The organism is Vibrio qingdaonensis (assembly GCF_026191675.1).
Taxonomy (GTDB): domain Bacteria; phylum Pseudomonadota; class Gammaproteobacteria; order Enterobacterales; family Vibrionaceae; genus Vibrio; species Vibrio qingdaonensis.
The window spans coordinates 1-57,671 of the sequence record NZ_JAKRRY010000019.1 but is presented as its reverse complement, the minus strand read 5'-3'; the positions used below and the strand labels follow the sequence as shown (position 1 = coordinate 57,671).

Genomic DNA, 57,671 nt, shown 5'->3' with positions numbered 1-57,671 from the left:
AACGACTTATTTGGGGGAGACATATCGGAGGGCAACTCGATTGAGAGCAGAAAACTCGCGCTACTGTCCAAATCCATTCCAGATATTGAGCTTTTAGAGCAACAACTTGGCGGCTTAGAAGCAGCAAAAACGAATGCTTTCAGAACGACATCACAAGACGTAAACACCGAATTGAATAATGCTATTGGTAACGCAGGGAAAACCTGCAACACAAGTATATTTTCAAGTACCGCAGAAGGTCGTGACAGGCGAGCAGACCTACAGGTCGCCAATGCTGCCCTAGCGTTATCGTGTGAAAAAACACGCATTGTTTCTTTACAACTCGGCACTTCAAATGACTCAAAGGTCGTCGAGAGCGTCAGTAGGACGGTACCCCATGATGCATCGCACTATAGTTCAGCAACGCTACCGATTTATATTCAACATCGCCGTTGGTACCTTAGCAAAGTGACGCGCTTGATAGAGCTATTAAAAACAATGCCAGATACTGGCGGCAGTACCTTATTTGATAACTCCATTATTATGGTTACATCAGAAATGGACGATGGCCAAGCGCACAGTTCATCCGATCTCCCGTTTGTCCTGATAGGGGGAAACAATACAAAGCTCGCCACGGAAAAAGGAGGACGATTAATGGAAAATGTTGGGCCAATAGGTCAAATTCTCGCCGCTTACAGTAAAGCGTATGGCGTCAGTATTCCCTATAAAAATGCCCCTCTAAGCGGCCTTTTTCATGGTTAGTTCTCCTCAACATAAATCATGAAACCAAGCCTATTAATAATAGTTTACCCCGGCGATTAACTAGCGCATCCTCGGGGTCTGTTATAGGGCTCTCGCCTCAAATAAAAAAACCAGAGTCAAAGCTCTGGTTTTCTTTATCAACGATGTGTACCCCCATTAAAGGGTGAGCAAGTAATTCACGAGCTCATTATATTCATCATAACTTTTGATTCCAGACGGCTGAACAATGTACTTATTGTTTACCAACACGCCCGGTACGCCCGCCAATGTACTGGCCTCAAACTGCTTATCAAACTTCTTCTGCATTGAGTTAACCACAAAGCTGCTGTATGCCGAATCGAAGGCTTTCGCGTCAATACCATTATCTAAGAAGATTTGACGGAGCTGTTGCTCATTGTTCGGTCTTTTGTTCATCTCATGGATTTGGTTAAACATCGCGGGCACCATGGTTTTTTCCGCCTTGAGTGCCACCATCGTCGCGTACGATTTCGCCATTGGCACAGCCATGTCATTACCCATAAAGGCAACGTGCACCTTTTCAAACTTAACGCCTTCTGCAAGTGCGGGCTTTAAATTTTCAACCACAGCTTCAAATTTGTAACAGTGTGGACAATAGAACGAGAAAAACTCCGTCACTTTTGGCATCGTCGATTTATCAACATCCAAAACGGTGTAATGCGTGCCCTCTTCAAAGGTTGACGCTTGCACAGACACGCTCAGCATAAGCGCTGTAAATAAAGTAAATAGTGTTTTCATTGGGCATAATTCCAAAAATATTAATGATGTGCGAAAACTCGCAATAAATTGATATTAATAAGGATTATGCGATTGGAGGGCGGAACAAGGTTTGAATGCGAGCAATGGCCTTTTCGGCTTCGTCCCTTGGCATAAGTGCTCGTGTTACTCGATGTTGATTTAGAAAAGTAATAGACTGACCACACGGGACTTTAAGCAAACAAAATGAGGCGCAGCAATGAGATTGCGTAGCTGTTTCCAGTTTGTGTGAGTTCGTGGCAAATGAGATAGGGGTTTGGCTGAAGTTGAGAACGCCCTGGTGCGACATCGCCTCATTCGCTTCATTGCTAACGGCAAAAAAACTCAATACCAGCAACATCACTGACATTAAGAGATACCCTCGATAATGATAACGACAAGAAAGCATGCACACCACACGATATTTAATACGCAGGCATCATACCTTAACCACATCAGAAAATCTGGTTGGTTTGCAAAGAATATAGGTCATGATGTATCCAACCTCCTCCCGCGTCTTCCCAAGTAACTTGCTCCTTATTCGTAATGATTACCCAACCCCTTATCGCTTTTTACACAATGCTCATACTGCCCTGACTCTTCACCAGACACTGACATAGACTTCATTTACTGCTGATTTATCTATCATTTTTCTCCTTACCATACTGCCTATACAAAAACATAATTAGGAATTTTCAATGAAAATGAAAGCAGTGGTACTAGCAGCAACAGGGATGATTGTCCTTTCAGCCTGTAAAGAAGAAGCACCAACACACGCAACGGTCACGTTAGTTGAAGCGGTAACCAGCTCAGTAAAAACGCCGCGACAAGTATGCAACGATGTCGTCGTAACACGCCAAGCTGACATAAAAGATGAAGATAAACTGCTTGGTACGCTTGGTGGCGCCGCCGCAGGCGCTGCATTAGGTAATCAAGTCGGTGGAGGTTCTGGAAAAACTGTCGCCACTGCGGTTGGCACGGTTGCTGGTGCCATGACAGGTCGAAAGATTCAAGAAAATGCACAGAAAAATAGCACCGTCAGCACGACAGAACGACGTTGCAAGACGGAATATGTCACTTCGACTCAAGTCTCTGGGTACGATGTCACGTATGACGTTGCCGGTACCAAAACCACCGTACACATGGACAAAAAGCCACAAACCAGTCTCTTCCCTATTGTGGCGGGGCAAGTGGTGCTCCCTCAATAAATGACACGTCGTGAATTGTGATGTGAATCAAGCCAGAACATTCGCTCTGGCTTGATTTTTTACGTTATGAATCACCTAATACTGGCTGCGAATCTTGCTCCGGCTTTGTTGTTCTAAAAATATACACTTCACCAAATAATATCGCGATACCGATACCCGTCCCTACTTGCCAGAAGTACGTCCAATCAAATGGCTGACCCGGCACCCAGAAAAACGTAATAATACCGCCAATCAACAAACACATTGGCACAAAACACATGAGTCGAATTAACCACGGTTGACCTGCCACTTTATAAGGACGTGGCAGTACCGCGTCGATTTTACGCAACTTAAGAAATGCAGGAAACATAACAACGTAAGACAATAATAGAATGATAGCGCCAAGTGAAAATACGTTCCAAAATAGATCTTCGTTACCGCCAAATGTGGCAATCAGTGCATAAGCAATCATAGTGATCGTGGCGACAATACCATTCCAAATCGCGGCTCCCTTCGGCGTACCCGACTGAGTTGTGGTAGCAAATACTTTCGGCATATCGTCATTTTTGGCCGCGTAAAGCGCCACATAGTTAACCCCCACTGACCAGTTGGTAATATTCGCGACCAAGGTAAACATAAAACAAATCGCCAAAATATTAATAACCACACCAGTAAAGCCTTCAATACCAAATAAGATGACTAAGCTTTCATACAAACCCGCCGACGCTGAAATTTGATCCAGAGGTAGTGCTGCTTGCACACCAAACGTGGCCAGAAGATAGAAAAAGGCAATCAATATTCCGCCAAGTACCGTCGCTTTCGGAATGTCTTTTTTCGGGTTTTCCATGGAATCCGACGCTGCAGACACCACTTCAAAACCCAGCAAGTTAAACAACATCACGGAAAGAATAGCAAAACCAACCTGAAATGATGGCGCAAAAGCACTGGCACTAAAGTCGTTCGCCACTTCACCATTAAACGCTTGAATCAGACCGCCAATACCCAAAACGGACATAATAAGCACTTTCAAAATAGCGCCAAGGGAAGATATCCAATTCGCGTCGGCAACCGGCTTGGTGCTGATATAAGAGCACAACCAACTCATTGCAATGGAAACACCGGCTATCTGCCATGGTGAAAACTCAGTATTTAATACCTGCGCTAACACAACCGCAAAGAGATAAAATACCGCAGGCACCCACAAGGCATAGTTGACCCAATAGAACCACGCCGTTCTTGCTCCCCAGTTACGACCAAATGCGCGTTTCACCCAATCGTAGATCCCACCTTCGGCTGGATACGTTGTCGCAAGCTCCGCGGTAATTAAGCCATAAGGTAAAAAGAACAAAATCAAAATGACCAACCACCAGAATATTCCCCCCGGCCCAGCCACTGCGGTCGCCGCAACGGTATCGACAACCAGTACGGTACATACCCCAAAAAGAACAATATCGACAAGCCCTAGTTTTTTCTTTGTTTTCTCTTCCATAATAGATTCTCCAATGGAACCAGCAAGGTAAGTAGTATTTATCGGCATTATGTGTAGCCTTGAAACCATTAAACCAAGCCAGTACTACTATTACTGAGCTTGGAATCTGACATCGGTAATAGTGGTGTATTAACCCAGAAAATCGTGACCCTCATACCAGTATTAACAAGCTATGCATTTACTTTGAAAATGATTGATTCTAATCAATCATTGCAACATATATTGACGTAGTGTTTATCTTAATATTTGCCTTACATTGATGGGCTAAATATATTCTATCAGTCAAATTCAACTCCCTTCACCCAACGGCAGTAGGATATTAACAATGAAATCAATAACAAAAAAAGAAAAAATAACAAAAATAAAAGAAGCCACTTTTCAAATAATTGAGCGAAGTGATATTAATAACATTTCCATTTATGATATTGCTAGACATGCAAAAATAGCCACTTCAACGGTATATCACCATTATCCTAATATAGAAGCATTACTTCTATGTATTGCAGATGATGTATTTCGTGATTTCGACCACATGCTTGCTAACATTGAGAAAACACCACGCTTTGATAATTGGCAAGCCATTACGTGGAGTATTGAACGTGCTTATTTCCAGTACTACCAAAACAATCCCGTCGCCACGAAGTTAGTGCTTGGCCAGCACAAATTCTATGACCTAAGAAAAGCCGACTTTGAACACGACCAAGCGCTGGGAGAACGTATTCTCAAGCTCTACCAGCAGCACTTTGTACTGCCAGCTTTACCCAATAACTACAATATTTTTGCGATAGCGCTTCAGGCGGCTGATAAGGTTTACAGCACGTTTTACAATACTACGGGAAGAAACCAGATCAGCTCAGAAGCAGGCAAAGAAGGGTATAGACTAGCACTAGCTTATCTCTCTGTTTACTTACCACAGTATCTACAGCGTATTGAACCAACAAGTGAGCCGCCAGCCGAGCCTCATCACCTTAGTCACCTTAATCAGCTTACTTAGCGGGTAAGTAACCAAGACATTGGCATGGATTTTAAAAGCCGACTGTCAGAGCAAATGGGGCACATGTTAATGCGCCCCATTTGATTATGGCCATTTGGGCCTGCTTACTGAGGTTTCGTCGGTGACGTACCCTCAGCATTAGACACAATGGCATCCATTTGTATAACCGCATCCTTGGGTAGACTTGACACGCCAATCACCGTCACGGCGGGCAATGTATTGGTGAAGTAGCTTGGTAACACATCATTGAATATTGCGAGATCGTCCATGTCTTTGAGCTGAACGTTGAGCTTCACCACGTCATCAATAACATGACCCACACTCTCTACAATGGACGTAATATTGTTCAGGCACTGCATGGCTTGCTCTTTCACTCCAAAGGCCACAATCGCCCCTACCGACGGGTCAATAGGAAGTTGAGCGGAAAGGTTATTGTAGTGAGAAAAAGCCACACTTTGCGACGATAAAGCACTAACAGGCGCTTTGTTAGTATTGTGAGCTCTAATCACAATACCATGGCGATCTTCAACCACTTGCGGCGGAGTCCCATCACCATGAGAAACGGTAGCATCGACTTGCACCAAGGCATTCATGGGCAACCCCTCTGCCACAATCACCGAACGCGCAGGCATATAATTCACCGCTCTTGCGATCGATGAGTCAGGAAAGAACCTGGTATACACCTCATCAAAGGCATCCAAGTCCGCAAGGTTTTTTAGATGAACGTTTATTTTTACCACATCATCAACAGGCACTTCTATGCCTTCCAATATGGCTTTAATGTTTTTTAAACATTGTTGAGTTTGCTCTCGCACTCCTCCAGCAATCACATTACCTGTTGTCGCCTCAATAGGTAGCTGTGCTGACACGTGACTGTAATGAGAGAAAGCAACGCTTTGTGTAGACAGTGACGTCACTGGCGCATTTGGTGTATTTCTTGCCAATTTTACTAAGTCACACGCTTCTTGCGGATAGGTTCCCTCACCATTGGAAATAACAGCGTCCATTTGTACTGACGCCCCTTCTAAAGGCAATGCGGCGACAGCTAGAGAAGTATGAGTAGGAACATACATATTGAAAAATCCGCAATAGACTTCATTCACTTTATCTAAATCGGTAATATTTTTCAGATAGACATTGATTCTCACCACGTCGCTCATGGTGTGGTCGATACTGTTAACAATCGTTTTAATATTACTCAAGCACTGTTTGGCCTGCTCTTCGACACCGCCAAAAACCAGCGTATTAGTGTCTGGATCGATCGGCAATTGGGCAGAAATATTATTATAATGGGAAAAGGCAACGGATTGAGAAGAGTGAACATTCAATGGAGCCTTTTCAGTATTTCTTGAGATCTTAATGATACTAGTTGTCATCGCATTCTATCTCCAAATTAATGCGTGAATATCCAGTTCAATACATGAATATTATGAAGTTGAGTAATCGTAGGCAAAAGAGAGCCAAACCAGCTAAAGGAAGATAAACTGGTTTGGCTTTAGCTAAATATCGCCAATAAATTGATTACAAGGTTTTAAGGAATCCAGTGATTTTATCTTCATGATATTTAATGGTTTGTTGTGTAGGAATAACTTCATCTTTGTGGGTAAAGTACACTAGAATTGCCATTTGAGCCGTGAGGCGGTTTTCTGATTCATCAAACGCCACACAATATTCACTTTCTAATGCGCCACGTGTAATTTCTTCTTTGTCATTAGCGGGCAGACAGTGAAGTAACATTGCTCCCGGACGGGCTTTCGCCATCAACTCTTCTGAAATCACGTAATCAGGCATGAAAGCGGCAAGGCGCTCTTCTTTCTCATCCATTTGCGTAGACCAGTAGAAGCTGTCTCCGTAAACCACGTCACAATCGGCCACGCGTTCTACATCATCGGTAATTTCAATGGTGCCGCCAGACTCTTCACAGAAATTCAGCGCCATTTCCACCCATTCTTGCTGCATCTGATATTTTTTCGGACCAATTTGCTTAAAGCCCATACCATATTTGGCACACGTCAACATTAGGGAGCGACATACGTCAGTCGCATCACCCATAAAGGCCAGCGTTAAGTCAGACAGTTTACGGCCATCGGTAATATGCTCTTTAATGGTAAACAAGTCGGCGAGCATTTGCGTTGGGTGGAAACGAGTATCTAGGCCGTTAATAACCGGTACGGTCGACATTTCAAGTAAACCATCTAATGTTTCCGGGCTATTGGTACGTGCCATAATGATGTCACACATGCGAGAAAGTACACGTGAGGTATCATCAATTGACTCTTTGCCCCCTAAGTGAATATCTTTTGGTGATAGGAATAAGCCATGACCGCCCAATAACGTCGCAGCAACTTCAAACGACACACGCGTCCGTGTTGACCCAGCTTCAAAGATCATCCCAACTGATTTCCCTTTAAATAGCTGTGGTACTGCGTTGTCTTTACGCGCTTGTTTTAGATACGCCATCAGCTCCATCATGTTATCCATCTCTTCGACAGAGAAGTCTTTCATTGACACCATGTGCTGTAAGTTTGCTTTTTTGAGTTCAGTCGCGCTAGAAGTCGGTAATTTCATAACATGTCCCTCATTTCATAATTTAATTCACTTTATATTCATAAAGTTATGGGTAATTAGTTTTAGTCAGTTATCTGGTACGAGATTTATTTAACGGTAAATACACACTTAAAACTGAGATGAGAATTTGGTATCGGTTTTGAAGCAACAAATGATGGTTAAAAATAATATGGACACGACAGATCTGCATTAAATAGGGGGAGAAAACCCTATTTTTGATTTTAATCAAGTTAACTTGTTATTATTTACCCGTTATAAAACCTGCAATTAGAATCACATATCCGCTGCCGGTTTCGATTATTATCCCACTCTGTGATCGGTGCGTAACAAAACTATATAAAATCCAAATAAAAACCGAATTGTGATTTTTATCTCCAACTATAAATAAGCATTTCAATACACTAAATTCACTTTGTTAGCCGTTCGGTTAATTCCGTCACTTGGAGAGTTAAACATGTCAAAACCTATTATTGTTGTCGCGGTTGGTGGCAATGCTTTATTACAACGTGGTGAAGTAATGAGCTGTCAAAACCAACAGAAAAGTATTGCTCAAACGGCACGTTCACTGGCAGAGCTAAGCAAAGATTACCGCTTAGTCATTGTTCATGGTAACGGCCCGCAAGTTGGTCTACTTTCACTGCAAAATGACGCTTATAAAGAGTGCCCTGCATATCCATTTGACGTCTTAGGGGCAGAGACTCAAGGCATGATTGGCTACCTATTCCAACAAGGTCTAAATGCGGCCATTGACGATCGTTATACCACCACAATTCTGACTCGAATTGTGGTGGATGAAAATGACCCAGCCATTGCTAATCCGAGCAAATTTATCGGCCCTATCTATAACGAGGACCAAGCAAAATCCCTAGCCGAACAAAACAATTGGGTAGTCAAGCCCGATGGCGCACATTGGCGTCGCGTGGTCCCGTCCCCTGCACCAAAAGAAGTATTAGAAATCAAAGCGATTAAAGATCTTCTTGATAAAGAACATCTGGTTATTTGTGGCGGCGGCGGCGGTGCACCTGTGATCGAAAAAGATGGTGCTTATGTAGGGTTTGAAGCGGTCATTGATAAAGACATGACAGCGGCATTAATTGCAGAAGAACTTGGCGCAGAACATTTGCTGATCCTCACCGACGGTACTCACGTCTGTTTAGATTGGGGCACACCGCAAGAAGAGAAAATCGAGCGCATTGCCGTTGCTAAGATGAAGCAATACAGCTTCCCAGCAGGCTCTATGGGGCCAAAAGTGGATGCTTGCTGTCAGTTTGTTGAGAATACTGGCCATAAGAGCTACATCGGTGATTTAGCCTATGCCTCTGAGATTATTCAAAGAACGTCCGGTACCGTTATAGAAGCGGTTTAACCCTCCGTAAACCCACATCATTACCTTACCCGCTCCTCCTTTTGCAAAGGCGGAGCGGGCTTGCTTTACTCTCTGAACAACAAAAATACAAACCAAACTCTCATCATAAAATAATACCTTCCCATCCAACCACCATGGTGATATACCTATATATAACACCAAAACAGCCAAGGAAACCTATATGACGCATTGGCATGATCGCCAGCCGATATTTCGGCAGTTGGCTGATCGAATCACTCAGCAAATCCTGCAAGGAATTTGGCAAGAGGGTCAAGCCTTGCCTTCGGTACGAAGCGTCTCTGCGGATATGAAAATCAATCACCTTACCGTCATGAAAGGCTATCAATTACTCGTTGACGATGGACTGGTTGAAAAGAAGCGCGGTCAGGGCATGTTTGTGACTCACGGAGCAAAACTAAAATTGTTGGCCGACGAAAAAGCGCGCTTTCTTCAACAACAAATTCCGCAAATTGCCGCCACGTTACAACATCTGGATATGCCACTGTCAGAGTTTATCCAGCAACTAAAACCACATCTTGAAGGTGACCAATGAACGCACTTGTTAGCGTCAAGCACGTATCTAAGCAATATCATAGAAATGGTGAAGCCTTACATGACATTAGCTTTGAATTACATGCAGGCCAAGTCCTTGGCCTGCTCGGACATAATGGTGCCGGAAAGTCCACGTTGATTAATGCGCTACTCGGCGCGCACCAATACCAAGGCAGTATTCGCATCAATGGCTTGGAACCCGTCACGCAACGCGATCAAATCATGCAAAGCTTGTCTTATATCTCAGATGTCAATGTGCTGCCCGGCTGGATGACTGTCGCCCAGCTTCTCAACTATACAGAAGGCGTTCACCCCAGCTTTAACCGCAGCAAAGCAGACAAAGCCCTTAAGCAAACCGACATTAAACCCCGATCACGGATAAAAACCCTGTCGAAAGGAATGAAGGTTCAATTACACCTAGCGATTGTGATCGCCACCAATACGCAAATCTTAATTTTAGATGAACCTACCCTTGGGCTGGATCTCGTCTACCGAGACACATTCTACCGCCACCTATTAGAGTGGTTTCACGATGGTGAGCGAGCGCTAATCATTGCCAGTCATGAGGTAGCAGAGATCGAGCATCTACTCACGGACGTGCTGATTCTTAAGCATGGTCGCCCAGTACTGCAAACCTCAATGGATAGTATTAGCGACGATTACTTTATTCTTGATGCTAGCGATGAACATAAAGACCACATTGCAACCATGAACCCGCTCTCTTCTCAAAAAGGGCTAGGCACGACTAAGTGGCTGCTTTCGTCTCAATATGCCGCACAAGTAAAAGCGCTTGGGGATGTGTATGGCGTGAAGTTAGCGGATCTGTTTTTAGCGTTACAGAAGGAGAAAGCATAATGCGTTCTACTATTGCTATGTTACGTAAAGAGTGGCAGGAAAACCCACTGGTTACGCGTATTCCTTTATTCATGTTTGCCTGCGGACTGCTTCTTTTTATCTCTCTGATGAGCAGCTCGACCTTGCAGCACAATCTATTTTTCCAGATGAACTTCAGCGGCGATGTCAGTGATATTCACAGAGAAATGGGTGACGACGTCAATATGCTAATCGCTGGCGGTGTAGGGCTGCTGTCCATTTTACTTGGCACCCAGTATTTCCCAAGAACACTTCGTAAAGAACGTGTTGAGGGCAGCCTGATGTTTTGGCGCAGTATGCCCATTAGTGATGTAAAAACACACTTAGTTAAACTTGGATTTGGTTTATTGGTGATTCCTTTGGTGTGTTCTATATTGGTCTTTTTTGCCGATCTGATGCTGTGGATGCTCAATGCCTCAACTGACCACCAGCTGGCGCTGCTCTATCGTCATGCATCTCTCGTGGACGTTGTGTTCAACTGGTTTTCATTTTGTTTAAGAATGGTAATCGCAGGCATTCTTCTATTACCCTTTGCACTGACAGCAATGGCTATTTCTCAGAAAGTGAATTCCCCGCTCTTGGTGTTATTAATTGCCATTTATGCGCTACGCTGGATGCCAATCGCACTATTTGGTTATTACGGTGTCGACCAGTTCTTTTCCGACATATTCTATTTACCGCTGCACGCTATTCTTGCCGCTAACCCGCTGAGTGCCATACCAGAAGCAGGGTGGGCTCACATCGCGATTTATATGGTCATTGGTGTGTTGGCTTGGATGACGAGCCTTAGATTCAGCCGAACCGTGAGTTAGATAGTGGAGTAAAAGCAGAACATCCCCCCGTCGACAATCCGTGTCAACGAGGGGATAGCAGGGATGCTGGTTATTTCATGGGGGAGAAATACATCCCTCAAATTAACTATATGCTTAGAGAGTTTAGTCGTCTGTAGGAAGACGCTCTCTTAATCCAAGATTTTTCCCACGCTGCTACACATTAAGCCTAGCAATCCGTGCTATTTAATGGTGAATCCTCATTTTGTAAATTACGTGTCATCAATTCGACTGCTGTTTCAAGAACGTAGTCCACACCATCAATCAGATGCTGGTACGTCGGCGAAACGAGAATATCAGGTTTAATCCCTGTGCCGACAAAATCTCGTCCATCAGCATAAGTATCTCGCTTTGTGCACACTCTAAAACAACCGCCACCGGGTAAGTTGCGAAATAACGGCTGTCCTGTACTACCATAAGTGTATTCACCAATCGTCGTCATCGTATCTAGCGCCTGAGCGTACACTAAAAAGTCTTCCGCAGCCGAGGCAGTTCCACGACCAATTAACACAAAAATAGGGCACTCTGTCAGAGCATCTGCCTTGGGTTCAATGAGACCATGCTCACCTGTCAGCCAAGCATTATCGTCAGCATACTCTTGGTACTCGCTTAACATTGTCCCCCACGCTTTATATGCTGATATGTGTTGCCTAGTTTTCCAACGAGACCCGACTAACGGTTGATTCGATAGATAAGCGAGTATTGCTCCTCCAATCGAGCTATCCCCACCGCCATTAAACCTCAGATCTAAAATCAGCCCTTTCGCTTTGGCCAAGTGAGGCAAATACGACTCAAATTGAGCAACAACATCTTGGTGACTAAAATCGTTGAGGGCGACATAGCCAATCCCACTCTCTAATGATTTATACTCAATGCGTTTATTTTGTGACGAAGGTAATTTCAGCGACAGCATTTCACCCCCTCCAACTCGTTCATTGCGTATCACCGAACACTGTTTTTGATCACCAGATGGCGTTTGAAGAGTGAGTGAGAGCTCCGTATTTACCCCACCATGTAACATCTTAGCTACGGCTTCAGCCCATCGTACATGCTCTGTTGAGCTAGCGATAATGGGCATGACTTCACTTTTTAAATAGGCTGGTGTTGAAATGCCATCGACCGCTAAGATCCTTGACCCTAGCGGGATCATCTCAGCGAGTTTTTTGTCCACTTGAGTGATGATGGCTTCTTGTCGTAACTCGATGACTCTTATCGCAGGGCTATCAACATACGCAAGCTCCAATCCAGGAGGTAAATAAACATTGGTGTGCCCATCTTGCAGCAACGCACAAAATCGCTGTAGGGTTCGGTAATACTCATAAGTAGAAGCCGTCTCTAGCACTTGGGGAATAAATTGCTGATAAGCCTCATCAAAATTCAGCTGCGGAACTTGGTCAAAAAAAGCAAAATGGTAGCTTACCTCCCTCCAAAATAAGGACAAACCGAGCAACTTTTCCGCTGGCGTTAATACGTCTAACCGATTGATGTTTTCTGTCACCTCGTTTCCCTTCCACTACTCACTTTGCACTGCGGATCCTGCTAGTCATTCCGGAAACCCACACATAGCATGATGCCATGCGCTAGCTCAACCGCTATATTGATCACGGACTTAATCCTAAACAACACTCTACTAGTAAAAGATTGCTACACTTGAACTTCTATTTCATCAAGAGTTGACTATGGCTGACCTACTCTCTTTTAGTTTAATTATTATACTGTTGGTGATGTCTCCAGGCCCCAACGGGGTACTGATTCTAAGATCCACCTCTCTGTTTGGAAAAAGGTCCGCACTCTATAATATTGTTGGCTTTATTCTAGCCATGTTTATTCAGGCCAGTTTAGGGATATTTGGCATTTCAGCGCTATTGCTAGGATCTCCTTATTTCTTCAACATATTAAAATACATTGGTTCAGGCTACTTTTTATACATAGGGATAAAAATGCTCGTCGGCTCCTTTAGTGCGAAGGCGTCAGCGAGTGTACCCGGCTTGAAACACTACGCCGCTCCCAAAGCATATAAATCCGTTCTCGAGGGCTTTCTCACTCAATTTTCAAACCCCAAAGGTATACTGTTTTATTTGGCAGCCTTTCCTCAGTTTGTCGACTTTGATAACTTCCAATATGTCGATGCCTATCGATTAGTGGCGATTCACGGTCTTGTGCTATTAACTTGGTTTTATTTTGTCGCGCTGGTTATCTTGAAAATGAAGGGCAGTACGCAACATTCCTCCGCAGGCTCTTGGGTAAACCGAATCGCCGGTGTGGTGATGATCTACTTTGGTTGCGTGTTGTTTTTTAGCCAATAGCCTTGGTGCTACGCCATCCAATATCTAATAAATAAGCCAGCAATTTAGACATATTTATTGTTTACCAGCATGCTAAGTACCACATCCCCAAAGTGAGAACATGCATTGATTTCATTTTGGCCCATGTCGACTAAAAGCATGGTTCATCGGAGAAAAAAGCACAGTGGCTCTTTTCTCCGATGGTACTCTCAGCGCTCTATGGTTTCGTCGTAAATGACCAAACAGGACCCTCAATAGTTTGTTCGCCTTGTACAGTATCTACACGCCAGTAGTAAGTCGTATTCCCAATTAAACCATTCATTCTATACGCTGCATCAATGACAGATACCGTCGTTAAAGACATGGGTGTCGCGCCAAAAAGTACCCTGACATCCGAGCTTAAAGCTTGCACATTGAATCGTAAATAGGGATTTAATGACACACCTTCAGAGCCATTAAATGGCACGGGATTACTCGGCTTCAACCCTTGATGTCCAGGTAACCAATAACGCGGGTCATTTCGCTCATAAGCGCCAATATCCGGGGCGTTACCGATATACTCTAGTGTCGTAAAGCGAGTATTACTTAAGCCTGTGTCGACGATAGGGCTGTTTTGAATAGGCCTAAAGTCTCCCCATAGCGCGCCTTCAAGGTGAGCTAAAACATCACCCGACGTCGCAGTTAAGTTCGAACCCGTGATGCCAGGGACTGTAAGCTGCTCTGCTGTACCGGACTTTCTCCCCACTAAGCTCCCCACTAAATTATTCATCGTTTCCGAATTGTGGTTGATGCCACCGGCACTTTCTTTATTAAAGATAATCAGGTCAACCGCTTGGTTATTAAACGCTAAGTTATTGTAAGTACCTTGATAGTCACCTTTAATAATTGAGAAATTGGTATCCCAAATAACATTGTGGTGCACAACACCATCCCGCCCTGTTTTCGCAGCACCTTCTACGCCATCAAAACGAATTCCGGCTTTTGGTGTACTATGAACCCAGTTATAGGCAATTTCAGTCCCTGCTTGCTCATCAATACCCACGTTAATCGCCGCACCATCATGTTGTAATAAGCTGGTATTGTAGACATGATTCCCGGTCACCTTCGACTCGGCTCCAACCCTGACACCTTCAGAGTTGCCTGCGGTATGGAAGGTGTTATTGCTAAAGGTAATATCCCGACTCTGCTGAGCCATGTTGATTGAACCTTCCCCACCCGTTCCTAAGTTTGAATAATCAATATCGTGGATTAGGTTATTATCAATCACATCGCCTTGCTCTTTGATCATTTCCATTGCAGGGCCGTCAGTGTAAGCAAAGTAGCTATTCACAATACGGTTGTGGGTGCGAGTAATCGCTGAATTGTTATTGATAAATTTGATGGTGTCTGGACGTGTCAAATTACCCAGCATTCGCTGAGAATAGGCATAATGCGTTGCGTCAATATCATCAAAGGTAATGTTGTGTGAGTTGATCACGGTAAAAGCGGTGGCGAAGAAGTCCATATCCTTAACCACAATATAACTAGAGTTACGAACGGTTAAACCATAGGTTTGGGTTTTCCCTCGAATAACCAGTTGATTTGGATCCTGATTATCAGGCGCCCACAAATATAGGGTTTTGCTGTTACGATCAAAGAACCATTCATTGGGGCTATCGAGCAGCGCTAACTTACCTTCTAAATAGTAATGACCCTCTTCATATTTCACACTTTTGTTTTGCCAAAATGACGCGTTACTTAAAATACTGGCCGCATTTTTCATCGCCGTACCAGAGCCAGAAAAATCGCTACTATAGGTAAATTTGTTGCTACCCGGTGTATGCTCCGACACCACTTGCGCCCAGTTTAACCAAGATCCAATGTTAAGTATGGCAATCGCGCCTGTTGCATCAATCCCTGAGTCTGCAAGTGACTGCTCATTTACTCCTGCGGGTAAATGAACGTATTCGTTACCTGCAGTTTTAACTGCAATACTTTCGTATGGACGTTCATCAATCATCACACCAAGTTGACTTTGCGGCGCTTGATGACGCCACGTTGCTTTCATGTTCCACAAAGAGCCATCATTAATCTGAGCATTCGGCCACCGTGCTGGCATCACAACCTGATCGTCAATAAACAGTTGCCAAATATCTTGAGTCAATTGAGTCTTATAAATCTGCCCACTATGAATCGACCAAGGTTGTTTGATCTCAACACTACCGTCAAATATCGCGCCATTGCCTCTAATAATAATAGGCTGACTTGCCGTGGCATTAATTTTATCGACAACTTGAGCTTGTTGATAACGACCCGCAAGCATCTCGATGGTTTGCCCTGCTGATGCCTGAGTTAACGCCTTTTTAAGACTTAGAAAAGGGGCGATGAAAGAACCGTTATTGCTGTCGTTACCCGTTGGACTCACGTAGAAGTTCGCAGTGACATCTGGACACAACTCAGCACTATCAACCGTAGATCCATCGGGGCACTCCACAACCGGAGGCGAGACAGGGCACTCATTTACACTGTTAACTACTGAACCATCAGGGCAGGTAATCGGCGCTTCAGGCGACGTTGTTGGGCACTCAACCGTTTGCCAAAACCAAGAACTGTTGGAAGGTGTCTCCCAAATTCCCGGACTGTTTTTTGCCTCATAGCAGGTATCGAGATAAAGCACGATATCGCCATCAACAACCGGTGTCTTCCCTTCAATCCAAGGTTGAGCGTTCGTGTCTGTTGTAGGAGGAAGATCCACACACACACCATCAACAAGCCGTTGGTTCTCGGTGCAGATCGGTGGCTCAGGTGGCGCGACACACTCGTTATTAATAAGCTCTGTGCCGTCAGGGCAGATTGGAGGAGTAATGGGTGATGAACAGGCCACTGAGCTCCAAAACCAGGTAGATTGTTTAGAAGGGGTTTCCCAAGGTCCTGGGCTGTTTTGCGCTTGATAGCACTCGCCTTGATAACTGACCACATCGCCATTGTTGACTTGAGTCTCTCCCCCAATCCACTCTATATCAGCCGACACCGCATACCCACTTGCTAGCATCATTAGCAGTGCTGAAAGCCGCATTCCATTCTTCATAATGTTCCCTATTCTGAAGTGTTGATGATTCACGATATTAATGACTTGCCATCACGTTAGCTGACCATTTATTGAGCAATAACCAAAGTCGTAGAGAATGCGACGCACTTCTAAGCAAAACATAAGAGGTTGTGATCTTAACTCCACAACACGTGTCGTGAATACTCGCCAATACGGAAGGTAAGAAGATTCCCACAAGGCACCGTGGCGAAAAATTCGACAATGCAGCCGTTCACCATTATCGCCATGTGCGACTTTTAATAGGAAAATGTACTTTTTTTGCCTTCTTTAAATAGACCCGTCAATACTGGAGCGGCAACCTATTGAAATATTGTATTAATTCATGCCTTTTTTGCTTAGTCCCTCGCAAGCCATCCATTTACAATGGCGTAAGGGATATACTCGTAGTACTTATAATTACTAAAATATTACCTTGTCTATCTAAGGGTAATACCATGAAATTAATAATAAAAACATGTTTGATCACGCTAGGCCTAGTTTCTCTATCAGGTTGCGTTTCTTCCAAAAATGCACAACAAACCGCACCGGATATTAATGCCAATACACAGTACAGTGACATCAGTCTGGCATTCCATGATCAGCGTCCTTACGTCTTAGATAACGACAAAACCGTCGCATTTGAAGGCATAATACGCTCTGGTTTTGGGATTCCTTATTCCTACGAAACCTACACCAAGCAACCGTTAACCGATTATCTCTCAGATAGATTGTCCGCCGGTTTTGAGAAAGCGGGGGTCGAAGTCACACAAGTCATTACGACACCGCTTATGGACACAACTGAAGTAAAAAGTGCCTTAGTCAGCGCCGGTAATAAGTCTATTTTGTTTGAAATGCGCAACTGGAAGTACGATACCCACGCCTTTAGCGATGGCGTGTATATTGATGTGACGATGACCATCTTAGATTCGAAAGGAAAATCACTGCTGACTCGAGTGTATAACGTAGAGGATAATATCCCAGACAATGGAGGAGACTCCATCATTAACAATGTCCAACAAGCGTATCAAACCCGATTTGAAACCATCTTTGCCGAGCAAGATGTCTTGGATGCGTTAAAGAAATAGCCCATTCTTTTCATAAAAAAGTGCTCAACATTATCTGATGTTGAGCACTTTTTGCGGCGCTGAATTTCACGCCTTCAATATAGCCAGTCCACGACTATAGCTAATCCACTACAATCGCCAACTCACTACTATAATCAGTTCACTGTTGAGCCTGAGCCCTCATGTATTTCACCACGTCAAATACCGCTTCATATTCTTTGTTGAAGTGATCGTACGGCGCAGGTAACTCAGACTGAATCATGCTGTTAATCGCCACGATAATGCCTGACTCAGGGTCCGCCCAAATCAATTGACCCGCCCAACCACTATGCCCAAGGCCATACTCATTCATAATCGCCGATTTATAGTAGCGACTTTCGATATGCGTCAACTCTGCAGGTACTGGCTCACCCTCTTTGTTTGCCACTTTCATATCCTGAATAACTTGCTGCTTGTCACTAATCAGTAAGCGCCCATAACGCGCAAAATCAATGGTTGAAGACATCATCGACGCACCAATCACAGGCGTTCCAGCAAAATCGGTACCCATAAAGACGGTATTTTCTCCCCCAACCTCGTGAAACAAGTCACGAATTTGCTGATCAAGCCCTACGCCCGTAGCCGACTCAACCAACCAGCCAAGTACACTGGTATTAATGGTGGCATAGTTTGCCATGTCGCCTTGCCACTGATTGCTTTGCCCCATCTTCTCTATCGACTCAATCCAATCACGCAATTCCAAGCGCTCATCGTTACGCTGCATACCGATCACACGCTCATCTTTGTCAAAGTTCGCGAGCGCTTTGGGGTCACCCTTATACGCTGCCAGCTCAGCCACAGAATGATTCACATTCATCGCCGCCACATCCCCTACGGTTCGGCCTCTAAACCCTGAGCCGATGGAAGGAATGTATTTCTCTACTTTGTCTGTGAGCTTAATTTTTCCGTCAGCAATCGCTTTATTGAGTAGTATGTAACCTATTGACTTAGTCGCGGATTGGTCTGAAAACGTCGTCGAACGATCATGGCCATTACGGTATTGCTCTAGTAACACGTCGCCGTTAGCCGTCATCACAACAATACTGCCTGTCGCAGGGTGATTCAATAAGCGAGCAACCGAAGGAATCTCATGTAAATGATAGTCACGTTTTTGATGATCCACTTTAAACACATCCTGCGCATTAACCGCAATCATATTTGGGTAAAACGTAGGCATCATTGCTTGGCCAACATGACGCTGTTGCTGCCAAGTATCAATGGTCACTGGTACCTGATTCGATGGGGAAGCGCTCGCATGGTCATTATTAGCCAAAGCATTGTCGGCAAAGGCAAGTCCAATCGAGGCGGCTAATGAGGCAACCACAGCGATCGTTTTCATGGATTTTTTCATAATGTACTCCTTCATGTTGCAAGGTACTGGTTGAAAGTCCGTCTATTATCTATATTATTTTCATTAGTAGTTACTAGGCTTCCTATGAATTAATCATAGGGTAGAAATAGCGAGTCGCATCATGATTAAACCGGATTTACTCAAATCTTTTATTGCCTCTGCCGATTGTGGGTCCTTCAGTGCCGCCGCGCGTGTACTGGGCAAGCATCTGACGACGGTCAGCGGTAATGTCGCCAAGCTTGAAGATGATTTAGGCGTGATGCTTTTTGACCGAGAAGGAAAATACCCGCAACTTACTGAAGCGGGCCGAAACCTATACGATGGAGCAAAAGTGGCCGTTGAGAGCATCGAGCGATTCCAGCGTAACGCCCAGCAACTCTCCATTGGTATCCCTGCGACAATGATGATAGCCATTGATGAAGAGTTGGCGCTTCAGCCATTCCTATCATTACTAAAAACTCTGCAAAAAAACTGGCCCCACCTAACGCTAACCATACTATCTCTGACCCCAGAAGAGATTCTTCAACGGGTTCGTGAACAACGTATTGATCTAGCGATTACACCGACCTTAGAAGGCAATAGTCAATTTTACGAATTTCGGGCGATAGGTAACTGCATGATTGACATCGTTTGTGCTCAATCGCACCCTTTAGCGAAGCAGCGCACCATTAGCAACGACGATCTGATGGCGCACACTCAGATAATTAGCCCCTCGACACGCAGCCCTGCCGTATTGCGTGAAAGCGCAAAAATGTCCTCCTCAATACTGGAAAGTAACGGCTACCATAATTTTCTTTCTCTGATTCGCGCTGAATTAGGCTGGGGCTTTTTACATCGATTAAATCAACAACCGATCCATGATATCGTTTCAATCCGTCCAGAGTTTGTACAAACTCAATTACAGGTTCAATACGATGTTATCTGGCAAAAAAACCAACCGATAACCGAAGTACACTCATTTATCATTGAACGCATCAAGCATATTTTTTCAAACCACGCCTTCGAGTAAAGCAGGGCGATGTAAATGAATACCGACCAGTAAGGAAACAATCACGACACCAAAACTATAAAACCAATCTATACGAAAATCGAATGATAACTAACTCGAAGTATTGGAAGATCAAAAATAACATAAGACACTCTCTTCCTTATATCAGAGGTCCTTATGCGCCAATCCAATAAGCTCACAGTCTGCTTACTTCCCTTGGTATTAGCAGCCTGCCAACCCAAAACCGAAACCATCCCAGACGCCACTTTATCGGTAAATGTACTCACGATTACAGAGCAACCTTACTACCATCAAGAACGGTTTATTGGAAAAACCGCAGCCATCCATAAAGTGGACATTGTTCCTCGAGTCTCGGGTTACTTAAAATCACGTCACTTTACCGAAGGAGAACGAGTCAATAAGGGAGACCTACTATATGAAATTGATCCGGCATTGTTTGAAATTGAGATATTACGCCTAGAAGCCGCGCTAAAAGAAACCACCGCTGATTTTAATATCATCGACCAAAAGCACCAAAAAGCCATCGCCCTCGTCAAAAAGCAAGCTCTTTCCTCTTTAGAATTAGATCAGCTCACCGCTGAACGCACCTCTTCTCTTGCTCAAATCGACGCCGCAAAAGCTGCACTCTCACGTGCCAATCTCGAACTCTCCTATACCAAAATAAAAGCGCCATTTGACGGCATCATTGGTGCGAGTAAGTTTAGTTCTGGCGCATTAGTAGGTCCAGACAACCAGGCTCTAACCCAAATTGTAAGCTTTGATTCGGTGTACGTTAATATTCAATTAGATGAGAAACAACACGTCAATAACTTACAAGAACAGCTGATCAATAAAGGGGAGCTTTCCACCCCAAACTTTACCCTTCAGCTCGCCAATGGCGCGCAGTATGACCATCAAGGCGAGTCAAATTTTATCGATAATCATATGGATAGCCTAAATGGTTCGATACGCTTTAGAGTCAAATTTCCCAACCCGGATAATTTGCTGATCCCAGGTCAATTTGTCACAGTAACGAGTATCGATAGTCAGCCAACCTCGGCTATCTTAATTCCTCAATCCGCGATTCAGGAAGACCAACAAGGTCGCTATGTTCTAGTCGTGAATGATCGCAGTATCGTCGAGGCCAAATATGTCCTGGTTAGTGAACGAGTTCGTGACAACTGGCTGGTTGAATCTGGAATATCCGCCGGTGAGCATGTCATTGTAGAGGGACTACAGAGCATCACGTTAGGCATGGAAGTCGATGTGAATCAGAGAGGGTAGCATCATGGCTGAATTTTTTATTAATCGACCAAAATTTGCGATCGTTTTGTCAATTGTCATGACCATCGCTGGCTTGCTCACGCTCATGAAAATGCCGGTTTCCCAATTTCCGAATATCGTTCCTCCTTCTATCGAAGTGTATGCCGTCTATCCCGGTGCGGATCACAATACTATTCGTGATACCGTCGCCAGCGTGGTCGAGCAAGAAATCAATGGCGTAGAGGGGATGATCTACCTTGAGTCTAAATCCAATAACGATAATACCTACTTAGCGTATGTCACATTCGATATCGGAACCGACCCAGATAAAGCTCAGGTTTTAGTTCAAAACCGAGTCAACAAAGCCATGGCAAAGCTGCCTGAAGAAGTAAAACAGCAAGGCGTCACCGTCGAGAAAGTCGCCAACTCTATCTTGATGACAATCAACCCATATTCGCCCGAGGGAAAATTCGATAACCTTTATCTCTCTAACTACGCCTCGCTCAATATCAAAGATGCTCTATTGCGCGTTGAGGGCGTCGGTAAGGTACAAGTCATCGGAGAGCAAAACTACTCGATGCGAGTTTGGCTAAATCCAGAAAAAATGGCTGCTCGCGCTATTACAGCTCCACAAATTGCCGACGCGATTTCAGCGCAAAATACCACCGTTGCTGCAGGTAAACTTGGCGAAAGACCCACCGCTGGAAAGCAAGTTTTTCAATACACTATTCAAACAAAAGGTCGCCTTCTTGATACGAGTGAATTTGAAAACATTATTTTGGCGTCCAATAACGATGGCAGCTTTGTTTATCTAAAAGACGTGGCTCGAGTTGAACTTGGTGCGGAACAATATTCTGCTATCGCCACCTATGCTGGCAACGAGAGTCCAATTTTAGCCATCTACCAAGCGCCTGGCGCGAACGCGGTACAAGTCGCTGAAGATGTCCGAAAAACAATGATTGGGCTCAGTGAGCGCTTTCCGCAAGGCATGGCATACGATGTCTCTTATGACTCGACGACCTTCATAAAAGTGTCAATGGATGAGGTATTCGAAACGCTCTATATTGCGGTACTTCTTGTTGTCGCCGTCACCTTTTTATTCTTACAAAGCTGGCGTGCCACCATTATTCCAGCTATCGCAATCCCTGTCTCTTTAATTGGCACATTTGTCGTGATGGCTGCCATGGGCATTGATATCAACACCATTTCTATGTTTGGTTTAATCCTTGCCATTGGTGTGGTGGTCGATGCTGCCATTGTGGTGATTGAAAATGTCGAACGCCTCATGGAAGAAGAGCATCTTGATGCAAAATCGGCGACCTCCAAAGCCATGAAGGAAGTCACAGCGCCGCTCATTGCTTCCGCATTGGTTTTACTTGCTGTATTTGGTCCAGTCTCTATTGCTCCGGGCATGGTCGGCCAGATGTATCAGCAATTTGGTGTGACCATCTCTGTTTCTACCATTATTTCCACTATTGTTGCATTAACCCTCACTCCAGCATTATGTGCCGTCATGCTTAAACACGAGGAAAAGAAACAACGCGGGGTATTGGCCGCTTTTAATACCATCGTTGCCAACATTACCCGCGGGTATGTCAGCTCAGTCAACTTCTTAGGCCGTCGGCTCCTGCTTTCAGCCTGTTTCTTCGCAGCTATTTTAGCTGGCATCGCTACTTTTGCTTCACTAACACCAAGCGATTTCATTCCAGCAGAAGATCAGGGCTCATTCATTATTGATGTCAATCTTCCAGAAGCGGCGGCACTTGATAGAACCGATATTATTGTCGACCAACTGGTCAGCGATATTTCGTCGTTTAGTGGTGTTAAGCATGTGATTGCGGCGAAAGGTTATTCACTATTAAAAGGGGCAGCATCACCAAACTCAGGCATGATGATTGTCGTTCTAGATAACTGGAATGAGCGCACCGAGCCGGAGCAAAGCGAATTTGCTTTGGTCGCTCAAGCACAAAACCTATTAGACAGTAACCATGACATTTCAGGTATGGCATTTTCTATGCCGGCCATCCCAGGGTTAGGCAACGCTGGGGGGTTAACGTTACAGCTAGAAGACCTCAATGGCCGTCCGGTTGAAGAGATGGCACCGGCTCTGAATGGGTATTTACAGGCACTGAATCAGTCTGAAAAGATTGCTATGGCGTTTACTACATACAGCGCCAATGTCCCACAATTGTACCTAGATATTGATAGAGCCAAAGCTCTCGCGCTAGGCGTCGATCTACAAGAGGTTAACCTTACTCTATCTGCCATGATGGGTAACTTATACGTCAATGATTTCACAAAATACGGTAAAAACTACCAAGTGAATTTGTTGGCAGAGCAGGAATTTCGTCGCAATGAGCAAGATTTAAGTCGTCTCTACGTCAGATCGACCAGCGGGAAAATGGTCTCTCTGGCCACCTTCGCTCGCTATCAACCGCTCGTCGGCTCAGACAATACCGCACGATATAATTTGTATAACACCGCACAAGTGCTTGCCATTCCAGCGCCCGGTTACAGCTCAGGGCAAGCCATCGAAGAAATGGAACGCCTCGCGGTAAGTACGCTTCCATCTGGCTATGCTTTTGAATGGACAGGGATGACTTACCAAGAGCTGGCCGCTGGCGATGCCGCACCATACCTCTTCGCGCTGGCATTATTGTTCACCTATTTGTTTTTGGTGGCGCAATATGAAAGCTGGCTTATTCCTTTAGCCATTATTTTATGTGTCCCTACAGGATTAATTGGTGCATTAGGTTTGGTATTTGCCACTGGCGGCTCAATTAATCTCTATACTCAAGTCGGCTTGGTACTACTTATCGGCATGGCGAGTCGCAACGCAATTCTTATCGTAGAATTTGCAAAAACGCTAAGAGAGAAAAATGAACTATCAATTATGGAAGCAGCAAAACAGGCCATCGCTCTGCGTATCCGCGCGGTGATGATGACCGCTTTTTCATTCATTTTAGGGGTTCTCCCTTTAGTCATCGCCAGTGGTGCGGGATCGGCCAGTCGTAATGCGCTAGGCATCGCCAGTTTTGGCGGTATGCTAGCAGCGACAGTGATTGGCTGTGTCCTTGTTCCAGTATTCTTTATTGCATTGCAGCGATTGCGGGAATTCAGCCAGAAAAAATACGCATCCTCGCAGCCAAATGATTACGGTAAATCACAAGAAATGCCATAATTCCGCTCCCAGTTGCTCGACACCCATTGACAACTCACAATACCTAGCCAAGTTTTGCATCACGTAAAGCTTGGCTTTTTTGTGAACCCCCACTTTTCGTCGCACATATTTCCCATTTCATTGCCACGGCACTTGCAAAAAATGCGTCCCTATCATCTATTCATAATACAAATAGTTTGTATTTTCTCACTCTGACAGAACCTAGGTAGAGTAGGCTCTCGCCAAAGGAAGGGCCATTTATCAATTATTTATTATGGTTTTATATAGGTAAATCAAATGCAAAAATCCATCTTACTCACGACTCTATTCGCAGCAAGCGCAAGTGCCTATCATCCATGTGATGGTGGCAATGAAATCACAGATGCAGTAGAAGGCGCTGTTGTAGGCGGTGTTGTTGGGGCTGTCGCAGGAAATGCTAGTGCTGGCGCCGCGATTGGGGCAACCGCAGGTGTCATATCAGGCGCGTATGACGAGATTGATTGTGATAATTATCTTGCCGATGAAATTGTTGCTGATGCGGTTCAAGAAGATATTGAAGATGAGATCGTCGCGGACGCGTTATGGGACTAGTTAAGTAAAACAACGCAGACACCTACCGACCCCATAATCCCATGGCGCACGTCGTTGTCAGCGCTGTTGTATTCTCGCCTTACTGCCTATTTTCAAAATGAGCCAAAAACTCTCCACAATCCTTCTGAAAAATAGGCAATGCTAAGGCGATTTTTTCTTCACTCCAACTCCACCAAGCCAACGCTTCTAAACGTGGAGCGTAACTTGGATCATCAAAACGATCTCGTAGTACTCGCGCCGGATTCCCAACGACAATCGAATAGGCTGGCACATCCTTTGTTACCACACTACCCGCGCCAATAATGGCACCATTACCCACAGTAACACCCGGCAAAACAATCGCACCATGACCAATCCACACGTCATGGCCAATGGTGACTTTGTCCTCTTCGCGCCATGCAAACACTTCGTCATCAAGTGTTGTCGGATTCTCGCCCAACCCATACTTACCTGGACGGTAAGTAAAATGGTGTAAGGTAGGACGCCACCATGGATGATTGCTCGGATTGATTCGCACATTGGCAGCAATGGACGTGAACTTGCCTACCTCAGTAAACATCAGGTTACAGTCGTTTTGAATATAACTGTAGTCGCCCAACACCACGTTATTAAGCACGCAGCGCTCCGACACTTCGGTCCAGTAACCTAACTCTGTTTGATGGTATTTTACGCATGGTGAGACGCTCGGCGCTGCGGACAGTGCCGTTGATTGTGGTTGACTCATAATGTTATCTCCTGACCATCGTTTAGTAGTTGGATGGTATGGGGCAGCGTGTGCTGGTGATGATTAAGCCAATTGATAGTATCGTGACTCACGTGAACCAACCCTAAATGATCTGGTTGGCACTCCTCTACTATCTGCACGACTTGATGTATGTCGTTATGATTTTGAACAAGGCGCGTTTCTTCGCATTCTATCGGCGGGTAATTGCAGTCAGTAATAATCCACCGTACATGCCGAGCTAAGAGCCATGCCTTGGTCTTGGCAGGTAACCCATTGGTATCGGTCAAGTATGCCAAGCACTGTCCATCCCATTCAAACGCATAGCCTACACATAATTTTGAATGCGTCAGAGGTAGGGGCGTCACCGTAATGCCTTTCCACGTAAACGCTTGAAACGGCGTTGCGCGTTGGGAAAAATCCAACAATCCTGAATGCTTGTAAAGATCATCGCACCCGCTCGGATCATCTGGAGAGATAACCGGAATAGGCTCGCCTACTCCCCACCGCAGATCAAACAAACTGTGCACATGATCCATATGGTAGTGTGTCACCAATATGGCGTTGATCGTTCCCGCTGGGAAACGAGTCAGTAAATCAGGGGCGTTCGCGTCCAAGAGTAGAGTGTGTCCGTTATGCTCAATATACGCCGATGTTTTTTCTCGTTTTAATCGCAAGTCTACACTTGCTAATCTACACGCTTCACACGAACAGCCATATACTGGCATCATGGCGCTATTGCCCGTCCCCAACATCGTTAACTTCATTGCGCTAGCGTGGCTAGGTCTAAGTCCACCTCCAATTGTTGACGCTTAACCTGAAACTGCATCACACTGGCACAAACAGACCCGCTATTATCAATCACCCAGCTCCCTTCTATACCCGCCACGCTATACGCGTTAGCGCGTTGCAATCGCTGCTCAATTTGTACATTATTCTCTCTTGCTCTAGCCGTAAGACGCTGCCTTAAAATAGACGCTTCAACCTCAATAACAACGGGTATTAACTGACCAGAGAACACCCTTCTCGCTTGTTCTAACTGGGCCCGAGAACCATTGACCACAACAGAGAGCCCTTGCTCAAGCCAGGTATTGATTTCCACACCAACGCCATAACACAGCCCATGAGCTTGCCAGTGCAATGCAAATAAGCCGTTGGCTTTCCGGCTTGCAAACTCCTCATGACTGAGGGCTACATGATTTTCTCCTCCCGCGTCAGCAGGTCGCGTAATATAACGATGGGCAACGACGATTTCATCAGCAAACTGAGCGCGAATCGCATCTATCAGCGTATCTTTTCCTGATCCAGATGGACCAATGACGTAATACACTTTGGTATTTAAAGAAGAGGAAAGTAAGCGAGCACTCACATCCCCCTTCTCTGGCATCATCTCATATGACATCAATTAGAAGACCTTCTTACCTTGGCGCCAAACACGCGCCACCAAAGGATGGCCGTCAACTTGACGCGCTAAGACCAAGTCAGCACGTTTACCTTCATCAATGATGCCTCGATCATTAAGGTTAAGCGCTTGGGCCGGATTCTTCGTAGCCAATTTCACCGCCTGCGGCAATGTCAGCGCATTACGTTCATCCGCTGCAAGTGTGTAAATCGCTTCAAGGAGACTCATTGGGTAATAGTCTGAAGAGAGAATGTCGAGTACACCTTGGGCAGCGAGTTCATGTGCTGCCACATTGCCCGAGTGCGAGCCGCCACGAACCACATTCGGTGCGCCCATTAACACCTTAAGACCAAGTTCATGAGACTTTCTTGCCGCTTCAACTGACGTAGGGAATTCCGCAATAGCCATACCGAGCGCTTTTGACTCAAGTACGTGCTCGGTCGTGGCATCATCATGACTCGCCATCGGCGTATTATGCTCACGACATTGACGGCAAATCTCATCACGATTTTGTTTTGACCAACGTTGCGACAACTCAATCTGCATTTTTTCGAACGCAGCCATCTCACTATCACTCATGTTGTACTTACCTTGATAGTAAGTCCGGTATTTCTCAACATTCACGAATTGACGCTGTCCAGGAGCATGATCCATTAAAGAAACGAGTTGAACTTCTGGTAAATCAATAAAGCGCTCAAACATCCCAACCGTTGTCTCATGAGGGACTTCACAACGCAGGTGCAAACGATGTTCAGCGCGCGTTAAGCCTCGCTTCTGACTCTCAACAACGGTATTAATGAATAAGTCGAGATTCGCTTGACGTTTCTCTTCACGAAAGTCCCCCAATGCTACCGCATCGAGTACAGTCGTAATTCCCGATCCAATCAATTGTGTGTCGTGTGCGCTCATTGCTGAAAATGGTGGCCAATCTACTTTAGGGCGAGGCGTAAAATATTTTTCTAAGTTGTCAGTATGCAGCTCAATAAAGCCAGGCATCAAATCGCCACCTTCTCCATCGTAAGCGCCAGGAATTTGGCTAGGAGAATCCGACATACTGACAATTTTCCCCTCTCTCATCTCTAGAGAGCCCTTAACCACTTCATTTTCTAATACTAGATTTACATTGGTGATAATCATGCATTGTTCTCCGTTACGCGCACGCTGAAATGGATAGGGAAGATGAATCTGATGACGCTTGCGACGCTCCTTTTTTAACGTCATAAAGCCTATCAGCGACCTCATCACGAGTGAGCTCATCGTGGAATATACCCACCACGGCTGCCCCACGAGCTTTTGCTTCTTTAATCAGGTTAACGACAACAGCGCTGTTCGTCGCATCCAATGAGGCCGTCGGCTCATCCAATAGTAAAATGGGATAATCCACGATAAATCCACGGGCAATATTCACCCGCTGTTGCTCTCCACCAGAGAACGTTGCAGGGGCTAGAGTCCAAAGATGCTCCGGCACATTCAATCGAGTTAAGAGCGATTGAGCTTTGGCCTTCGCTTGTTCACGACAGCCCCCCATTTCAATCATTGGCTGCATCACAACTTCTAATGCACTGATACGTGGAATCACACGTAAGAACTGACTCACCCAACCAATCGTATGTTTACGCACATTGAGTATTTCTCTTGGTTTCGCCGTTGCAAGGTTCACCCAATCGCCCTGATGTTCAACTTCAATGTCACCATTATCCACCAAATAATTGCCGTACAGAGCCCGCAGTAATGTCGATTTACCGGAACCAGAGCGACCATTGAGTACCACACACTCCCCTTCAGTGACGGAGAAACTAGCATGGGAAAGAACGGGGAGCTCAACACTCTCCTGGTTATGTAAAACAAAAGTTTTGCTGACATTCGATACCTGCAATCGAACATTGGCTAATTTAGCATTCATTATGAGGTTCCTTAGTTCTGCAGCACAGATGAGACAAGAAGTTGAGTGTAAGGATGCTGTGGATCATCAAGCACTTGATCTGTGAGTCCACTTTCGACGACTTCACTACGACGCATCACCATCAACCGGTGAGCCAGCAAACGGGCAACCGCAAGATCATGAGTCACAATCACCACCGCAAGATCAAGCTCTGTCACTAATCGACGCAGCAGATCCAATAGCTTCGCTTGTACAGAAACATCCAGCCCTCCAGTGGGCTCATCCATAAAGATCAACTTAGGATGCGTAACTAGATTGCGCGCGATCTGCAATCTTTGCTGCATACCGCCTGAAAACGTGGTTGGCATATCATCAATACGATCAAGCGGGATCTCGACATCCGTTAACCACTTACTCGACGCTTCACGAATATTGCCATAGTGACGATCTCCGACCGCCATAAGGCGCTCGCCAATATTGCCTCCCGCAGAAACGCGAGAACGCAACCCATCCATTGGGTGCTGGTGAACGACTCCCCATTCAGTGCGAAGTAAGTGACGTCGCTGACTTTCGGCCATGGCATACAAGTCCTCAAGTTGAGCCACTTGAGCGTCACCCTTCCCTCGAACGTATAAGACAGAACCACTGTCTGGCGATTGACGACCAGATAATGATTTCAATAACGTACTCTTACCGGACCCAGACTCACCCACGATACCCAGGACTTCTCCCGGATAAATATCAAAAGACACATCACTAAAGCCTTTGCCGGGTGCGTATAATTTCGTTAAGTGTCGTACCGACAACAGCGGCGCTTCGGCGTCGACGGGTTGCGCCTGAGCTAGCGCGCACTCTGACTGGTCATTCCATACGTTATTCATGCCACACCTTCTTGTAATTGTGTCTTGTCATTTTCAGCCACTTGGTCGCGACAGTAATCCGTGTCGGAACAAACGAACATGTGATTACCTTTATCATCCAGCACCACTTCATCGAGGAAGGTGTGCGTTGCACCGCAAATAGCGCAAGGGTCATCCCACTTTTGAATCTCGAAAGGATGATCGTCAAAGTCTAGACTTCGCACCTTAGTAAAAGGCGGAATGGCATAAATGCGCTTCTCACGTCCGGCACCAAATAGTTGCAGTGCTGGCATGTTGTCCATTTTGGGGTTATCAAATTTGGGAATTGGCGACGGATCCATAATGTAGCGATCATTCACTCGGACAGGGTACGCATACGCGGTAGCAATATGACCAAAACGCGCAATATCTTCATACAGCTTGACGTGCATCACGCCATACTCTTGCAGAGCATGCATTTTTCGCGTTTCCGTTTCTCGTGGTTCAATAAATCGCAACGGCTCTGGAATAGGCACTTGATAAACTAATATTTGATCAGCTTGCAACGCCACTTCTGGAATACGGTGTCTGGTTTGGATGATGGATGCTTCACGGGTGCTTTCCGTGGTCTTCGCATCCGCAACCGATTTAAAAAATTCTCGAATAGAAACCGCATTCGTGGTGTCATCGGCACCTTGGTCAATCACTTTTAATGTGTCAGCCTCACCAATGATCGCAGCAGTGATTTGTACACCACCCGTGCCCCATCCATAAGGCATTGGCATTTCTCGACCACCAAATGGCACTTGGTAACCTGGCACCGCGACGGCTTTTAGTAGCGCACGGCGAATCATTCGCTTCGTCTGCTCATCAAGATAGCCATAGTTATACCCCGTCACCCCTTGAGCATGACTCACTGGTGCTGATGACATTGTCTGTGTTTCGCTCATGACTGGTTCTCCTGCATCAGGGCATCATGTTCTTTGTGCATTTTACGAAGCAGCTCTAGCTCCGCTTGGAAGTCAACGTAATGGGGCAATTTAAGATGAGAGACAAAACCCGCTGCCTCTACGTTGTCGGAATGAGACAAAACAAACTCTTCATCTTGTGCAGGACTTGCGACTTCTTCATCGTATTCCGGCGCTTGAAGTGAACGATCCACCAGCGCCATCGACATGGCTTTGCGTTCGGTTGCGCCAAATGTCAGCCCATAACCACGAGTGAGCTTCGCTTTCTCTGTTTTGCTGCCAACAAAGCCATTGATCATCTGACATTCTGTTAATTCAATTTCACCAATATCAACCGTAAACCCAAGCTCTTCTGGGTTAAGTGATAGTGTCGCCATACCGGTGCGAATTTCTCCAGCAAACGGATGGTTACGCCCGTAGCCACGCTGCGTTGAATAACTCAGCGCCAACAAAAAACCTTCATCGCCTCGCACCAAATTCTGCAGTCGTGCAGAGCGATCACAGGGGTAATTCACCGGAATCATGGTGATATCTTCTGGCACCTGTTCGTTGTCACGCTCTACTTTCATCATGTCGAGATGTTCCAGGATTCCCATGACTTGCGGACAAGGTTCACTTGGCGCACACGGCTCCGCGTCTATACGAGGCGTCTCTCCTTCTGCGAGTAAGCTAAAATCCAGTAGTCGGTGCGTGTAGTCATACGTGGGACCCAGGATCTGACCACCAGGTAAGTCTTTATAAGTGGCTGAAATACGTCGCTCTATTCGCATATCACTAGTATTAACTGGCTCTGATACCACAAGACGTGGCAAGGTTGTGCGATACGCTCGGAGCAAGAAGATGGCTTCAACCAAATCACCATTGGCCTGCTTTATTGCTAACGCAGCCAGTTCACGATCGTAAATACCACCCTCGGTCATCACACGGTCTACCGAGCCTGATAATTGTTCACTCACTTGTGCGACACTTAACTCAGGAAGATCTAAGCAACCACGACGCTTTTTCGCTTGAAGTTGATGGGCACGTTGAATCGCTTTTTCGCCGCCCTTTACTGCTACATACATGAAGACACCTCAACGCTAGTCGTGCGTGGCAAGCACAATACATCTTGTTGATGAACCAGTATCAAATCGATACCTAATGGAAAGTCAGTCAACTCTTGACGCGAGGTCAGGAAATTGACGAATTCGCTTGGTACGTCGCCAATATAGGCGTCACATCGCGCCTCGATACCCGGACCCGATAACGAAATACGCTGGCCAGAGGTTAATGAGTCAAGCTCCACAATCACGGTCGTTGCCTGATCAGGGTACTCCTCATTGCCCTGATTAAACGCGAACCACTGACTGCTGCACGATATAAGATCCCTTTCTGCTATTACTGCAAAGTCCGCTTCATTTTGCGTCGCGACAACTGGCGCACCACTATGAAAGCGCACATTATCGAGTACCGCTTTATCGCTCTGAAGCGCAGGAGATAGCCATACAGACGTTGCATTATCCGCTAAGCTCAAGAGAATTTGTGCCGTTGCGGCCTGCATGTCACCAAAGCCTTGGCTCTTATCTAACGTGACGCGTTTCCCTGGTTCGGACATGGCTTTGAGTAGCAGCCTAAAACAGTACTGACTGTCATGAACAGCGTCTTGAAACGCGGGTGTAATTGTTGTCATGAGTGTTACCTATTGGGTTGATGAATTCACCAATGCGTAATGATGGTCTTTGAAAGGTGTTAATCTTCGCCACGAACCAAAGTAAAAAAGTCCACCTTCGTTGCAGCCACTTCTGCTGCCCTAAGCTGCTCCAGCTCTTGCTTAATAGCGGCAAGTGGTTCAATCACTTTGCTGATCAACAGAGCTTGTGATGGCTTAGTTTGTAAAAGCCCATCAAGCACCGCAGCCAATTCAGCGTGCGCTTTGTTTCGACCACGTATATAGCTGTAGCCCAGTTCACCACTGGCAAGCTTTACCACCGCTCTGGTTATTGTGGCGTCCCCCATATTGAACTGACGTCCCGTCCCCCCCATCCTGGCTCGGATTTGTGTCAATCCAATCTCGGGTTGGCGTACTATCTGATATTCAGCCTCCAGCTGTAGTGCTTTCCAATGATGCTGTAAGTCATCAAATCGACTTTGTGCTAATACTGACATCCACTTTGATCTTTCGGTCACCGCAGTCATTTAATGCTCCATTACTATTTCTGTGGCGTCGGCACGGCAATTGGAGCTTGAGAACTCCGCAATAATGCTCGTACCTTTTATGACGTTTTTCGTTTTGATTTTTAAGATTGGCGTGCTTGCTGGTATCTGCAGTAAGCGGCACTCTTCGTTGGTTGGTGCTCTTGCACCTACATTGGTTTCTTTGCGCTCTAATTCGACCGCCAAACCGCGTTTGATAAACTGATGGAGCGATCCACTTTTGAAATTCTTCAAAATCGGCCACCAATCTACATTCGATAAATAATGATCAATGATGGTTCGTGGCATATCCGCGGTTTTACGTAATGTACGTATATGAATAATGCGCTGCCCTTCTTCAATATTGAGGTGGGTAGCGACCGTTAAAGGGGCTGACATCACTCGTGAAGATAGGACTTCGCAACGAGGCTGGGCGCCTTGTTCAATGAAATTCTTGGTGAAGTATGTAGAAGAATGAATGTGATACTGACTTGGCTGGCGAACAACCATACTGCCCTTTCCTTGGTGACGCTGAACCATGCCGATAGTCACTAATTCATCAACCGCACGCCGTAAGGTGTGGCGATTAACGGCAAACCTTTGCGCTAACTGCGATTCGGCTGGAAGGTAATCACCGGGCTGAAAGGACGCTCTCACTTCCTGCTCTAGCACCGAGGCAATATCCAAATAAACTGGCATCATTTTCCTTGTTACTTATCTAGATAAGTTTCAGTACATAGGCCCCTACGTGGCCTAAACGAATGTCATATGAATGCACTAAGCAACCACATCCTCCCTATCGGGTTAGGTATACTCTGACGGCAAAACATGAACATTACGTGTCGTTTATATGTCTGATTCGTAACAAAAGAAGGGCGGCAACAACTTGTATAGACAAGCTTAACCATCTGATATTTTTAATTAATTCAGTATTAACCAGTTGGTTTATTACAGCTTATCTAGTATGAGGATTCACAATAGTTTGATGTTATTTCGCTCAGTAAGATGAGATCACTCTCTAGGTGCATACACGCTCACATCCATATATACTTTGCGACAACTTTTCTAACCTTAAAGATAATATGAATTATTTGACGACCTTTCTAAAAGGAATGGCTATGGGCGCAGCTGACGTTGTCCCTGGCGTTTCGGGCGGTACTGTGGCCTTTATTACCGGTATTTATGACATGCTGCTAGAAAGCATTCGTCGTGTGAACCCAAGCCTATTTGGCATCTGGCGACGCGATGGATTTAAAGCGGCATTCAATCACATCAATGGTTTCTTTTTGATCGCGTTATTTGGCGGGATTCTCACGTCAATTCTTACACTTGCGAAGTTCATCTCTTGGGCATTAGAAACCCACCCAATTCCGGTTTGGTCATTCTTTTTTGGTTTGATTCTGGTATCGGTCTACCACATGCTCAAACAAGTTGAACAAAAAACAATATCACGCTTCGTTTGTCTAGCTCTTGGTGTCGCCTTTGCTTACTGCATTACAGTATTGCAACCGTCGCAAATGGATCCGACTAATATCAACATCTTCTTTGCTGGTGCGATTGCTATCTGTGCCATGATTCTTCCTGGTATTTCTGGCAGCTTTATTCTATTGCTGCTTGGGATGTACACGCCGGTACTTGGTGCCGTGAAGGGTCTACAGCTCGACGTAATGGCAATCTTTGCGACAGGGTGTTTGGTTGGCCTACTAAGCTTCTCACACGTCCTTTCTTGGTTACTAAAACGCTTCCGTGACTTCGCCTTGGTTTTCCTGACAGGCTTAATGTTAGGTACACTGCCTAAGCTTTGGCCGTGGAAAGAAACCATTTCTTGGAGAACCAATTCTTCTGGTGAGCAAGTGCCACTTATCCAAGAGAACCTATCACCATTTAATTTTGAGTCCATCTCTGGTCACCCATCTCAACTGGTGATGGCCGTTGTTATGATGCTGGTGGGTATTGCCTTAGTCTTAGGGCTAGAAAAAATTGCCGAACATGGCGATAAATAATCCAACTCCATGCTAAAACAACAAGGCCCCTACAATGTCGGGGCCTTTTTTTGTCATCCAATCTTTACAGAGCACATCGCTTTTACTCAATGTGTGCTTTAGAAAACAAAGTTAACCATAACGGTGTAGAGGTTGGCGTCAGTATTTACACCAGGATTAGATACAAACGCACCACTCGCATTATTATAAGCATTAAATTTTTGCCACTCGGCATTAACCGATACGTTGTATCGCACGTCATAACGCAACCCTAGCGTTGTACTAGCGCCGGTCTTATCATTGTCCTCGTCGAACTCTTGCCCATAGACTGCATATGGCGTAAAAGCAGACATTCGGTAAGCGGCCATCCCATACCAAGCCATAGCAAGATCATTTTTCTGACCTTCAGCTGTTAACTTAAGGTCTCCAAAGTCATATTCTCCTCCAAGAGAATATAGCTTGATGTTTTGATCCGGCGCTGTTGGAAACTCCGTCCCCATTAATGTCACTGTTTGATCAAAGTTTGAATCCAAATACGCAAAGTTCAATCGATAGTTTTCACCAATTAACTGAGCATTTGCGCCCCACATATTCTTGGTTTCAAATTTGAGCGTGGTAACCGAATTCAAATCCACTTCGTTGGTATCTTTAAAACCAACAAAGGGCGTTAAAGCTAACTGCATTTCATCTGAAATGTCGAAGTTCCACGTGACACTTGCTCCATTAAATGCGGTCACCCCAAGAATACTGTTATAAACCTCCCCAGGCGGGCGGGCAGTCGTATAGGCATGTCCAACATAGTAGTACTCAGAAGCTAAAAATACCGGCAAGCGTAAACGCCCACCTCGAACTTCAAAGTCCCCTATAGAATACCCAAGATACGCCCACTCTAATTGAGGCTCACTCCAATGGTCTTGTGGACGCTTAACCACTTGCACAGAGGCTTTAAATGCTTCGCGATAATAATCGAGCTGTACGCCAAACGTCGTGTCGCAGTCATAGCAGTTTTCGTCATTGATATTTCGATTCACCATCAAAGGTGTTGCATTGTCAGATTTCGCCCAAGAGGTTGAGCCGAATCCACTAATAGAAAAGTTGTCTGAGAGATCGATGGCAGCAAGAGAAGGCGTACTCATGACAGAAATGGCTAAACCGAGCAATTTGTTATTCATGGTTATTTCTCCCCACTAACGACGTATAGAATTTTGGCTTCCTGAGGTAAGGCATCTAATGGTGCATACCCAATTCTATTCGGTTTCTCTTGTAACCAATGAATAAGCGCGGTGACAGAAGCATCACCAATTTCTTTTGGTGGTCTTGCTTTACCAGAAAAAGATAAACTCGCCCAATAAGCATTCATCTGAGCAATATCCTTGCCTAATAAATAGCGGTAGAACTCGGAGCGCTCTGAAGAATCCTCTGGCCAATCCGATATTTCGATGCGCTTTCCTTGAAGGGATTTCGCTTTCCCTCGGTAAACCATCCTCGCTTTACTGCGAGATAATTCTTCGAAATTGCTATTTAATGTGAACACTGCATATTCATTAGCCGCAAATGCTCGGCTATCCGAAGATAAGCTCACAACCAAGGCTAAGCCCACCACGGTTAAACAACTGATTAAACGCCGTTTAACCAATTTCACCTTATTAACGGTTTGTTCCATTTCATTACACTCTCACGGATTCCTATCCTAGACTACTCATAGATTAGTTCAGAAGTTTGTGTGTTCAAGGTTATTCTCAAGGATTGGTGATATGGGTTTGTTAAATAAGATGTCGATCAAAATCCGCATCATTTTGCTCGCTGTTTTACCGCTTCTTGTCATTATTTGCTTTTCCGTTTGGGAGACATCGAGAACCAATGCTAACCAACAACAAATGGTGCTGCTAGCCGATAAAGTCGCATTTCTTGGGGCGTTTTCTCGCGTTCTTAGTGAAATACATTACTTGCGGCTCGATGCATTACATCGTCGATTTTCTCCATCTCACCACCACCTCTTCATTGATGAAGACGATGACAAAAAGATTCAAGCATTCACCGCCAGTATCCAAAGTATGCGCCATGAAATCGAAAAAATTTATGCCAACTCCACCCCAACCAATATAACAAATGCACTGGACGAAGTTTCAGCCTCATCCAATGAACTGGCTTTGGTTGAAAGCTCTGAAGAATTACAAGAATGGAGTGCTTGGAACATTGAGCAACTAAAGGGCATAACCCGTAAACTAGAAGGCATCCCAGTCGATACTAGTTCAAGTACGTTGGAGTCACATTTAAATGCGCTGTTCTTACTTACTTGGATAAAAATGTGGGCAACGGAAGAAAACTGGTTGATTCATTTCGATTTACACGGCGACCATGATGTCAACTTTTACGACCGACACGAGCAACGTCATGCCCTAAATACACTGTTCGAGAGGCAGCAATATCTCATAGACCGCTTCATCTCCATCAACGCTGACCCACAACAAATCAATTTGCTGTTAGATACGTTCGCCGACAACTCCTTTATCGATAGCATTAATTTTAGAGATCTTGTTATGAACTCTGAATTTGACACCCTATCAGAAAACGATAAAGGACCAGGGGCAAGGGCTCTTGACCAAAGACTAGTACTAATAAATCAAGTCACAAATCAAATTAATAAGCAACTATCTAATGACATGATTAAACGCCTGAGTAACCTGCAGCAACAGCTTTGGGTTGGATTAGCCGTCACCCTTATTCTCATCATCACGCTGTTCATTCTCAGTATTAATATTACTCGCCGAATTCTTTTCTTTTTGAACAGCACACTCGACACATTTGAAAAAATCGAGAGCTCCAGTCGCTCTCACATCGTGACCGCCTCTACCACCGGTCACGATGAATTTAGCCGCTTTGGTCAAAAAATAAACACCCTTATTAGAGAGCGGCAAGAAAATGAACATAGAATGATCGCAGCAAAAGAAGAAGCCGAGCGAGCCAACGTAGCAAAAAGCTCTTTCCTCGCCAACATGTCCCACGAGATCCGCACGCCACTTAACGGCATTATTGGTATGTCCGGTATCTTATCTGACTCTAATCTCAACCCAATTCAGAGAGACTATCTCAATACTATCGAAACCTCTTCTCAAACATTGCTCATTTTAATCAATGACATTTTGGATATCTCTAAAATTGAATCTGGAAATTTACTGATCTCTTTGCACCGCTCAAATCTTCGCGAGATCGCTTATGATACGCTCGCGATCGTGCTTGCTAAAGCCAATGAGAAAGATCTTGATCTTCATATTGAATTCTCGGCTAACTTCCCACATACGCTGTTAATTGATGATCATCGCTTACGCCAGATTTTGATGAATCTTATGTCCAACGCCGTCAAATTTACGCAGGCCGGTTTTGTAAAAATGACCATTCACGTCACGCCTATTAAAAATGAAACATGCCGATTAATGATCGCAGTGAGTGATTCTGGCATCGGGATTGACAAAGACAAACAAGAGGCCATTTTTAAGCCTTTTACCCAAGAAGATAGCTCCGTCACTCGACAATTTGGCGGTACGGGTTTAGGACTTGCGATTTCATCTCAACTTGTCGGACTCATGGGCGGAAAAATAGAGATAGAGTCAGAGAAAAATCATGGCAGTACGTTTCATTTTGAGATTGATTCTGCTGTCGTACAACCACTACCTCCAGCCCAAAATAGTCTACTTCTCCAACAGTTTTGCATTATTAACAATGAGCAGGAACTGGCGGATCAATTGACTTTAGAGATGGCGCACTTTTCCTTACCTATTTCACATCAATTTACTTCAATTAAACACATGCCGGCTCAGGGTCTTGATGGGGTGACCATCCTCTATTGTTTATCCAATGATCGAAATGCGATTGATGATCTACAACAAATGACGACCACTTATCCTGCTAATCCGTTAATTCTAGTTCAGCGCCAATCTACCCCAAAAACAGAATACGAAACCGTGCTGTCTGGACTCATTACTTTCCCATTACTTGGTGCACGACTTCTTGATACCCTGACAAATGCTCACACCCAACACGATGCTTTAAATCAGAGACAGCAAGAAGCAAGCATGAACAAGAGTAATCACGTACCTCATATCGATGCTGTCGCCTCCTTATCTCACGACCCAGTTCACTTACCACTTTTTGAAACAGGAGAAAACACAGCATCGTTATCTATTTTGCTTGTTGAAGATAACCAAGTGAATCAAAAAGTCGCCTCATTATTGTTAAAAAAATCTGGGTATGAGGTCGATATAGCAAATAATGGTCAAGAGGCTTTAGACTACCTTTGTGATCCAACTAATCAGTATCACACCGTATTGATGGATTGCATGATGCCGGTTAAAGATGGCTTTACCGCTTCTGCTGAATTTAGAGCGTATGAACGCCAATACAATATGGCAAAGACGCCCATTATCGCCTTGACCGCTAGCGTGCTCGATGAAGACATACGTCGCTGCTCAGAAAGCGGAATGGATGACTATATTTCTAAGCCATTCAATAAATCGGTACTACTTGAAAAGATTAAAAATATTCGTCAATCAGCCAACTTGATATAGCAAGTTTCATTCTAATCTCAATCTAACCGCAAGAAGTTACTGTTTATCGTCGCCGTTTTTTTTTAAAATCCTTGCCATATTTGTTAATCATCCATTTAAGCGAACATCATGAACAAAAGTATGATCACCAACCTCATTGCATTGGGGTTGCTCGGTGCAGGCTACCAACTCGACAATTCAATTCTTCTCTATGCTGGGCTGTTTGCCTTTTCAGGTGCGATAACCAACTGGTTAGCTATTCATATGTTATTTGAAAAAATACCGGGAATTTACGGATCTGGCGTTATTCCTGCGCGCTTTGAAGATTTTAAAGTTGCCATCAAAAACCTCATGATGGAGCAGTTTTTTACTGACAGTAATATTGATAAATTTCTAAAACAAGAAGTGGGGACTGGGCTTTCTCTGGATTTAGAGCCAGTCATTGAAAAAGTGGACTTCAATCCAACGTTTGATTCTCTTGTCGATGTCATTGAGCATTCACAATTCGGGGGAATGCTGGCGATGTTTGGCGGGACGGAAGCACTACAACCATTAAAAGCGCCGTTTGTCGAAAAAATGAAAGCGGCAATGGCAGATATTGCTCAAAGTGATTCGGTAAAACAAGCACTGGTTGAGCAATTTGAGTCACCATCAATGATGGACGAAGTGAAAGACAACATTGATTCCATCATTGAACAAAGACTTAATGAGTTAACCCCACAGTTAGTCAAAGAGATCGTACAAAATCTAATTAAGCAGCATCTTGGATGGCTAGTGGTTTGGGGAGGGATATTTGGTGGTGTGATCGGCGTTATTTCATCACTCGTGATGTAACTGTTTTTTATTGAGTCATCCGCACATTCTAGATAATAAACAATAAAAAAAGCCAATCACAACACATCGTGATTGGCTCATAATACTGTGAACAATAGTCATTCACTAACAACGTCAGTTGGCTAGGTGACCCTCGGCTTAAGAGAGTCGCTTTTATTCTATGCGCATAACGTGACCTACCGCAAGAGTATCAGCACATTTATTCCGGTTATATATTAAACTATTCGAACTGTGTCACATTCCTCGAACTACCTAAAAATCATATAATTACATCGAGTTAGCCGTAACGACCTTGCCCCATAACACGTAGAGTCAATTAACACTAAAGGGGTATCTGTCTGCATTTAAATATCAGAAACTTCCGACAATGATTCATATAAAATTTATTACTTTCCTACATTGAGCGTCGTTTTCCAAGCCGCCATAATAATAAACCAGCTTTCTATTACTTTGAGAGTAACAGCAAATGATGGTAAATATTCACTGAGGAGTCGTAAACGATGTATCTACTTATCTACTTGAATAAATTATCTACTTAAAGCAGATATCTGCCCAACGAGCTAAACCCGCCGTTACCGAACCAAAGTAATTACCAGCCACTAACGGCGTCGTTGGCAAAATATCGTTCACTGCCTGACGCAGTACTGATGATCGCGCAGAACCACCAGTCATAAAAACAACATCAGGCTGTATGCCCGCCTGTTTCACCGCCTCTTCAACCAATGCTTTTATTTTTTGCTTCGGGTTGTCTATCGCACTCTCCATCTCACTTCGCGTAATATCTACATCCACCTGCTCAGAAATTAGCTGAATGAAAACGCGATACTGATCTGCTTCTCCAAGTGCAATCTTCGCCTTTTCTGCTTCTCTAATAACCGCATATCCAAGCGTATCTTGATGCAGCTTCACCAAGCGAGCCACTTTGTCTGACTCTTTCGCTTCTTTCAGCAGCATTTTGAGTTCTTTCATGTTTTCATGGGCATAGAACTTTCTTTGCGCTTGAACATCGTTAATAGCGATTGGGTTCCAGAACTGAGTAACGGGTATATCAAGCCCTGAATGGCGCTTTGTTCCCATACCAAAAGCACTCATCAAGCGGCGAAAGGCGATATAAATATCTAAGTCATTACCACCGACTCGCTGGCCTGTATGAGCGATAAGAGAACCCGTTCTATCTAATTTCCCTGCCCAACTCGGCCCCATTTTAATAAATGAGCAATCCGTTGTTCCACCGCCAATATCAACCACTAAAACATTCTTGTCTTCAGACAGTGTTGATTCATAATCCAATCCAGCCGCTACCGGCTCAAGCTGAAACGCAACATCCTTAAAGCCTGCTCGATTAGCCGCGCGCAATAATATCGCTTCAGCTTGGTCATTGGATGCATCTCCACCGCGCCCCAAAAAGTTAACTGGGCGACCAATAACAGTTTGTGTGAGGTCTTGCTGAAGGCGTGCTTCAGCACGATGCTTTACATTCGCCATCATTGCACAAACCAAATCTTCAAAAAATGACAGCTGCATATCGCGCAATCCAATGGTTCCTAAGAAAGACTTCGGCGATTTAATGTAATAGACATCTTTGGGATCCTCTAAGTAAAGATCCAGTGCTTGCTGCCCAAATAAAACATCTGAAGGGATAACTTCAATTCCTTCATCTCGGTTCATTTGAATTGCACGACGCAGCACAGCATCTCCGACCTCATTTGCGGGGCGTATATTTAAGCAACGAAACAAATACTCTGATACCGTTTCGGCTGTAGGGGCACAGAGGGTCGATGAGATATAACAGTCATCTCCAACTAAAGGTATTTGCTGTACTGAACCATTGATAATATGGGCAACGGAGCAGTTTGCCGTTCCATAATCAAAACCGATAGCCATAAATATATACCTCTAAATTATAAAATGGGGAGAACACAACACGCGTGGCTTTAAACCTAATGCAGGGGGGATATGTTGATAGTGAAAACTAGCCGGCTAGGATACCAACCTCTATGTGAACTTCAACACCATAGCGTGAGATTCGTCTTTCTTTATGCCAGCTGTTTTGAAGCACAAGTGTCGCGTACCGGACAATGAGAAATGTCATGTCGGTACTCAGCACTGCGTACCGTTTTATGGATGCAAAGCCAAGTGACCACATATTTACAGTGTAAAATTAAGGCTGATCACTGGGTTACGAATTCGCACTCACTGAAGTTGTCATTATTGTTCAGTCAAAGACAGCAATACTCTGGCGACTGATCGCAACCAGTTGCCCAACATGATTCCACACGTTCGCTTCTGCATGTGCATATCCTTGCGCCGCTTGACGTGTATGTGACTGATACGCAAACCAATCTTCCACACCCACAGACTGATGAGGATGTATAAATTCTAAATTCCACATCATAGTACTCGCGGGGGCAGGTTTATCCATCATCTGTAGCACACCAGGCGGCCATGCATCCACCAAACAAATCAAATGGGCATCGGTTATTTCTTGCGGAGCTTGCTTAAAACGCATCCAGCCATAGGAATGTGAGTCCTTGCTTGCTGTAAAGGGCAAATGGCCACGAGCCAAAGCTAAGTCGATATGTGCAGTATAGTTTGGCGCACCTTTCGCGACATCAGGAAAGAGCGACAATTCATTAGGTTCAGGCATTATATGGTTGTCTGAATTCTTAACTCTGATCTGAGAGTCACGATCCACGCCAAAGCATGCCTGTTGAAATACCACGACTTGTTCATTTTGAATCAGCCGCGCGCAAATCTGCGAAACGCTTTTTCCTTCTCGTAATACTTCGAATTGAAAGTGAAACGGCACATCAACTAACAAAGGCCCAACAAAATTGGTATTCAGTGATCGAAGAGCACGATCGATATTTAATTTTGATCGCATGGCAACGTATAAGATCGCGGCTGACGCGCCACCAAATACCGTCCTTCCCTGTCCCCAAGATGAGGGGATCGTCATTGATCCATCATTCAGGGAACACTGTGTCGCTTGTTCTAAGAGTTCATCAAAATGCATACTGCCACCAAATGTTAATGCTTTGTTATTAATGACAGTAACTGGTCTGATTAGGTAGTTCAAATACTATCGTGCTGATATGGCAGCTGCGTCAACATTTATGCTCAATCACTTGTCATCGATACTCGATAGGGTGACACAAATATAAGGACACAGCGCCAATCAACAACAAAACCGCTATTAACGCTTACGAGGCGGTAGCATATCCGTCATCGAGCCTTCGACAAGCTCTGCAGCAAATGCGAAGGTTTCCGACAAGGTTGGATGCGCATGGACCGCATGAGCGATATCCTTCGCTCGACCACCTAGCGTCATTGCGATTACGGCTTCATGGATTAATTCTCCTGCATTCTCTCCACAAATGCTCGCACCAAGTAATGCGCCAGTCTTTTTGTCAAACAACGCTTTCGTCATACCATTAGCGGCACCAACGCTTTGTGCTCGACCACTCACTAGCCAAGGAACTTTGCCAAGATCGTATTCAATCGCATGCTCTTTCGCCTCTTTTTCTGTCAAACCAACCCAGGCAATCTCAGGAGATGTGTAAGCCACCGATGGAATTAACGTGGGCTTGGTCGATATTTTAATACCAGCAATCGCTTCCGCTGCGACCTTGCCTTCATGTGTTGCTTTGTGAGCTAGCATTGGACCTGCAACAATATCGCCTATGGCATAGATCCCCGGTCGTGTCGTTTGCATCGCTTCATCGACAGGAATTCGCTGGTTAGCATCAAGAGAAATATCTAACGCGTCTAGATTAATGGCCGCTGTGTTGGGACGTCGCCCTACCGCTACTAACACGGCATCAAACGTCTGAGCTTCTCGTGCCTTTTTACCCTCCATCGTGACCAGTACGCCGTCACTCTCTACAACCATATCAACGACTTTGGTGCGAGTGAGTATGTAGTAACGTTTTTTAATACTTTTTTGTAATGGCTGAATCACATCTTTGTCTGCCGCTGGTACAATTTGTTCCGCCGATTCAACAATGGTAATTTCGGAACCGAGAGACGCATAGACCTGAGCCATTTCTAAACCAATAATTCCCCCACCGATAATCAATAAACGGGTTGGGATTGATGTGAGATCAAGTGCGTCAGTGGAGTTCCATATTCGTGAATGCTTTGGCATTCCCGGTATTTCAACGGGTTGGGAGCCTGTAGCAATAATAACATGCTCATAAGTCACCTCACTCACACCGCCGTCACCAGTCACTTGCAATGAATGTTTAGTTTTAAACACACCAGTGCCTTTCACTCTTTGTATACCCCTTGCTTTCGCTAATTTTGCAATCCCACTGGTCAGTGCGTCAACGGTCGAGACTTTGTGCCTGCGCATCGCATCAATGTCTACCTGTATGTCTCCAAATGATACGCCTATGGCCTGGGCATGCTGCGCCTCTGTAATCATGGACGTAGCATGAAGGAGTGTTTTAGAAGGAATACATCCTTCATTTACACAAACTCCCCCTAAGGTTTCACTGCTCTCGATCAGACACACCGAAAGCCCTAAATCCGCCGCTCGAAAAGCCGCAGTATAACCACCAGGTCCGCCACCTAAAATCGCCACATCCACATGAATAGATTCCGACATCAACTCTCTCCTGCCAATACTTTTAAAATGAACACGAACTAATGTTCTTTACTTTCAGCAGTATAAACACTCTAAATGTCTGAGTAGTGTCAATTTTTCCCGGATAGTGACTTCAGTTTGGTTCAATATTTAATTTCGACTATTCAACTGATAGTATCTGGGCCACCTAGTATTGATTAGACGAGTATCGTTGTGACCACGCGCTTTAAAACCGCCCTTATTTCCTTGGCTGTAATGTCATTAACAGCATGCTCTTCACATCAAATGAATCAGCTTGGCCTGCGATCTTCGTCCGTTAACACTTATCCCAACAACATGGACACGGTCGAGCTTTGCGAAGTAGCTAACGGTTATCGAGCGACAAACCAAACTGCTGTCTCGGTCGACTCAGAAGTATGGCGTAGACAACTTTCTAATGAGCAGTGCGAAAGTATCGTTAGAGAGCTCTATATGAGCCGCTTTATTCGCTCTCTTTCAAATACCACTGTGACACCGGCTAACGAGTCTAATACGCCACACCCAACCCCCTTACCCGCTGAGCCAGTGAAGCCAAAATAACGGCCCCTATTTCATCACCATACGGCACTGATACTGACCATAACCTCGTGCCCCACAAAAAAGTGAGTCTGTTGTTATCAATGCTTCCTTGAGTGGACTTCCTAGCCGTATACTGGGTGCTGTCACTCATATATATGGACATGGGAGCGATAATGGAATTATCAGTAGGTCAAGTTGCGAAGCGTGCAGACATAGCAATTTCTGCAATACATTTTTATGAAAAAAAAGGACTTATAGCCTGCCACAGAAATACCGGTAACCAACGCCGGTATGATGGTTCAGTATTAAGGCGTATTGCTGTCATTAAAACAGGTCAACAACTGGGTATGACATTAGAAGAAATAAAGCTGGCAATGAGCGCTCTCCCAATTCGCCGAGCCCCCTCACAAAGTGAATGGGAAAGAATGGCGAGAGAATGGCAGCACAGTCTCGACGAAAAAATCACGTTAATGTCTAGATTAAGAGATGAATTGGGAGAATGCATCGGGTGTGGGTGCTTGTCGTTGACTAAATGTAAGTTACGTAACCCTGAAGACGAGCTCGCGAGTCAGGGTGCAGGACCCGTCCTTTGGGCGAAACCTAAAACCTCAAACTAGACTGCTAAATCCTCTTCTTTGAGCTTTGGCACAAAATGCATGACATTGTTTTTTAGATGAAAAATGGCTGGTCCGTGAGTATTTTTCGTTGTCACCTTTTCGCCGCCGATGGCAACGGTGACGCGAGTATGAGTTTGCACTAACGACTCTGCGGTATTAATTTCTAACTTTGCAAACAACTCTTCTTCGAGCGCCGCCTTTTTAGCGTTTAGACTATCAATCGCATCAGTATTGGTGCTATTTAAATCGGCAAGCTCTTGATTTTGCTCTTCTGTGCGCGTTGATTTTGGGATTTTCTTTAATTCGATTTCTCGACGAATCGCCGCCATCTTAGTTTCTTGTAGCGCGGTATATTCATCTTGTAACGTTTCTATTTTTTCAACATACACCTTGTGATTAGAGAAGGCTTCAATATATGTTGCCGTGTCACCTTCAACACCGAGGTGATTGCAAACCACCTTCCCACCCACTAGTGCCTGCCCGCCACTCAACGTGCCCTGCTTTTTATTGTTGCCTTGCACCAATAGATCTCCAACACAACTAAGATCATTGTTTAAGCTATGAACGGCCAGTTTGATATCACCTTTTGCGGATAAGTCAGAAAATTGTGCGTAGTTAGCAACAATGTCTCCGCCCGATTGAATTAGACACGTCTTATCGTCACCATCATCGACATTGTGTCCAATAATTCCCTTTGAAACAATAACATCACCTTTCGCCTCCAGCTTCGCTGATTCGACAAAGCCACCAACCGTAATCGAGCCAGAAGCAACCACTTCCATTTGTGCTTCAACATTACCAGAAATCACCACACTGCCTTCAAAGCGGATATGACCGGTGGAAATATCGACCTTTGATAGACAAAGTGCTTCATCAACATCAACGCCATTCACCTTGAGAATCGGCATGCCGGAAATAGTAGAGATGAGTATGTTGGGGTCTTCTTTTGAAATAGCGGTACCTTTACCGACCTTCAGCAAGGTATCTTTCACTGTTCTAGGAGGAATGATACTACCCGTTACGGTATAACCATTTTGTCCAGATATGGCAGGAATGCGCCTCATCAGCTTTTCCCCCTCTCCGACTGTCACCATTTCACCAAGATCGCGCATATCAACCTTATCAGATTCGCCTAGGCGTTGAGGTTTCAATACACGAGATTTAGGATCGAGAATAAGTGGGATGAACTGACTGTCTTTACCTTCAACAGGTCGCTTGCCAACGGCGACGGGTTGAACGTAGGTTTTACCCGCTTCTAATTGACGGCTAAGCAGCAGGACTTTCTTTAGCGCTAGTTTATTAATTCCCTTTAGCACTTTTGCATCAGCAAGCGTTTTTATGACTTCCGCTCCGGTCAGCGGTTCACCACCATAGGCGCCCTCTACTGTCATACTCGCTAACATATCTTGCTCACTTAACGTGACAGATACCGAAGCATCTTTTATATAGGCAAGTTTGACGCCATGAAAAGCCTCTCGTTTTGCTTGTTGTGCAAAGGCAATAAATTGATTAACTGATGCTTCATCAATATAGAACGACTTTACGTCGAGTTCGGACAGCGCATTTTCAAGTAGAAGCTTTTCCAAACTCAGCCCCTGTTCGTATTCTTGCGGCAATACAGCCACGACCTCTTGTTTGTTACTAGACAATTGGAGAACACTTTTCCACATGACAGGTACAACTTCCTTATTAACCGCCTACGCTTTTCAAACAAAGTGTGATCGCGCTTCAACGAATATAGTTTTATCTTAGTTCAGTCTCAATCTTGAGACTATAAAAACTTCCTAAAACTCGATCTGCGGTCACGTTGTATCCGTTGTTTTTTACAAGCTGTCGTTTAGTTAAATCAAGGCCTATGGTCAACACGTTCAACTAAAACTTTAAGGACCGTTATAATTTACAGTGTAAAACTGGATGACGCAGACCAATTTACACTGTAAACATCATAGTTCCGTTTTACAGTGTAAATTGTAGTGATAATGAGAATCTAGGATTTACACTGTAAACATTGAATATAGTGCTGAATATCTTTCCTTAACTCGGCTTCAGCTTGCTTTCTACCTGCGTAGTTAAGATGCAAAGAACACTCTTTCCATGTCCAGTGTAATAGCCCGACACCGATTAACAGCAAGCTATCCACCTGAATGTGACGGCTAGCCAAGGTACGTAAAAATGCAGGTAAAGCCCAGCGACAAGTTTCAAGAGCGTTACCGCCTTTCGCGTACAACTCTAGCAGCTTTGGTACGGATACCTCTGAATGTGAATGACAACTTTCACTAAACAGCGCCCATGCTAATTTCGGCTCAAGTTCTCGATTCGCGCCCGCCAGTTGAGATGGCATCGTCATTCTAAAAGTATCACGAGCCTGCTTTACCCACACATCAGAAATAGGAAGCATTGGGCGCACCAACCCAAGGCTGTATGTGCCGCTAGATTGATCTTTGGAGGCGCCAAGTCTCACAGGCAAATAATCACTGTCGAGCCAGAAATCCAATAAAGGAAGTGTTAGCCCAAACGATGTTGCAAGATAATCTACAGGTCTGGGGATAGTATTTGCGTAACGAGATAACAGTTCTCGACCAATACCTTTAGAGTGAAGCATTGGGTGAACAGCAATTCGCATGATACGTGCGCATCGTTGTGTCCCGGGTTCGGAAAGCCCTAAATGGTTACTTAAATCACACGGTATCAAATGTCCTTTAGGGCGTGACCGCCCAAGCATGATCGAATCTACAGCTTCAATTGATAGTGCGCCTTCGTAATGAACAAGCATACTCGCGACAACACGCTGCTCAATCGTGATGATATGCAGCTCAACATTATCGTCCTGAAGAAGTAACATAAGATCGTTAGGCGACGTTTGATAATGGGCGTTAACTAATAATGCAAATGCCTGTGGTAATAAAGGGCTTTGCCTCAATTGGCCTTTACTCGTAAACGTAGTCATCGATAAGCTCGAATGTTCAATCTGCTTGTCGAGTAACGCTGAATCAACGTCGGCTAGCTCACAGTCAAGCATAAATGTGGACGCACACCACGCTTCTAAAGGGTCATTCATCGCCCATCTTATCGGTTGATCCATTTGGTAAACCTGAGTTCCAGGTCTAGTGTCCAAAAGCCAAGGCACAAATTTAAGGCTAAAACCTCTTCCACAACCTTCATAGCCATGAATCGTGGTCGTCAGTACGACACGATGATAGTTTCCGATAATCGACTTGAGCATAGAAACAGGTATAGCTGCGGCTTCATCAACAAAAAGTAAATCACACTTCGGTCGCTTTTCTAGTAATTCATCTGGCGCTACAAACATAAGTGAAGAGCCTTGATGCCGGTGCGATACGCCAGCATGTTCAAAAATTGGAGCAACCGCCTGTTTGCTTGGTGCGACGACAATAATTTTCAGAGGTGTTTTTTCCAAAAGCCGTTTAGCCGCCAACCCCAACGCGCTGCTTTTCCCACGACCACGGTTAGCCGTCAGAACCAATGGTCTTTTTCTATGTCCTCTTAACACTTTTTCTATCAGCGTAATGGCATGGCATTGCTGGTCATAACACACTTCACCTTCGGTAATACTTAACGCCTGCGTGTTGCTTAGCCACTGATTAGTATTACAAACACTCTCCTGCCCTTCGGGCAAGATAGGAAGACATGAAAGATAGGACTGAAGCCAAGGGTCGAGCCCTGAGATAGTACGACAAACTAAAATTAAACACCCACCACCCACCAAGCTACCAACGGCGGCGTTAAAGCTGTTTGCATCGAACCCATCATCCAATGAGACGACAATAGAACGACTTTCGACACCTAGAAGCTGGCGGCCTTGTTTGGCGGAATAATAGTGAGTACCGAAGAAAGCGTCGCCACCTAATTGGCAAACCGGCGAGTTCTCGGCATCGACCATAAATTCAGAAATAAAGGATTGAACCCAGTCCGAGTTTCCCTCGAGTAAGAATACGCCACGAGTAAAATGTTGTTTTGCGGCGTAAAGGATAGGCTTGATGGATTGATATTGCTTAGAGGTTATATGTGACATAGCGTTGTATATTAAAAAAGGCTACGTCTATATTAGCATAAAAAAATACCCCGCTTCTGCGGGGCATTTCTTATTGAATCTTAGATTTAATGAACGCTAATATCTCGTCCATTGTTTGATCATCGACCTTCTTCAAGTTAACCGCTAAGTTAGGTCCTTTACGGGTATAACTTGCTCGCCCTTTGACTAAATCTGTCTTGGTAACTTTAGTGCGCTTTGGCGGTACAAGCTCGTGCATCCAAGTTTCCAATGTTTCAGATACTTCTTTAGTGATTCGCGCCACACCATGAGCGCTGCTTTGCTGCCAGATAAAACCATCTGTTTCACCACAGCGAGAGATAAGCTTGAGCTGATTATCATCGCCAAGCTCGTTAAACTGCTTATGCAGCTTAACAATGGTGGGGCGACCTAAATCACTAACGTTAGGATAAGCTTGAAGTAACTCTAAAGGCAGGTCCGCAGCCTTTAGTGCACCACTGACTAATGCTTCACTACACTGAAACATTTTTGCCAACGCTTTCTGATCTTCTGCTTCACCACTATCGAGCTTGGCTAACATTTCTTTGCCCTTCTCATACAATGATAGAGGCTTGTGGGCATTCGCGACATCCGACAAAAACTTAGCATGATCGGCATTAATATTGTTAGCGACATAAATCAAGAATTCTTGATTAGCAATAATACAAGACATTCTACGACGACTACCGTCGAGAACTTCGATACTACCGTCTTCTTGACGACGACCTACTGCCGGATATTGTTGTCCTTTGTCACGTAATGTCGCAAGGACATCTGACAGCGCGTGTTCATTTAGGAATGATTGTTCACGTGCGTTTTCTTGGAAAACAAAGGTTGTTTTCTCAATTTGATCGGCTGGGATACGAATTAATTCAAATGACACAAGATCTTCACCCGCAACCGCGAGCTCAATAACTTGTGCTTGTTCTTTCGCAGCGCTTTGCGCCTCTTGAGGCGTAGAAGCGCGTCGTTTATTAGCTTTTCCAAATAATTTTGCATTCAGATCAGAAGTTTTAATTGCCATCTTCTATTACCCTTGGTTCAATGAAGCCCAGTTGCTATGTAACACTCTTTCTAATTCTAGTGCACTTTTCTGCACCGCATCTTGCGCGGTCGCCAATGTTTTTTTACCACCTTCAAAGTCACCGGCAGTAAGGTCAAAAACCGTGCTGTAAGTATCAGCACACGTTTCAAATGCTCGACTACGAGGAATCGTCGCCATCATAACTTGGTCGCCAAGCAAGTAATTCATTTCTGTTAAAACGGATACTTGCTTTTTATTATCATCTTCAAAGATCGTTGGCATCAAGCGTACAAATTCAAGCCCTTTCCAATCGTCCGGGAACATCTCATATACAGTTGGAAGGTGTTGGAAAAAGTTGACCGTCGAGGCCCAATCTAGTCGTTTGGCTGCGCATGGTATAAGTAACGCATTAGAAGCATACATCGCATTCCAAACTAATGGGTCAACGTGGGGACCTGTATCTATCATTATGATGTCAAAGTCTTCAGCTATCTTATCTGTTAACTGCTCTTTTAATAGCTTAACGATATCAAGTGACTGGTTTTGTGACAGGTTTTGCCACGCCTCCGCATTAAACATTGCATCTTCTGGAAACGCAGAAATTGTTTTCAAATTAGGATATTGAGTTGGCAATAAAACGTTGCGGCGCAAGAACTCTAAATCAATTTCAGTCCCTTCTGGAACATTTTCTAGCATAACATCTACTGCAGAATAAATATTATCATGATCTGAAGAACTAATTTGTGGATTCAAGAACAGACGTAATGAACCTTGCGGGTCTAAATCTATCAAACAAATACGGTAACGTTTTTCTAAGTTCAGCGCCAAACAAGCAGCCAAGTGCACAGCACTCATCGATTTTCCAGTTCCGCCCTTCTGGTTTTGTACGTTAATAATCCAAGGTTTATTATCCTGATTATTTTTTCGTTGATGGAATTTTGGCACCGCAGCCGCATCCATTAACATATGGGCTTCTTGCAACGAGATAGAATAATGATTGGCATTATTTTTAGTAAATTGGTGACCATCAGCTTCTAATTTGCTAATCGCATCATCCAATTTTCGACGCGTTAAACCAGAGCGAGTCTCCATCATGGCCTTAGACATGGGAGGAAAATGTTCTTCACTTCGTTCTTCTAATACTATTTCAATACGATCGGCTTGCACCTGCTGAGTAAGCTCTGCGAGGCGACAAAGATTATCGATAGTTTGTTCTCTTTTCATATCTAAGTTCCAGTCAAGTAACCCAATCAAATAATGTACAGCATTATCGTACATTCTCACAAAAAAGCTGTCCATACATTTAATGAGTATAATTGCACTTATTTTGACAATGTATTGTCAATTTGTGATTAATGACGATTAATTGAACAAATATAATCACTAATCTAGTGATGAACCTAGTAAACTTTAAAAGTGTTACAGCGTCACTCATTTACAATGTAAACGACTCAATATCCGGAACGATTATGATTGACCGCTAAATTACGGTAGCTGAGGTTTGAATTAAGATTGCTAAGACAAACTTACTTATTTCAGCAATTTGTCGGCATAGCATATTCTGCCGAGCAAGAAAAACGAAACAAATATCGAATTGATTGATACGAATCGCGAGTAATTAACTCATTTCAATAAAGGAATGGAAACATGATCAAGGAAAGCTCTCTATTTACATCAAATATGACCAAGAGGGCTGAAGCATGATCAAGGGTCAGTGCAGCAATAGTCTATGTTTGACGAAATGCATAATAAGATCGGAAATAAGGAAGAATGATCAAGAACCAAAAGCAGCGGAAGCATGATATTTAGATAATAAACTACGGCTAATGCTAGGTGGAATAAGGGGTTTACGCAATTAACCATGCGTTATTAATAAATTGAAATACAAAAGAGCCATGCTTTGGCACTTGATCATGGTTCCTAAAACACAGTGATACCTCGCCATTTAACGAATTCAGCTCAAGACATTATTCGAAAATCACAAAACTTATATAATTGATGAAAAAACACGCAAAAATAGACGTATCTTCCACATCTTGATCATGCTTCCAATGGTAAACGAGTCAATCCGTGATAGAAATCGAAGAGAATTGACGGTTAAAGAGAATAACCTGTGGGTAAGTTAATTTTATTACTTGATCATTGTTCCTAAATATAGATGATCATCTTTTCAGTGCGTTCATGATCATCGTTTCTTTTACTAATGATCATGCTTTCTATTTTTAATGATCATCGTTTCGGACCCATCATGATCATGCGTCCAAAGACGGTTAAAATTAACACTTCAAAAACAATAACTTGAGAGTAAAAACTCACCCAGATCATTAGATCACTTAATCATATTAGATCAGTATTATCAGATAGATCATAAAAACTGATCGATAAAAATAATCCTTTATTTATGATCTGTTTTTCTTTATTCTTTGGAACAATATCGGAATTACGGATAGTGTGATATAGATCTAATCATGAGTGATAATAATAAAGTACTGATCAAGCTCCCAAGAGATCATAAAGGGGGACACCTCTTTGAAATTACTGAAGCATCCGTAGATTGGATTGAGCAATACCAACACTTCAAGGGCGTAACGAAAAGTATCCTTGAACTGCTTAATCTCATCTCCTTACGAGGATTCAGTTCAAAAGATGGTTACGTATCAACAACCGAACTTATTATCGCGACCGACGGCAAACTCACACGAGCTGCCATACAACAACGGCTTCGCGCGGCAGTTAACATTGGCTTATTTTCTCAACTGCCTGTTAGATTTGAAGAAGGTTTGGCCGGAAAAACGATGCTACATCGGTTCGTTAATCCAAACCAACTCGTCTCAGTATTAGGCGCCACAAGCCTAATCACAGAATCCGTCAAGCAATCGGAAAAGCAAAAGAAATCTAAAGCATTAGCTCAGACTCAAGTTAATAAACGTTTGTTGAATGAACATGGTTTATACACACCACCAGCAATGCGTGATGAGGCGGATCAGTTCATTGTATCGCCGACAAACTGGGCAGGTATCATTGATCAAGCGCTAGCTCCGCCAAGAACTCGGAAAAGCTACCAAAAATCGATGGTATCGATCTCTGGCACTCGAGCGGTAATAGAAACACGATCGTCTAAAAATATTATGACGGTTGATGATCTGATGACACTATTCGCGTTGTTTACGCTTACCGTTCAATACCATGATCATCATCATGAAGAATATCAACTTGATGCTAAACATGTTCCAAATAAGACGCCACTCTACATCACTGACATTTTGTCCTTGAGAGGCAAAAAGGACAGCGGCCCTGCGCGTGATTCTATTCGTGATAGTATCGATCGCATCGAATTTACTGACTTTCAGCTTCACGAACTAACAGGGCGCTGGCTAAGCGAAAATATGCCAGAAGGGTTTAAGAGTGATCGTTTCCGCTTTATCGCCAGAACAATTACCGCTTCTGAAGAAGCGCCTCGTGAAGGCGCTGACGGCGAAATTAAAATCAAACCGAACTTGTACATTTTGGTTTGGGAACCGTCATTTTATGAAGAACTGCTGACTCGAGATTACTTTTTCCTATTTCCACCAGAAATCTTGAAGCAACATACCTTGGTATTCCAACTTTACTCGTACTTCCGTAGCCGTATGGCGCGTCGTCATACGGATTCGTTATTGCTCTCGGAATTGAACCAAAAGCTAGCCCGAAATATCGAGTGGCGACGTTTTTCTATGGATCTTCTACGAGAATTAAGACGATTGGGTGAAGATCCCCAGTCAGATATCGAATTCGATGTGAATTTATGGGGCTATCATCTGACATTAACGTGTTTAGATCCTTCTGCCAAATTACCTGACTTTCAGGTTGATATTCGATGCGATGTGGAAGAGGTGTTGCGTTACTCACGCGCTCGTACGACAAATGCTGGTAAACGTAACATGGCACCAACGCTACCTAACCCACTGCGACATGAATTGGTGAGCCGTAAGCAGCTTGATGAGCTTTCATCCATTATTGATGGTGAGTTTGAACCTATCCAACGTAAAGCACCATCACCGAAAGGGAATTTAGGTCGTCGAGTTAAGCAACGTAAGCATCTTGTCGAGATCAATGCTGATGAGATTACTATTGTATTATCTAAATATACCTCACCAGAGGCTCTAGAACGCAGTATAACGGCATTGTCAGCAATGACTGGACATTCACTGGCTTCAATTAAACAAGAGTGCTATGAGCTCATGGAGAAGCTTGATTGGCTACGTGTCGATGATAATGTGATTCCGTATGAAACTTTGAGCCAAGTGGTAGAGTTATATAATTCTCGGCAAGAGAATAAACATTTGTCGATAGAACGTTTAATCTCGGCATTAGCGGTGCGAAAAAAAGTATGTAAAAGTGTCTACCAAGGCCAAGTTGACGAAGCGGTTTTTCGAGTTTTGGATGAAGTATCAATCTAGGTGTCTGTTGGCGGAGAAAATTGTTGAGATACAGACATAACGCTGACAAAGCATTGACAATGTTAAACGATATGGTGGTTATTATTTATTCCGAATAGACAACCTTTTGTCCTCTCTATCTAAACATGTAGATTGGCTCATATTGTTACATTCATTCTGATATATTTTTGGCGAGTTCTTTTGAACTCGCTTTTTTTTGCTTGTTTGAAAATAAGCAATCAGCTGACTTCTTAGCGCTTAATGCATGTATGAATTGATGGGTAAAAATGGGGATCTGGATCACGTCAGTTTTTGACGGGGTAAGCCTCAGAATGTACTTGGCAATTTCATCAAATTCAAAGCTAATTGTCTTCATTTTTTAACTTCTATTCAGAAGTATTGATTAAGTCACACTCTGAACTTATTTCCCTTAACAACAAAATTATCCTTTGCTACAGATTAGGTGTCCTAGACATGGTTTATCTGGAGGAAATAATGTCCATTAATTCTATCGACCATGAAGATATGACGTCTATCACGACAAAATGGGATCACTCAGAAGAGTACATGGAAGAGCAACGCCCAGCTAAGCAAGTTAAGTCAGCAGAGGCGCGAAGACGCATTGAAGCGTTGAGAGAAATCAAAGAGAGTGGATTGACTCTTGAAGAAGCGAGAGAGCTCGGTTTGATTCATTGATCGCGACAGCGTCAAATTAAGAGGGTGGCATATGCCACCCTTTCGTATTTTTAGCGACTTGATTTGAGTTCTGGGCTTCATCGGTGCTATATTCTGCGATCACTTGAACTAATCAACGAATTGCTATGTCTTACAACTTATCGTTACTGCCTCCAGCAGAGAAAAACAAAGTTGAGCTGGATAAGCAGGCCTCTTATGTCGTTTGGCAGCTTAAAGAGGCAAAAGTGGGTCCTGATGCCATCAGAACTCAGCTTGAAAATATCCGTGATGAAGCTGAAAAAGCGTGGTTTGAGCAATGTGTGGCCAAATACAAGAAGATGATGGGTGTGTTGTGATTGTTTACATGACTCATCACAATTGATTTGCCTCCGTGATTTGATAAAATCCTCGCATTAAATTGAATAAGAGAGAACATCCCGATGGGAAGAAGTTTTGAAGTGCGCAAAGCCTCAATGGCAAAAACTGCAGGCGCAAAAATTAAAGTTTATTCCAAATACGGTAAAGAGATTTACGTTAGTGCTAAAAATGGCGGTAGCGATCCTGATATGAACTTAGCGCTTAAGCACTTGATTGCTAAAGCGAAAAAAGACCAAGTTCCAGCGCACGTTATTGATAAAGCGTTAGACAAAGCTAACGGCGGTGGTGGTGAAGACTACCATGCAGCACGCTATGAAGGATTTGGACCTGGTGGTGTAAGCGTTATTGTTGACTGTTTAACTGACAACGGCAATCGCACGTTCCAAGATGTTCGTCAGTGCTTTGTTAAAACCGGTGCTAAAATTGGCGGCCCTGGTGCTGTAGCTCATATGTTTGAACACCAAGCTGTATTTCAGTTCAAAGGTGAAGACGAAGAAGCAGTACTTGAAGCGCTAATGATGGCTGACGTTGATGTGGCTGACATTGAGCTAGAAGATGGCGTTATCACTGTCTTTGCGCCGAACACTGAGTTTTTTAAAGCCAAAACAGCGCTTACTGCAGAGTACCCTGAGCTGGTACTTGATGTAGAAGAGATCACTTTCGTTCCACAAACGCACACTGCGGTACCGGCGGAAGATGATGAAAAATTCCAGAAGTTCCTTGATATGCTTGATGATTGTGATGACGTTCAACAGGTTTATCATAACGCTGAAGCGTAATGACTTAGGTAAACAGTATAAGCGCTACTCGCTTATACTATGACACTATCTAAGAATACATTTGTAATAGCCCGCACT

50 protein-coding genes (1 of these 50 running past the window's edge) are annotated in these 57,671 nt (G+C 44.3%); 22 read left to right on the top strand and 28 right to left on the bottom strand.

What is annotated here, in order from left to right; translation table 11 throughout:
• Positions 1–741: the 3' portion of a DUF1552 domain-containing protein gene (locus tag MD535_RS14430; RefSeq protein ID WP_265675727.1), read on the top strand. Its footprint begins 492 nt before the window's first position; the window shows 741 of its 1,233 coding nt (coding positions 493–1,233); the start codon falls outside the window, past its left edge; its stop codon occupies positions 739–741.
• A gap of 156 nt (positions 742–897) precedes the next feature.
• On the opposite strand, the gene MD535_RS14425 is transcribed toward MD535_RS14430, so the two are convergent.
• Both MD535_RS14425 and MD535_RS14420 read right to left on the bottom strand, forming a co-directional pair.
• Complete coding sequence (locus tag MD535_RS14425) at positions 898–1,497, bottom strand: thiol:disulfide interchange protein DsbA/DsbL (RefSeq protein ID WP_265675726.1); 600 nt, start codon at positions 1,495–1,497, stop codon at positions 898–900.
• A 64-nt stretch (positions 1,498–1,561) separates the two neighbouring features.
• A complete protein-coding gene (locus MD535_RS14420; RefSeq protein WP_265675725.1) occupies positions 1,562–1,864 on the bottom strand; it encodes a hypothetical protein in 303 nt (100 codons plus the stop codon).
• Positions 1,865–2,192: 328 nt separating this feature from the next.
• Here MD535_RS14420 and MD535_RS14415 point away from each other — a divergent pair, with 328 nt between their 5' ends.
• A complete protein-coding gene (locus MD535_RS14415) occupies positions 2,193–2,702 on the top strand; it encodes a glycine zipper 2TM domain-containing protein (protein WP_265675724.1) in 510 nt (169 codons plus the stop codon).
• Positions 2,703–2,766: 64 nt separating this feature from the next.
• On the opposite strand, the gene MD535_RS14410 is transcribed toward MD535_RS14415, so the two are convergent.
• A complete protein-coding gene (locus MD535_RS14410) occupies positions 2,767–4,218 on the bottom strand; it encodes an APC family permease (RefSeq protein ID WP_265675723.1) in 1,452 nt (483 codons plus the stop codon).
• A gap of 277 nt (positions 4,219–4,495) precedes the next feature.
• Between MD535_RS14410 and MD535_RS14405 the strand changes: the two genes are divergently transcribed.
• Positions 4,496–5,164 carry a TetR/AcrR family transcriptional regulator gene (locus MD535_RS14405; RefSeq protein WP_265675722.1) on the top strand — a complete coding sequence of 223 codons (669 nt, stop codon included), beginning with the start codon at positions 4,496–4,498 and terminating at the stop codon, positions 5,162–5,164.
• 104 nt (positions 5,165–5,268) lie between these two features.
• Here the strand turns inward: MD535_RS14405 and MD535_RS14400 are convergent, their stop codons facing one another.
• Together MD535_RS14400 and argF are read right to left on the bottom strand one after the other, a co-directional pair.
• Positions 5,269–6,540 (bottom strand): RidA family protein, encoded by a 1,272-nt coding sequence (locus MD535_RS14400; RefSeq protein WP_265675721.1) that lies wholly within the window; start codon positions 6,538–6,540, stop codon positions 5,269–5,271.
• A gap of 145 nt (positions 6,541–6,685) precedes the next feature.
• A complete protein-coding gene (argF, locus tag MD535_RS14395) occupies positions 6,686–7,732 on the bottom strand; it encodes an ornithine carbamoyltransferase (RefSeq protein WP_265675720.1) in 1,047 nt (348 codons plus the stop codon).
• 454 nt (positions 7,733–8,186) lie between these two features.
• Between argF and arcC the strand changes: the two genes are divergently transcribed.
• The 4 genes from arcC to MD535_RS14375 all read left to right on the top strand — a co-directional run bounded on the left by arcC (position 8,187) and on the right by MD535_RS14375 (position 11,335).
• A complete protein-coding gene (arcC, locus tag MD535_RS14390) occupies positions 8,187–9,098 on the top strand; it encodes a carbamate kinase (protein WP_265675719.1) in 912 nt (303 codons plus the stop codon).
• Between the two features lie 181 nt (positions 9,099–9,279).
• Positions 9,280–9,651: a GntR family transcriptional regulator gene (locus tag MD535_RS14385; protein WP_265675718.1), complete on the top strand. Its 372-nt coding sequence runs from the start codon at positions 9,280–9,282 to the stop codon at positions 9,649–9,651.
• Positions 9,648–10,505 carry an ABC transporter ATP-binding protein gene (locus tag MD535_RS14380; protein ID WP_265675717.1) on the top strand — a complete coding sequence of 286 codons (858 nt, stop codon included), beginning with the start codon at positions 9,648–9,650 and terminating at the stop codon, positions 10,503–10,505. The genes MD535_RS14385 and MD535_RS14380 overlap by 4 nt, the downstream gene beginning before the upstream one ends.
• Positions 10,505–11,335 (top strand): hypothetical protein, encoded by an 831-nt coding sequence (locus MD535_RS14375; protein ID WP_265675716.1) that lies wholly within the window; start codon positions 10,505–10,507, stop codon positions 11,333–11,335. The genes MD535_RS14380 and MD535_RS14375 overlap by 1 nt, the downstream gene beginning before the upstream one ends.
• Positions 11,336–11,522: 187 nt before the next feature.
• On the opposite strand, the gene MD535_RS26195 is transcribed toward MD535_RS14375, so the two are convergent.
• The gene (locus MD535_RS26195; RefSeq protein ID WP_265675715.1) at positions 11,523–12,851 is read right to left on the bottom strand and encodes a S41 family peptidase; all 1,329 of its coding nucleotides are present in this window, start codon (positions 12,849–12,851) and stop codon (positions 11,523–11,525) included.
• A 181-nt stretch (positions 12,852–13,032) separates the two neighbouring features.
• Between MD535_RS26195 and MD535_RS14365 the strand changes: the two genes are divergently transcribed.
• Positions 13,033–13,659 (top strand): LysE family translocator, encoded by a 627-nt coding sequence (locus MD535_RS14365; protein WP_265675714.1) that lies wholly within the window; start codon positions 13,033–13,035, stop codon positions 13,657–13,659.
• Between the two features lie 196 nt (positions 13,660–13,855).
• Here the strand turns inward: MD535_RS14365 and MD535_RS14360 are convergent, their stop codons facing one another.
• The gene (locus tag MD535_RS14360; RefSeq protein WP_265675713.1) at positions 13,856–16,705 is read right to left on the bottom strand and encodes a hypothetical protein; all 2,850 of its coding nucleotides are present in this window, start codon (positions 16,703–16,705) and stop codon (positions 13,856–13,858) included.
• A 455-nt stretch (positions 16,706–17,160) separates the two neighbouring features.
• On the opposite strand from MD535_RS14360, the gene MD535_RS14355 reads away from it, so the two are divergent.
• Positions 17,161–17,790: a hypothetical protein gene (locus MD535_RS14355; RefSeq protein WP_265675712.1), complete on the top strand. Its 630-nt coding sequence runs from the start codon at positions 17,161–17,163 to the stop codon at positions 17,788–17,790.
• Positions 17,791–17,929: 139 nt separating this feature from the next.
• Here MD535_RS14355 and MD535_RS14350 read toward each other — a convergent pair whose 3' ends face one another.
• Positions 17,930–19,159 (bottom strand): serine hydrolase domain-containing protein, encoded by a 1,230-nt coding sequence (locus tag MD535_RS14350; protein ID WP_265675711.1) that lies wholly within the window; start codon positions 19,157–19,159, stop codon positions 17,930–17,932.
• Positions 19,160–19,280: 121 nt separating this feature from the next.
• Between MD535_RS14350 and MD535_RS14345 the strand changes: the two genes are divergently transcribed.
• The 4 genes from MD535_RS14345 to MD535_RS14330 all read left to right on the top strand — a co-directional run bounded on the left by MD535_RS14345 (position 19,281) and on the right by MD535_RS14330 (position 25,161).
• The gene (locus MD535_RS14345; RefSeq protein ID WP_265675710.1) at positions 19,281–20,168 is read left to right on the top strand and encodes a LysR family transcriptional regulator; all 888 of its coding nucleotides are present in this window, start codon (positions 19,281–19,283) and stop codon (positions 20,166–20,168) included.
• A gap of 156 nt (positions 20,169–20,324) precedes the next feature.
• Complete coding sequence (locus MD535_RS14340; protein WP_265675709.1) at positions 20,325–21,431, top strand: efflux RND transporter periplasmic adaptor subunit; 1,107 nt, start codon at positions 20,325–20,327, stop codon at positions 21,429–21,431.
• Positions 21,432–21,435: 4 nt separating this feature from the next.
• Positions 21,436–24,591, top strand: coding sequence for an efflux RND transporter permease subunit (locus MD535_RS14335; protein WP_265675708.1), 3,156 nt, complete (start codon positions 21,436–21,438; stop codon positions 24,589–24,591).
• Between the two features lie 276 nt (positions 24,592–24,867).
• The gene (locus tag MD535_RS14330) at positions 24,868–25,161 is read left to right on the top strand and encodes a glycine zipper family protein (protein ID WP_265675707.1); all 294 of its coding nucleotides are present in this window, start codon (positions 24,868–24,870) and stop codon (positions 25,159–25,161) included.
• A gap of 79 nt (positions 25,162–25,240) precedes the next feature.
• Here MD535_RS14330 and MD535_RS14325 read toward each other — a convergent pair whose 3' ends face one another.
• Genes MD535_RS14325 through phnF form a run of 11 tightly spaced genes read right to left on the bottom strand, consistent with a single transcriptional unit; the run spans position 25,241 to position 33,844 of the window.
• Entirely contained in the window at positions 25,241–25,885 is a 645-nt protein-coding gene (locus MD535_RS14325) for a DapH/DapD/GlmU-related protein (RefSeq protein ID WP_265675706.1), read from the bottom strand.
• Positions 25,882–26,649 (bottom strand): phosphonate metabolism protein PhnP, encoded by a 768-nt coding sequence (gene phnP / locus MD535_RS14320; RefSeq protein ID WP_265675705.1) that lies wholly within the window; start codon positions 26,647–26,649, stop codon positions 25,882–25,884. Before phnP ends, MD535_RS14325 begins: the two co-directional genes overlap by 4 nt.
• Positions 26,646–27,284 carry a ribose 1,5-bisphosphokinase gene (gene phnN / locus MD535_RS14315; protein ID WP_265675762.1) on the bottom strand — a complete coding sequence of 213 codons (639 nt, stop codon included), beginning with the start codon at positions 27,282–27,284 and terminating at the stop codon, positions 26,646–26,648. The genes phnP and phnN overlap by 4 nt, the downstream gene beginning before the upstream one ends.
• Positions 27,285–27,287: 3 nt before the next feature.
• A complete protein-coding gene (gene phnM / locus MD535_RS14310; RefSeq protein WP_265675704.1) occupies positions 27,288–28,421 on the bottom strand; it encodes an alpha-D-ribose 1-methylphosphonate 5-triphosphate diphosphatase in 1,134 nt (377 codons plus the stop codon).
• Between the two features lie 13 nt (positions 28,422–28,434).
• Positions 28,435–29,187: a phosphonate C-P lyase system protein PhnL gene (phnL, locus tag MD535_RS14305; RefSeq protein ID WP_265675703.1), complete on the bottom strand. Its 753-nt coding sequence runs from the start codon at positions 29,185–29,187 to the stop codon at positions 28,435–28,437.
• Positions 29,188–29,198: 11 nt separating this feature from the next.
• Positions 29,199–30,047, bottom strand: coding sequence for a phosphonate C-P lyase system protein PhnK (gene phnK / locus MD535_RS14300; protein ID WP_265675702.1), 849 nt, complete (start codon positions 30,045–30,047; stop codon positions 29,199–29,201).
• Complete coding sequence (locus MD535_RS14295; RefSeq protein WP_265675701.1) at positions 30,044–30,955, bottom strand: alpha-D-ribose 1-methylphosphonate 5-phosphate C-P-lyase PhnJ; 912 nt, start codon at positions 30,953–30,955, stop codon at positions 30,044–30,046. Before MD535_RS14295 ends, phnK begins: the two co-directional genes overlap by 4 nt.
• Positions 30,952–32,037: a carbon-phosphorus lyase complex subunit PhnI gene (locus MD535_RS14290; RefSeq protein WP_265675700.1), complete on the bottom strand. Its 1,086-nt coding sequence runs from the start codon at positions 32,035–32,037 to the stop codon at positions 30,952–30,954. Before MD535_RS14290 ends, MD535_RS14295 begins: the two co-directional genes overlap by 4 nt.
• The gene (phnH, locus tag MD535_RS14285) at positions 32,028–32,642 is read right to left on the bottom strand and encodes a phosphonate C-P lyase system protein PhnH (RefSeq protein WP_265675699.1); all 615 of its coding nucleotides are present in this window, start codon (positions 32,640–32,642) and stop codon (positions 32,028–32,030) included. The genes MD535_RS14290 and phnH overlap by 10 nt, the downstream gene beginning before the upstream one ends.
• 59 nt (positions 32,643–32,701) lie before the next feature.
• Positions 32,702–33,148: a phosphonate C-P lyase system protein PhnG gene (gene phnG, locus MD535_RS14280; protein WP_265675698.1), complete on the bottom strand. Its 447-nt coding sequence runs from the start codon at positions 33,146–33,148 to the stop codon at positions 32,702–32,704.
• Positions 33,149–33,844, bottom strand: a complete 696-nt coding sequence (phnF, locus tag MD535_RS14275; RefSeq protein ID WP_265675761.1) for a phosphonate metabolism transcriptional regulator PhnF — start codon at positions 33,842–33,844, stop codon at positions 33,149–33,151.
• A gap of 383 nt (positions 33,845–34,227) precedes the next feature.
• Here phnF and MD535_RS14270 point away from each other — a divergent pair, with 383 nt between their 5' ends.
• Entirely contained in the window at positions 34,228–35,148 is a 921-nt protein-coding gene (locus MD535_RS14270; protein WP_265675697.1) for a DUF368 domain-containing protein, read from the top strand.
• 98 nt (positions 35,149–35,246) lie between these two features.
• Here the strand turns inward: MD535_RS14270 and MD535_RS14265 are convergent, their stop codons facing one another.
• On the bottom strand, positions 35,247–36,299 hold the full coding sequence (locus MD535_RS14265; RefSeq protein ID WP_265675696.1) for a sulfate ABC transporter permease: 1,053 nt from the start codon (positions 36,297–36,299) through the stop codon (positions 35,247–35,249).
• Positions 36,300–36,301: 2 nt separating this feature from the next.
• Positions 36,302–36,790 (bottom strand): hypothetical protein, encoded by a 489-nt coding sequence (locus MD535_RS14260; protein WP_265675695.1) that lies wholly within the window; start codon positions 36,788–36,790, stop codon positions 36,302–36,304.
• Positions 36,791–36,881: 91 nt separating this feature from the next.
• On the opposite strand from MD535_RS14260, the gene MD535_RS14255 reads away from it, so the two are divergent.
• Positions 36,882–39,692, top strand: coding sequence for a hybrid sensor histidine kinase/response regulator (locus tag MD535_RS14255; protein WP_265675694.1), 2,811 nt, complete (start codon positions 36,882–36,884; stop codon positions 39,690–39,692).
• Between the two features lie 108 nt (positions 39,693–39,800).
• Positions 39,801–40,505, top strand: a complete 705-nt coding sequence (locus tag MD535_RS14250; protein WP_265675693.1) for a DUF445 domain-containing protein — start codon at positions 39,801–39,803, stop codon at positions 40,503–40,505.
• A 531-nt stretch (positions 40,506–41,036) separates the two neighbouring features.
• Here the strand turns inward: MD535_RS14250 and yegD are convergent.
• The 3 genes from yegD to lpdA form a co-directional block, all read right to left on the bottom strand.
• On the bottom strand, positions 41,037–42,389 hold the full coding sequence (gene yegD / locus MD535_RS14245; RefSeq protein WP_265675692.1) for a molecular chaperone: 1,353 nt from the start codon (positions 42,387–42,389) through the stop codon (positions 41,037–41,039).
• A 331-nt stretch (positions 42,390–42,720) separates the two neighbouring features.
• The gene (locus MD535_RS14240; protein ID WP_265675691.1) at positions 42,721–43,521 is read right to left on the bottom strand and encodes an acyl-CoA thioesterase; all 801 of its coding nucleotides are present in this window, start codon (positions 43,519–43,521) and stop codon (positions 42,721–42,723) included.
• Positions 43,522–43,701: 180 nt separating this feature from the next.
• Positions 43,702–45,114 (bottom strand): dihydrolipoyl dehydrogenase, encoded by a 1,413-nt coding sequence (gene lpdA / locus MD535_RS14235; protein WP_265675690.1) that lies wholly within the window; start codon positions 45,112–45,114, stop codon positions 43,702–43,704.
• A gap of 192 nt (positions 45,115–45,306) precedes the next feature.
• On the opposite strand from lpdA, the gene MD535_RS14230 reads away from it, so the two are divergent.
• Positions 45,307–45,672, top strand: coding sequence for a hypothetical protein (locus MD535_RS14230; RefSeq protein WP_265675689.1), 366 nt, complete (start codon positions 45,307–45,309; stop codon positions 45,670–45,672).
• A 152-nt stretch (positions 45,673–45,824) separates the two neighbouring features.
• Entirely contained in the window at positions 45,825–46,268 is a 444-nt protein-coding gene (gene soxR / locus MD535_RS14225; RefSeq protein ID WP_265675688.1) for a redox-sensitive transcriptional activator SoxR, read from the top strand.
• On the opposite strand, the gene MD535_RS14220 is transcribed toward soxR, so the two are convergent.
• The 4 genes from MD535_RS14220 to MD535_RS14205 form a co-directional block, all read right to left on the bottom strand.
• Positions 46,265–47,917 (bottom strand): DUF342 domain-containing protein, encoded by a 1,653-nt coding sequence (locus tag MD535_RS14220; protein ID WP_265675687.1) that lies wholly within the window; start codon positions 47,915–47,917, stop codon positions 46,265–46,267. The two genes, soxR and MD535_RS14220, sit on opposite strands and share 4 nt — an antisense overlap.
• A gap of 338 nt (positions 47,918–48,255) precedes the next feature.
• Complete coding sequence (locus MD535_RS14215; protein ID WP_265675686.1) at positions 48,256–50,301, bottom strand: GNAT family N-acetyltransferase; 2,046 nt, start codon at positions 50,299–50,301, stop codon at positions 48,256–48,258.
• A 70-nt stretch (positions 50,302–50,371) separates the two neighbouring features.
• Entirely contained in the window at positions 50,372–51,343 is a 972-nt protein-coding gene (locus tag MD535_RS14210; RefSeq protein ID WP_265675685.1) for a ParB/RepB/Spo0J family partition protein, read from the bottom strand.
• Between the two features lie 6 nt (positions 51,344–51,349).
• The gene (locus tag MD535_RS14205) at positions 51,350–52,567 is read right to left on the bottom strand and encodes a ParA family protein (protein WP_265675684.1); all 1,218 of its coding nucleotides are present in this window, start codon (positions 52,565–52,567) and stop codon (positions 51,350–51,352) included.
• 1,244 nt (positions 52,568–53,811) lie between these two features.
• Between MD535_RS14205 and MD535_RS14200 the strand changes: the two genes are divergently transcribed.
• The 4 genes from MD535_RS14200 (at position 53,812) to MD535_RS14185 (ending at position 57,593) form a co-directional block, all read left to right on the top strand.
• Positions 53,812–55,782: a replication initiator protein RctB domain-containing protein gene (locus MD535_RS14200; protein ID WP_265675683.1), complete on the top strand. Its 1,971-nt coding sequence runs from the start codon at positions 53,812–53,814 to the stop codon at positions 55,780–55,782.
• Between the two features lie 474 nt (positions 55,783–56,256).
• Positions 56,257–56,457: a PA3496 family putative envelope integrity protein gene (locus MD535_RS14195; protein WP_250617575.1), complete on the top strand. Its 201-nt coding sequence runs from the start codon at positions 56,257–56,259 to the stop codon at positions 56,455–56,457.
• Positions 56,458–56,582: 125 nt separating this feature from the next.
• Complete coding sequence (locus tag MD535_RS14190; protein WP_250617574.1) at positions 56,583–56,792, top strand: DUF3283 family protein; 210 nt, start codon at positions 56,583–56,585, stop codon at positions 56,790–56,792.
• 84 nt (positions 56,793–56,876) lie between these two features.
• Complete coding sequence (locus MD535_RS14185) at positions 56,877–57,593, top strand: YebC/PmpR family DNA-binding transcriptional regulator (RefSeq protein WP_250617573.1); 717 nt, start codon at positions 56,877–56,879, stop codon at positions 57,591–57,593.
• Positions 57,594–57,671 lie beyond the last annotated feature (78 nt).

Bases quoted from the DNA above. Each gene is read 5' to 3' on its own strand.
- MD535_RS14425 (WP_265675726.1), bottom strand. From the start codon at position 1,497: ATGAAAACACTATTTACTTTATTTACAGCGCTTATGCTGAGCGTGTCT.
- MD535_RS14420 (WP_265675725.1), bottom strand. From the start codon at position 1,864: ATGTCAGTGATGTTGCTGGTATTGAGTTTTTTTGCCGTTAGCAATGAA.
- MD535_RS14415 (WP_265675724.1), top strand. From the start codon at position 2,193: ATGAAAATGAAAGCAGTGGTACTAGCAGCAACAGGGATGATTGTCCTT.
- MD535_RS14410 (WP_265675723.1), bottom strand. From the start codon at position 4,218: ATGCCGATAAATACTACTTACCTTGCTGGTTCCATTGGAGAATCTATT.
- MD535_RS14405 (WP_265675722.1), top strand. From the start codon at position 4,496: ATGAAATCAATAACAAAAAAAGAAAAAATAACAAAAATAAAAGAAGCC.
- MD535_RS14400 (WP_265675721.1), bottom strand. From the start codon at position 6,540: ATGACAACTAGTATCATTAAGATCTCAAGAAATACTGAAAAGGCTCCA.
- argF (WP_265675720.1), bottom strand. From the start codon at position 7,732: ATGAAATTACCGACTTCTAGCGCGACTGAACTCAAAAAAGCAAACTTA.
- arcC (WP_265675719.1), top strand. From the start codon at position 8,187: ATGTCAAAACCTATTATTGTTGTCGCGGTTGGTGGCAATGCTTTATTA.
- MD535_RS14385 (WP_265675718.1), top strand. From the start codon at position 9,280: ATGACGCATTGGCATGATCGCCAGCCGATATTTCGGCAGTTGGCTGAT.
- MD535_RS14380 (WP_265675717.1), top strand. From the start codon at position 9,648: ATGAACGCACTTGTTAGCGTCAAGCACGTATCTAAGCAATATCATAGA.
- MD535_RS14375 (WP_265675716.1), top strand. From the start codon at position 10,505: ATGCGTTCTACTATTGCTATGTTACGTAAAGAGTGGCAGGAAAACCCA.
- MD535_RS14365 (WP_265675714.1), top strand. From the start codon at position 13,033: ATGGCTGACCTACTCTCTTTTAGTTTAATTATTATACTGTTGGTGATG.
- MD535_RS14360 (WP_265675713.1), bottom strand. From the start codon at position 16,705: ATGAAGAATGGAATGCGGCTTTCAGCACTGCTAATGATGCTAGCAAGT.
- MD535_RS14355 (WP_265675712.1), top strand. From the start codon at position 17,161: ATGAAATTAATAATAAAAACATGTTTGATCACGCTAGGCCTAGTTTCT.
- MD535_RS14350 (WP_265675711.1), bottom strand. From the start codon at position 19,159: ATGAAAAAATCCATGAAAACGATCGCTGTGGTTGCCTCATTAGCCGCC.
- MD535_RS14345 (WP_265675710.1), top strand. From the start codon at position 19,281: ATGATTAAACCGGATTTACTCAAATCTTTTATTGCCTCTGCCGATTGT.
- MD535_RS14340 (WP_265675709.1), top strand. From the start codon at position 20,325: ATGCGCCAATCCAATAAGCTCACAGTCTGCTTACTTCCCTTGGTATTA.
- MD535_RS14335 (WP_265675708.1), top strand. From the start codon at position 21,436: ATGGCTGAATTTTTTATTAATCGACCAAAATTTGCGATCGTTTTGTCA.
- MD535_RS14330 (WP_265675707.1), top strand. From the start codon at position 24,868: ATGCAAAAATCCATCTTACTCACGACTCTATTCGCAGCAAGCGCAAGT.
- MD535_RS14325 (WP_265675706.1), bottom strand. From the start codon at position 25,885: ATGAGTCAACCACAATCAACGGCACTGTCCGCAGCGCCGAGCGTCTCA.
- phnP (WP_265675705.1), bottom strand. From the start codon at position 26,649: ATGAAGTTAACGATGTTGGGGACGGGCAATAGCGCCATGATGCCAGTA.
- phnN (WP_265675762.1), bottom strand. From the start codon at position 27,284: ATGTCATATGAGATGATGCCAGAGAAGGGGGATGTGAGTGCTCGCTTA.
- phnM (WP_265675704.1), bottom strand. From the start codon at position 28,421: ATGATTATCACCAATGTAAATCTAGTATTAGAAAATGAAGTGGTTAAG.
- phnL (WP_265675703.1), bottom strand. From the start codon at position 29,187: ATGAATGCTAAATTAGCCAATGTTCGATTGCAGGTATCGAATGTCAGC.
- phnK (WP_265675702.1), bottom strand. From the start codon at position 30,047: ATGAATAACGTATGGAATGACCAGTCAGAGTGCGCGCTAGCTCAGGCG.
- MD535_RS14295 (WP_265675701.1), bottom strand. From the start codon at position 30,955: ATGAGCGAAACACAGACAATGTCATCAGCACCAGTGAGTCATGCTCAA.
- MD535_RS14290 (WP_265675700.1), bottom strand. From the start codon at position 32,037: ATGTATGTAGCAGTAAAGGGCGGCGAAAAAGCGATTCAACGTGCCCAT.
- phnH (WP_265675699.1), bottom strand. From the start codon at position 32,642: ATGACAACAATTACACCCGCGTTTCAAGACGCTGTTCATGACAGTCAG.
- phnG (WP_265675698.1), bottom strand. From the start codon at position 33,148: ATGACTGCGGTGACCGAAAGATCAAAGTGGATGTCAGTATTAGCACAA.
- phnF (WP_265675761.1), bottom strand. From the start codon at position 33,844: ATGCCAGTTTATTTGGATATTGCCTCGGTGCTAGAGCAGGAAGTGAGA.
- MD535_RS14270 (WP_265675697.1), top strand. From the start codon at position 34,228: ATGAATTATTTGACGACCTTTCTAAAAGGAATGGCTATGGGCGCAGCT.
- MD535_RS14265 (WP_265675696.1), bottom strand. From the start codon at position 36,299: ATGAATAACAAATTGCTCGGTTTAGCCATTTCTGTCATGAGTACGCCT.
- MD535_RS14260 (WP_265675695.1), bottom strand. From the start codon at position 36,790: ATGGAACAAACCGTTAATAAGGTGAAATTGGTTAAACGGCGTTTAATC.
- MD535_RS14255 (WP_265675694.1), top strand. From the start codon at position 36,882: ATGGGTTTGTTAAATAAGATGTCGATCAAAATCCGCATCATTTTGCTC.
- MD535_RS14250 (WP_265675693.1), top strand. From the start codon at position 39,801: ATGAACAAAAGTATGATCACCAACCTCATTGCATTGGGGTTGCTCGGT.
- yegD (WP_265675692.1), bottom strand. From the start codon at position 42,389: ATGGCTATCGGTTTTGATTATGGAACGGCAAACTGCTCCGTTGCCCAT.
- MD535_RS14240 (WP_265675691.1), bottom strand. From the start codon at position 43,521: ATGCATTTTGATGAACTCTTAGAACAAGCGACACAGTGTTCCCTGAAT.
- lpdA (WP_265675690.1), bottom strand. From the start codon at position 45,114: ATGTCGGAATCTATTCATGTGGATGTGGCGATTTTAGGTGGCGGACCT.
- soxR (WP_265675688.1), top strand. From the start codon at position 45,825: ATGGAATTATCAGTAGGTCAAGTTGCGAAGCGTGCAGACATAGCAATT.
- MD535_RS14215 (WP_265675686.1), bottom strand. From the start codon at position 50,301: ATGTCACATATAACCTCTAAGCAATATCAATCCATCAAGCCTATCCTT.
- MD535_RS14210 (WP_265675685.1), bottom strand. From the start codon at position 51,343: ATGGCAATTAAAACTTCTGATCTGAATGCAAAATTATTTGGAAAAGCT.
- MD535_RS14205 (WP_265675684.1), bottom strand. From the start codon at position 52,567: ATGAAAAGAGAACAAACTATCGATAATCTTTGTCGCCTCGCAGAGCTT.
- MD535_RS14200 (WP_265675683.1), top strand. From the start codon at position 53,812: ATGAGTGATAATAATAAAGTACTGATCAAGCTCCCAAGAGATCATAAA.
- MD535_RS14195 (WP_250617575.1), top strand. From the start codon at position 56,257: ATGTCCATTAATTCTATCGACCATGAAGATATGACGTCTATCACGACA.
- MD535_RS14190 (WP_250617574.1), top strand. From the start codon at position 56,583: ATGTCTTACAACTTATCGTTACTGCCTCCAGCAGAGAAAAACAAAGTT.
- MD535_RS14185 (WP_250617573.1), top strand. From the start codon at position 56,877: ATGGGAAGAAGTTTTGAAGTGCGCAAAGCCTCAATGGCAAAAACTGCA.